At 65.4% G+C, this 57,671-nt stretch carries 46 protein-coding genes and 1 tRNA gene (1 of these 47 cut by a window edge); 24 read left to right on the plus strand and 23 right to left on the minus strand.

What is annotated here, in order from left to right; all coding sequences use genetic code 11:
• From R5N89_RS10375 to R5N89_RS10390, 4 genes are all read right to left on the minus strand, one after another.
• Positions 1-921, minus strand: partial view of a cytochrome-c peroxidase gene (locus tag R5N89_RS10375; RefSeq protein WP_244192033.1) — the 5' portion only. It extends 486 nt beyond the left edge of the window; the window shows 921 of its 1,407 coding nt (coding positions 1-921); its start codon is at positions 919-921; its stop codon lies off the left edge, out of view.
• 87 nt (positions 922-1,008) lie between these two features.
• Positions 1,009-1,899 (minus strand): site-specific DNA-methyltransferase, encoded by an 891-nt coding sequence (locus R5N89_RS10380; RefSeq protein WP_110566573.1) that lies wholly within the window; start codon positions 1,897-1,899, stop codon positions 1,009-1,011.
• Positions 1,900-1,935: 36 nt separating this feature from the next.
• Positions 1,936-3,159, minus strand: coding sequence for a murein transglycosylase A (locus R5N89_RS10385; RefSeq protein WP_110566575.1), 1,224 nt, complete (start codon positions 3,157-3,159; stop codon positions 1,936-1,938).
• Between the two features lie 52 nt (positions 3,160-3,211).
• A complete protein-coding gene (locus R5N89_RS10390; protein ID WP_110566577.1) occupies positions 3,212-3,892 on the minus strand; it encodes a Tim44/TimA family putative adaptor protein in 681 nt (226 codons plus the stop codon).
• A gap of 203 nt (positions 3,893-4,095) precedes the next feature.
• Between R5N89_RS10390 and secB the strand changes: the two genes are divergently transcribed.
• The gene (gene secB / locus R5N89_RS10395; RefSeq protein ID WP_110566579.1) at positions 4,096-4,617 is read left to right on the plus strand and encodes a protein-export chaperone SecB; all 522 of its coding nucleotides are present in this window, start codon (positions 4,096-4,098) and stop codon (positions 4,615-4,617) included.
• A gap of 129 nt (positions 4,618-4,746) precedes the next feature.
• Here the strand turns inward: secB and R5N89_RS10400 are convergent, their stop codons facing one another.
• Positions 4,747-5,490, minus strand: a complete 744-nt coding sequence (locus R5N89_RS10400) for a uroporphyrinogen-III synthase (RefSeq protein ID WP_244192018.1) — start codon at positions 5,488-5,490, stop codon at positions 4,747-4,749.
• On the minus strand, positions 5,474-6,556 hold the full coding sequence (gene hemC / locus R5N89_RS10405) for a hydroxymethylbilane synthase (protein ID WP_110566583.1): 1,083 nt from the start codon (positions 6,554-6,556) through the stop codon (positions 5,474-5,476). The genes R5N89_RS10400 and hemC overlap by 17 nt, the downstream gene beginning before the upstream one ends.
• A gap of 116 nt (positions 6,557-6,672) precedes the next feature.
• Between hemC and tsaD the strand changes: the two genes are divergently transcribed.
• The 6 genes from tsaD to R5N89_RS10435 all read left to right on the plus strand — a co-directional run bounded on the left by tsaD (position 6,673) and on the right by R5N89_RS10435 (position 16,863).
• The gene (gene tsaD / locus R5N89_RS10410; protein ID WP_373320373.1) at positions 6,673-7,743 is read left to right on the plus strand and encodes a tRNA (adenosine(37)-N6)-threonylcarbamoyltransferase complex transferase subunit TsaD; all 1,071 of its coding nucleotides are present in this window, start codon (positions 6,673-6,675) and stop codon (positions 7,741-7,743) included.
• A gap of 197 nt (positions 7,744-7,940) precedes the next feature.
• Complete coding sequence (locus tag R5N89_RS10415; protein ID WP_110566587.1) at positions 7,941-8,912, plus strand: NAD(P)H-dependent glycerol-3-phosphate dehydrogenase; 972 nt, start codon at positions 7,941-7,943, stop codon at positions 8,910-8,912.
• A 105-nt stretch (positions 8,913-9,017) separates the two neighbouring features.
• A complete protein-coding gene (locus R5N89_RS10420) occupies positions 9,018-9,503 on the plus strand; it encodes a glutathione peroxidase (protein ID WP_110566901.1) in 486 nt (161 codons plus the stop codon).
• 25 nt (positions 9,504-9,528) lie between these two features.
• Positions 9,529-11,091 (plus strand): murein biosynthesis integral membrane protein MurJ, encoded by a 1,563-nt coding sequence (murJ, locus tag R5N89_RS10425; RefSeq protein ID WP_110566589.1) that lies wholly within the window; start codon positions 9,529-9,531, stop codon positions 11,089-11,091.
• 182 nt (positions 11,092-11,273) lie between these two features.
• Positions 11,274-13,883, plus strand: coding sequence for a DNA mismatch repair protein MutS (gene mutS, locus R5N89_RS10430; RefSeq protein WP_110566591.1), 2,610 nt, complete (start codon positions 11,274-11,276; stop codon positions 13,881-13,883).
• Between the two features lie 85 nt (positions 13,884-13,968).
• Positions 13,969-16,863 carry a [protein-PII] uridylyltransferase gene (locus R5N89_RS10435; protein ID WP_110566593.1) on the plus strand — a complete coding sequence of 965 codons (2,895 nt, stop codon included), beginning with the start codon at positions 13,969-13,971 and terminating at the stop codon, positions 16,861-16,863.
• Here the strand turns inward: R5N89_RS10435 and R5N89_RS10440 are convergent.
• Positions 16,834-18,831, minus strand: coding sequence for a tetratricopeptide repeat protein (locus tag R5N89_RS10440; protein ID WP_110566595.1), 1,998 nt, complete (start codon positions 18,829-18,831; stop codon positions 16,834-16,836). The genes R5N89_RS10435 and R5N89_RS10440 overlap by 30 nt on opposite strands.
• A gap of 183 nt (positions 18,832-19,014) precedes the next feature.
• Between R5N89_RS10440 and R5N89_RS10445 the strand changes: the two genes are divergently transcribed.
• The 6 genes from R5N89_RS10445 to R5N89_RS10470 all read left to right on the plus strand — a co-directional run bounded on the left by R5N89_RS10445 (position 19,015) and on the right by R5N89_RS10470 (position 27,167).
• Entirely contained in the window at positions 19,015-20,535 is a 1,521-nt protein-coding gene (locus R5N89_RS10445) for a carboxypeptidase M32 (RefSeq protein WP_110566597.1), read from the plus strand.
• A 208-nt stretch (positions 20,536-20,743) separates the two neighbouring features.
• Positions 20,744-21,886 (plus strand): major royal jelly family protein, encoded by a 1,143-nt coding sequence (locus R5N89_RS10450; RefSeq protein ID WP_244192019.1) that lies wholly within the window; start codon positions 20,744-20,746, stop codon positions 21,884-21,886.
• Between the two features lie 76 nt (positions 21,887-21,962).
• Positions 21,963-23,363, plus strand: a complete 1,401-nt coding sequence (gene thrC, locus R5N89_RS10455) for a threonine synthase (protein ID WP_110566602.1) — start codon at positions 21,963-21,965, stop codon at positions 23,361-23,363.
• 72 nt (positions 23,364-23,435) lie between these two features.
• Entirely contained in the window at positions 23,436-24,701 is a 1,266-nt protein-coding gene (locus R5N89_RS10460) for a pitrilysin family protein (protein ID WP_110566605.1), read from the plus strand.
• A complete protein-coding gene (locus tag R5N89_RS10465; RefSeq protein WP_110566607.1) occupies positions 24,698-26,038 on the plus strand; it encodes a TldD/PmbA family protein in 1,341 nt (446 codons plus the stop codon). The genes R5N89_RS10460 and R5N89_RS10465 overlap by 4 nt, the downstream gene beginning before the upstream one ends.
• Before the next feature lie 154 nt (positions 26,039-26,192).
• Positions 26,193-27,167 carry a TIM44-like domain-containing protein gene (locus R5N89_RS10470; RefSeq protein WP_110566609.1) on the plus strand — a complete coding sequence of 325 codons (975 nt, stop codon included), beginning with the start codon at positions 26,193-26,195 and terminating at the stop codon, positions 27,165-27,167.
• 123 nt (positions 27,168-27,290) lie between these two features.
• Here the strand turns inward: R5N89_RS10470 and R5N89_RS10475 are convergent, their stop codons facing one another.
• From R5N89_RS10475 to R5N89_RS10535, 13 genes are all read right to left on the minus strand, one after another.
• The gene (locus tag R5N89_RS10475) at positions 27,291-27,437 is read right to left on the minus strand and encodes a hypothetical protein (protein ID WP_167400804.1); all 147 of its coding nucleotides are present in this window, start codon (positions 27,435-27,437) and stop codon (positions 27,291-27,293) included.
• A 36-nt stretch (positions 27,438-27,473) separates the two neighbouring features.
• Positions 27,474-28,427, minus strand: a complete 954-nt coding sequence (locus R5N89_RS10480; protein ID WP_110566611.1) for a heme o synthase — start codon at positions 28,425-28,427, stop codon at positions 27,474-27,476.
• 2 nt (positions 28,428-28,429) lie between these two features.
• Complete coding sequence (locus R5N89_RS10485; protein ID WP_208624601.1) at positions 28,430-29,791, minus strand: cbb3-type cytochrome c oxidase subunit I; 1,362 nt, start codon at positions 29,789-29,791, stop codon at positions 28,430-28,432.
• Positions 29,792-29,957: 166 nt separating this feature from the next.
• On the minus strand, positions 29,958-30,671 hold the full coding sequence (locus R5N89_RS10490; protein ID WP_110566613.1) for a class I SAM-dependent methyltransferase: 714 nt from the start codon (positions 30,669-30,671) through the stop codon (positions 29,958-29,960).
• A 222-nt stretch (positions 30,672-30,893) separates the two neighbouring features.
• Positions 30,894-31,901, minus strand: a complete 1,008-nt coding sequence (gene gshB, locus R5N89_RS10495) for a glutathione synthase (protein ID WP_110566615.1) — start codon at positions 31,899-31,901, stop codon at positions 30,894-30,896.
• A 112-nt stretch (positions 31,902-32,013) separates the two neighbouring features.
• Complete coding sequence (gene greB, locus R5N89_RS10500; RefSeq protein WP_110566617.1) at positions 32,014-32,544, minus strand: transcription elongation factor GreB; 531 nt, start codon at positions 32,542-32,544, stop codon at positions 32,014-32,016.
• Positions 32,538-33,431, minus strand: coding sequence for an aldose 1-epimerase (locus R5N89_RS10505; protein ID WP_110566619.1), 894 nt, complete (start codon positions 33,429-33,431; stop codon positions 32,538-32,540). The genes greB and R5N89_RS10505 overlap by 7 nt, the downstream gene beginning before the upstream one ends.
• A 37-nt stretch (positions 33,432-33,468) precedes the next feature.
• Positions 33,469-35,712 (minus strand): excinuclease ABC subunit UvrB, encoded by a 2,244-nt coding sequence (uvrB, locus tag R5N89_RS10510; RefSeq protein ID WP_110566621.1) that lies wholly within the window; start codon positions 35,710-35,712, stop codon positions 33,469-33,471.
• A 69-nt stretch (positions 35,713-35,781) separates the two neighbouring features.
• The gene (locus tag R5N89_RS10515; protein WP_110566623.1) at positions 35,782-37,173 is read right to left on the minus strand and encodes an AarF/ABC1/UbiB kinase family protein; all 1,392 of its coding nucleotides are present in this window, start codon (positions 37,171-37,173) and stop codon (positions 35,782-35,784) included.
• Positions 37,154-38,989 carry a M3 family oligoendopeptidase gene (locus R5N89_RS10520; RefSeq protein ID WP_110566625.1) on the minus strand — a complete coding sequence of 612 codons (1,836 nt, stop codon included), beginning with the start codon at positions 38,987-38,989 and terminating at the stop codon, positions 37,154-37,156. The genes R5N89_RS10515 and R5N89_RS10520 overlap by 20 nt, the downstream gene beginning before the upstream one ends.
• A 183-nt stretch (positions 38,990-39,172) precedes the next feature.
• Positions 39,173-43,705 (minus strand): glutamate synthase large subunit, encoded by a 4,533-nt coding sequence (gltB, locus tag R5N89_RS10525; protein ID WP_110566626.1) that lies wholly within the window; start codon positions 43,703-43,705, stop codon positions 39,173-39,175.
• Between the two features lie 2 nt (positions 43,706-43,707).
• Positions 43,708-45,162 carry an NAD(P)-dependent oxidoreductase gene (locus R5N89_RS10530; RefSeq protein WP_110566628.1) on the minus strand — a complete coding sequence of 485 codons (1,455 nt, stop codon included), beginning with the start codon at positions 45,160-45,162 and terminating at the stop codon, positions 43,708-43,710.
• A 170-nt stretch (positions 45,163-45,332) separates the two neighbouring features.
• A complete protein-coding gene (locus tag R5N89_RS10535) occupies positions 45,333-46,226 on the minus strand; it encodes a complex I NDUFA9 subunit family protein (protein WP_110566905.1) in 894 nt (297 codons plus the stop codon).
• Positions 46,227-46,463: 237 nt separating this feature from the next.
• Here R5N89_RS10535 and R5N89_RS10540 point away from each other — a divergent pair.
• The 7 genes from R5N89_RS10540 (at position 46,464) to hpf (ending at position 52,420) form a co-directional block, all read left to right on the plus strand.
• Positions 46,464-46,550 (plus strand) — tRNA-Leu (locus tag R5N89_RS10540).
• Between the two features lie 242 nt (positions 46,551-46,792).
• A complete protein-coding gene (locus R5N89_RS10545; protein ID WP_110566630.1) occupies positions 46,793-47,440 on the plus strand; it encodes a ribonuclease D in 648 nt (215 codons plus the stop codon).
• A gap of 52 nt (positions 47,441-47,492) precedes the next feature.
• Positions 47,493-48,539, plus strand: coding sequence for an SIS domain-containing protein (locus R5N89_RS10550; protein WP_110566632.1), 1,047 nt, complete (start codon positions 47,493-47,495; stop codon positions 48,537-48,539).
• On the plus strand, positions 48,536-49,273 hold the full coding sequence (gene lptC, locus R5N89_RS10555) for an LPS export ABC transporter periplasmic protein LptC (protein WP_110566634.1): 738 nt from the start codon (positions 48,536-48,538) through the stop codon (positions 49,271-49,273). The genes R5N89_RS10550 and lptC overlap by 4 nt, the downstream gene beginning before the upstream one ends.
• Positions 49,273-50,631 (plus strand): hypothetical protein, encoded by a 1,359-nt coding sequence (locus tag R5N89_RS10560; RefSeq protein ID WP_110566636.1) that lies wholly within the window; start codon positions 49,273-49,275, stop codon positions 50,629-50,631. The genes lptC and R5N89_RS10560 overlap by 1 nt, the downstream gene beginning before the upstream one ends.
• A complete protein-coding gene (gene lptB, locus R5N89_RS10565) occupies positions 50,628-51,410 on the plus strand; it encodes an LPS export ABC transporter ATP-binding protein (RefSeq protein WP_373320372.1) in 783 nt (260 codons plus the stop codon). Before R5N89_RS10560 ends, lptB begins: the two co-directional genes overlap by 4 nt.
• A gap of 389 nt (positions 51,411-51,799) precedes the next feature.
• Positions 51,800-52,420, plus strand: coding sequence for a ribosome hibernation-promoting factor, HPF/YfiA family (gene hpf / locus R5N89_RS10570; RefSeq protein WP_110566638.1), 621 nt, complete (start codon positions 51,800-51,802; stop codon positions 52,418-52,420).
• A 104-nt stretch (positions 52,421-52,524) separates the two neighbouring features.
• Here the strand turns inward: hpf and R5N89_RS10575 are convergent, their stop codons facing one another.
• Both R5N89_RS10575 and R5N89_RS10580 read right to left on the minus strand, forming a co-directional pair.
• Positions 52,525-52,788, minus strand: a complete 264-nt coding sequence (locus R5N89_RS10575; protein ID WP_110566909.1) for a DUF1150 family protein — start codon at positions 52,786-52,788, stop codon at positions 52,525-52,527.
• Between the two features lie 79 nt (positions 52,789-52,867).
• Positions 52,868-53,350, minus strand: coding sequence for an Hsp20 family protein (locus tag R5N89_RS10580; protein ID WP_110566640.1), 483 nt, complete (start codon positions 53,348-53,350; stop codon positions 52,868-52,870).
• 214 nt (positions 53,351-53,564) lie between these two features.
• On the opposite strand from R5N89_RS10580, the gene def reads away from it, so the two are divergent.
• The 3 genes from def (at position 53,565) to truA (ending at position 55,962) form a co-directional block, all read left to right on the plus strand.
• Positions 53,565-54,107, plus strand: a complete 543-nt coding sequence (gene def / locus R5N89_RS10585) for a peptide deformylase (protein WP_110566642.1) — start codon at positions 53,565-53,567, stop codon at positions 54,105-54,107.
• Between the two features lie 81 nt (positions 54,108-54,188).
• A complete protein-coding gene (gene fmt, locus R5N89_RS10590; protein WP_110566644.1) occupies positions 54,189-55,112 on the plus strand; it encodes a methionyl-tRNA formyltransferase in 924 nt (307 codons plus the stop codon).
• A 7-nt stretch (positions 55,113-55,119) separates the two neighbouring features.
• Positions 55,120-55,962: a tRNA pseudouridine(38-40) synthase TruA gene (gene truA, locus R5N89_RS10595; RefSeq protein ID WP_110566646.1), complete on the plus strand. Its 843-nt coding sequence runs from the start codon at positions 55,120-55,122 to the stop codon at positions 55,960-55,962.
• 14 nt (positions 55,963-55,976) lie between these two features.
• On the opposite strand, the gene R5N89_RS10600 is transcribed toward truA, so the two are convergent.
• A complete protein-coding gene (locus R5N89_RS10600) occupies positions 55,977-57,326 on the minus strand; it encodes a glycosyltransferase family 39 protein (protein ID WP_167400806.1) in 1,350 nt (449 codons plus the stop codon).
• 99 nt (positions 57,327-57,425) lie between these two features.
• Between R5N89_RS10600 and R5N89_RS10605 the strand changes: the two genes are divergently transcribed.
• A complete protein-coding gene (locus R5N89_RS10605) occupies positions 57,426-57,644 on the plus strand; it encodes a hypothetical protein (protein ID WP_146220174.1) in 219 nt (72 codons plus the stop codon).
• The last annotated feature ends 27 nt before the right edge of the window (positions 57,645-57,671 follow it).

A 57,671-nucleotide genomic window follows, 5' to 3' on the forward strand; every position in this document is an offset into this window, starting at 1 on the left:
AATGGCGTTGGTGATGGTGGTCTCATCAATCGTGTCGCTGCCAAAGGCGGCCTCGAACGCAGGCGCGTAGGTCGGGTCGGCGCGCAGGCGGTCTGCCACGGCGCTCCAGTCATGCGATCCCATCTCGACGGGGTTCATGACCGGCCCTGCCGCCTGCTGCGCCAGCGTGTCGGCGCGCGCGTTCCAGAACTGCCATCTGCTGAAGCCCGCATCAAACACCGTCGGTACGTTGATCGGCCCCTTCTGCCCGTCAATGCCGGTAGCCGTGACCAGCCCGTCCACGCCGCCATGCTGCAGGCTGTGGCACGAGGCGCAGTTCGACTTTTCATCACCCGACAGCCTGCGGTCAAAGAACAGGCGCTGGCCCAGCGTGACCTTGCTGGCATCCACCGTGATCGATTCGGGAATGGGCTGCACGGGTTCGGCGGCAAAGCGGTCGGCCACGCCAGGCGTGGCGTAATGCTGGCGGCGCACCTGCGCAATCCAGTTGAGCATGCTCTCGCGCTGGCTGGCGGAAAGATGGGCATGCCAGTGCATGAGCAGGTACAGCGTGGGGGGCATGCGGTTCTGGTTGATGACTTCCTCGATGCGGGCCAGCTTTTCCTCATCGGGCAGGCTGCCATTGTGCAGCGCGTCGATCACCGGCTCCACGCGGAAGTGGCGCAGCCCCTCGGCGCGGTCACGGCTCATGAGCGGCTGCGCCACGGGAAGGTGGAAGTAAAACGGCAGCTCAACCTTGGCCGCGTGGCAGTAATCACATCGCGCCTCGCGCACCACATCCAGCGCGGCGCGTGACACCGCATCTACCCCCGCACCCGCAGGGGCGGGCGCGGTTGCGTGGTCAAAATGGGTGAGATAGGCGACCGTGCCGCCATACACCACGCCCCCTGCCACCACTGCCGCCGCAACCATCTTCCTCATCGACATGCAAAACCCTTTCGCTTGGCCTGCGGATGTTCTGGTCGATTGGAGGATTATTTGTCAAAATAATCGTTTCGATAAAAACGATCAAGAATTTCGATCATCCATCCCATCCGCGCCAGCATCCGCCGTGGCCATAGCCTGACGTACGCGCTGCCGGGCCACATTGACATAGATGGTATCCAGATCGATTCCGATGCCCCGCCCCCCTTCGCGCACGGCAGCGACGAGCGTGGTGCCCGTGCCCATGAAGGGGTCGAGCACCACGGGCGCGCTCTTGCCATGCAGGCGGATGCACATCTGTGGCAGCCGCACGGGAAACGTGCCGGGATGATGGAATTTCTGCGCCTTGCCCTGCACCGTCTCATACGGGATGAACCACGTATCGCCCCGGCAGCGTCGGTCCTGCCGGTGGCCACGGCGCACGATGTTCGACTTGTCCATGTAGGGCACGCCAATATCGAGCCGGTTCAGCCCCACATCGCCCCCGCGCGTGAGGTGGAACAGGTGCTCATGGTTACGGTTGAGGTAACGGTGGCTGTTGACCGGCTTGAAGTGGCCATGCGTGTCGTTGCCGACCGAGATGGACTTGACCCAGGTAATATGGTTTTGCAGCACGAATACCTCGCGCAGCCGCACCATCAGCTCGAACGGCAGCCAGGGCTGGGCCGATGACCCCGCCACGTTGAGGAAGAACGAGCCATCGGGCCGCATCACGCGCCGCACCTCACGCGCGATCTCGACCATCCAGTCCAGATAGCCGTCCTCTTCCAGCCGGTCGCGGTAGGTGCGGTATTTCAGGCCGATATTATAGGGCGGCGAGGTCACGACCACATCCACGCTATCGGCCTCCATGCGGCGCAGCGCGCGCAGGCAGTCGCCGCGCACCAGCAGATGCGGCCCCTCGGTGTAACGGACAGTCCGCGGCAGGCGCGGTGTGGATGCGGAAACCTGCCCCGCGCGGGGTCGCCCTGTCATGATGCTGCTACGCTCTTAACTCCGCCCGGAGCGGATCTAGTGTTTATGTTTGTGCTTGTGGCTGTGCTTCTTTTCTCGCCCCGGTTCGCTGCGGGGCACCAGCAGGATCATCTGGCCGGGTGAATGCAGGTTTCCCGCCGCCTGCGCCGCCTCCGGCCCCCAGCCCATATACAGATCGGCCCGGTCCGGTCCCTTTATGTCGGTGCCCAGATCCTGCGCGAAGTCGAGCCTGTTCCATGTGGCCAGGTGGCCTGAAACCGGAACCTGCGCCTGCACCCATACCGGGCTTCCCAGCGGAATGTAAGAGCGGTCGACCGCCATGGAGCGCCCCGGCGTAAGCGGCACGCCCAGCGCGCCCGGCGCACCGGCCAGCGGGCTGTCGGAAGGCAGCTGGCGGAAGAAGACGTAATTCGGGTTCTGCTCCATCACCGCCCGCGCCTTGCCCGGATTCGCTTCCAGCCAGCCCCGGATGGAGGCCATGTTAACATCATCGCTGCCAATCAGGCCCTGCGCCACCATGGCCCGGCCCAGCGGCACATAGGGCTGGCCATTGAGGCCATCAAAGCCAAGGCGGACCACCTCGTCATTGGGCAGGCGCACGCGGCCTGAACCCTGAATCTGCAAAAAGAACAGGTCCACCGGGTCGGCCAGCCACAGCAGTTCAAGCTTTTCATGCGCCAGCGCGCCCGCATCGATCTGCGCGCGGGTCCAGTAGGGCACAATCTGCCCGTCATGCATGCGCCCGGTCACGACATTGCCCTGCGCGTCACGCTGGCGCAGCAGGTCGGGGGGGCGGCGATAGACGGGGGTCTGGTAAATGCCGCCACGACGCAGGGAACCGCGAATCTCGGGCTCGTAATAGCCGGTGAACAGCATGCCCCCGGCGCGCTTGCCTGCGGGCAGGCGGGTCGGCACGAACCATTGCTCGAAAAACGCACGCGCCGCGGCCCGGTCGCCGGCTGGCACCGCGCGGGCCGCCGTGCAGGCGGGCTGCCAGTCGCCAACCTGATGACCCGCATGCGCAGAAGAATCACCCCCCAGCCCGCTTTCGGGCGGCAGGCTCTCGATCTTGTGGCATTCCGCCAGAAAAACGGGCAGCGCCTCTTCGTGCGCATCATCCTGCCAGCCGGGCAGCTTGCTGAAGGAGAGCGCGTGGGCATGGTGGGATGGCGCCTTTGCCCCCAGCGTGGGGGACTCCATATGGCACCCGCACAGGGCGGCAACGGCGCACAGCGGCGCAATACGCTTGAACACTTTCATAAAGATGTATTTATCATGACTTTATTGATGAAAGTAAGGCAGTTCATTCTGCCTATGCGCTACGGCTTGCTCCAAGCCGCCAGCCACCACCACTGACGCCAAGCACGCGCTCGAACACCCACAGGTCGGAGAACTCGGTCACGGCATCCACGCCCGCTACGGGCTGCCCGTTGCCATCCATCGTAACGCTGATCTGGTCGGACACGATGCGCACCTCGATATGGGCGACAGGATTGGGGCCTGTCGTCTCGTCAACATCCGCGCCAATGATGGCGATATCGGTAATATCGCGGATTTCGCTGCGCAGGGTCTCGCCCGCCTGCTGGCGAGACTGGATCGCGGCCTCGAACGCGGTGAAGGTGGCCGCCGTGAGCAGCGTGCGCAGCGTGTTCAGGTCGCCTGCCGCGTAGGCGGTCACGATCTGGCGAAAGGCCGCCTCAGCGCCCTTGGCAAACCCGTCTGGCGTGAAATCGGGCTGGAGTGCCCCAATGCGGGCCAGCACGCCGCCCACGCGCGTATCGGGCGTGGGGATGTCGTATGTAACGCTGGGCGGGGGCGGCTCGGGCGCTGTTTCCACCACCGTGGGGGCCACGGGCGGTGCTGCCATGGGACGGGCCGCCGGTTCGGCGCCGACACGGCGGCCAAGGATGCTACGCAGCCGCAGCACTAGAAAAACAGCCACCAGCCCCAGAACAATCAGATCCAGCGGAAAATGACCAAAAGAAAAATTCATGCCGCGCGTCCATCACCGCAGGCGGGCCAGCCTGCCAAAGATTACCCTGCGCCACAACATAGGCAACGCCCGGAGCCAGCACAATGCGCGAGGGGCGTTAAAATTCCGGCAGCTGGTATGGCATCACCTGCATACCCATGCTACGGCCAGAGAATACGGTACCCTTTCTTTTCGCGTATATCTTGTGGGGAATACAGACAAGCATGTCCGACACGACTCAGCCGCCCACCCCAGAAAACGGCCAGAGCGCCCCCCCGGCGCAGCCTCTGGCAATCAACCTGCAATACATCAAGGATCTCTCGTTCGAAGTGCCCGCCGGGGCTGAAATCTTCGCAACGCTGCGCACCAACCCGCAGATTTCGGTCAACATTGACGTGCAGGCCAACCGTCTGGAACCCGACCAGATGGTGTTTGAGGTGATCCTGGCCGTAAAGACCGAGGCCAGCGAACCGCCGCAGCAGGAAGGTGGCCCGCAGGGGCGTCCGGTGTTCATTGCCGAGCTGGCCTATGCCTGCATCGTGACCCTGACCAACCCGCCTGCCGAACTGGTCGAGCCGATCCTGCTCGTTGAAGTGCCGCGCCTGATCTTCCCCTATGTGCGCAACATCCTCAGCGAAGTCACGCGCGATGGCGGCTTCCCGCCCGTGGTGCTGCAGCCGATCGACTTCGTGGCGCTGTGGCAGGCCAAGCGTAACTCGTTTGACCAGACGCCGGGCCACGCCTGATCCTTCTGGCCGTTACGGCTACAGCCAAAAGGCCGGGGGCAGATGCTCCCGGCCTTTTTTCATGCTTCGTGCAATCCCTTTGCACGGGCAGCCATTTTTAAAAAAACCACCATTTGGGGGGCTTGCGGTTCAGCGGGCTTCGCCAAGGCAGGCGAGCATGGCGGCCTGATCCGGCCGCCCCGCCACGCGTATGGCCCGCCAAGCAGGCCCGGTGGCCAGGGCGGCTGCCACGCCATCTGACATGGCCACGGCGACTACCTGCCTCAGCCTCGCAGCCTGCGAGGCACCCAGCACGGCAAGAAAAGCCTGCGCCGTGCGGGTGGAATAGAACAGGATCGCCGCCACCTGCCCTGCCCCGAGCGCTTGTGCCGCCTGCGGGGGCAGACGCCGCGCGGGGCTGACCGCATAGACACAGCGCCGCACCACGCGAAACCCCTCCGCCCGCAGCGCCCGCGCCATGTCATGTCCGTAACCACGCCCCACGGCCAGCAGCAGCAGACCCCGCGCGGGCAGGGCCGCACGCAGCAACGCGCTCAGATCATCCGCCGTGCCAGCCGCCGTGATGACATGCGCAAAGCCGACGGCCCGTGCACGCTCACCCGTAGCGTGGCCCACAACGTAACAGGGCACATCGTGCCACGCAGGGCGATTGACGGCGGCAATGGCCTGCCCGCTGGTCAGCACGATGGCATCGGGCCGGGGCGTGCCCCGGGCCAGGGCAAGGGTTTCGACATGCAGCAGGGGGGCGGCGATGGCCTGCCACCCCAGTCCGCCCACCGCCGCCATGGTGGGGGCGAGGCCCGGCGGGGGGCGGGTAATGATGACCCCGTTGCGCGCAACGGGGTCGGATGGCGGATTAGGCGCTTTCGGCAAAAATATCAGCCGGGCTGTCGGCCCGCAGGCTGCGGCCAAGGTCACGGCCCAGTCGCGCGGCATCAGACGGCGCGCCGCTGATCGAGCGCTTGAGCAGGAAGGAACCGTCCTCGCGCGCCACAAGCCCGGTCAGGTGCAGTTCCGGCGCACCACCGGCCACGACCGGGATCAGCCGCGCGTAACCGCCAATGGGGGTACGGCACGAGCCATCAAGCTCGGCCAGCAGGGCGCGCTCGGCGGTAGCCACGGCGCGGGCCTCGTAATCCTCGATGGCGGAAAGCAGTTCGCGCAGTTCCACGTCGCTTTCGCGCACGGTCACGCCCACAATGCCCTGCCCCGCCGCCGGCACCATGATAGTGGGGTCAAGGATCACGTCGGCGCGGTCTTCCATGCCAAGGCGGCGCAGGCCCGCATAGGCCAGCAGGGTCGCATCGCACTGCCGCGCGGCCAGCTTGTCGAGCCGGGTCTGCACATTGCCACGCAGCAGGCCGAATTTCAGGTCGGGGCGCACATGCAGCATCTGCGCCTGCCGCCGCACCGAGGCACAGCCCACCAAAGCACCCTGCGGCAGCACGGCATACGGGTCGGCCGGGTCAGGCTCGCCACAGCCGGGGCCGAGGATCAGCACATCACGCGCATCCTCGCGCTTGAGCGTGCAGGCCAGCACCAGCCCCGGCGGCAGCGTGGTTTCGAGATCCTTGAGGCTGTGAACGGCAAAATCGATCCGCCCATCAAGCAGCGCTTCATGGATTTCCTTGGCGAACAGGCCCTTGCCGCCAATTTCAGCCAGCTTGCGGTTGAGCACCTGATCGCCCGTGGTGCTGATCTGGTGCTCCTGGAACGCGCCCATGTCGCGCAGCACGGGGCAGAAGCGGGTCAGCACCGTGAGGAAGGCGCGCGTCTGCACCAGCGCCAGCGGGGAGGCCCGCGTTCCGACCTTCAGCGGCAGCTGCCGCCGGTGGGGCTCGGTCTGTGTAGTTTCCTTTCGCTGGCGTGCAGCAGCCTCGGCCGCGACTTTCTGTAGCGCGGACGATGGAAACGGGGCGGATGGCTTTGCGGACTCCATATCGCGTGTCTATTACCGCATCGCGATAAAGGAAAGATGACATTCGACACATCCGGATTGTAAATTACGCCATGCACGCAAGCGACCAGACCCCACCCGATCTGCCAACTCCCGTTATGGCCATTGAATCTTCGTGCGATGACACCGCCTGCGCCATCGTGGCGACAGACGGCCGGATCGTGGCAGAAACGACATTAACGCAATCCGGCCATGTGCCATTTGGCGGGGTCGTGCCCGAAATTGCCGCCCGCGCCCACCTTGCCGCCCTGCCCGCGCTGGTGCGCGACACGCTGGCCAAGGCGAACATGCAGCCCCACGAACTCGGCGCCATAGCCGCAAGCTGCGGGCCGGGGCTGATTGGCGGGCTGATCGTGGGCGCCGACATGGGCAAGGGCATGGCCATAGCCCTTGATAAGCCTTTCATTGCCGTCAACCACATCGAGGCCCATGCCCTGACCGCCCGCCTGCCGGGTGTTGCTGAAAATGGCGCGCCGTTTCCCTACCTGCTCCTGCTCGTGTCAGGCGGGCACTGCCAGTGCATCGCGGTGGAAGGCGTGGGCCACTACCGCAGGCTGGGCGGCACGATTGATGACGCGGCGGGCGAGGCGTTTGACAAGGTGGCCAAGATGCTCGGCCTTGGCTGGCCGGGCGGCCCGGCGGTGGAAGCGCTGGCGCGTGAGGGCGACCCGCGCGCGGTCTCCCTGCCCCGCCCGCTGATGGGCCGGCCGGGCTGTGACTTTTCCTTCTCCGGCCTGAAAACCGCCGTGACGCAGAAGCTGCCCACGGCCGTGCGCACCGCCCTGCCCCGGCAGGAAGCCGCCGATATTGCCGCGAGCTTCCAGCAGGCGGTAAGCGACATCGTGATCGACCGCCTTGGCCATGCGCTGGAGATGATGGAGCGCCCGACCACGCTGGTGGTCGCTGGCGGCGTTGCGGCCAACGGCGTGCTGCGGGCCAGCCTGCGTGATTTTGCCGCCCGCCACGACCTGCCCTTTGCCGCCCCTCCGCTGCGGCTGTGCACCGATAACGCGGTGATGGTGGCGTGGGCCGCGATCGAGACCATGCGCGCGCGCCGTGAGGCGGGCCTGCCCATACCCGACGACATCGCCCTGCGCCCGCGCCCGCGCTGGCCGCTCGCGGAGATGGCGCAGCGCATGACGGCAGACCCGATCGAGGCTACGCCTTAAAAGATAAAAGTTTTTGGGTGTCGCCTTTTTGAAAAAAGGCGACGTCTTCCGAAGCTTTTTGGAAAAAAGCTTCGCCAAAAACTTTTATCAGATACAGACCCGCCCGTCCCCTTGCCCGGCAACCCCGCGCTGCGCATTGCGGTTAGGCCAATGACAGAATGCCGGTTCACGGCACATACCTGCGGAGAACGCACATCATGACCCACACCAAACGCATCGCCGTCATCGGCGCGGGGGCCTGGGGCACGGCGCTGGCCCTGCAGGCGGCCCGCGCGGGCGCGCAGGTCACGCTATGGGCGCGTAATCCTGCCGCCCTCTCGGCAGGCCGGGTCATGCCACGCCTGCCCGGTTTTGCCCTGCCCCAAACCATTACCGTAACCGACAGCCTGCCGCGCCAGGCCGAGCTGATGCTGCTGGCCTGCCCCATGCAACACCTGCGCGTGGTTGCCAGCACGCTGTCCGCCTGCGCGCCCATGATCGCATGCTGCAAGGGCATAGAGCAGGGCACCGGCCTCATGCCGCTACAGGTGCTGGGCGAGGTGTTTCCCCATAGCGTGCTCGGCGTGCTGTCCGGCCCCAATTTCGCGCATGAGGTGGCAGCAGACCTGCCCGCCGCCGCCGTGCTGGCCAGCAGCGAACGCGCACAGGCCCGCAGGCTGGCCGACCTGCTGACCACTCCCGCCTTCCGCCTGTATGCCAGCGATGACCCGACCGGCGTGCAGCTTGGCGGCGCTGCCAAGAACGTGGTAGCCATTGCGGCGGGCGCCACCATGGGGGCCAAACTGGGCGAGAACGCGCGCGCAGGGCTGATTACCCGCGCCATTGCCGAACTCGCCCGCCTGTCACACGCGCTGGGGGGCAAGGTGGAGACGCTGTCCGGCCTTGCGGGGATTGGCGACCTGCTGCTCACCTGCACGGGGGCGGCCTCGCGCAATTACCGGCTGGGGCTGGCCGTGGGCGCGGGCACGCCTGCGCGGGCGGCGGCGGCGGCCCTTGAGGGCGTGGCCGAGGGCATGGCCACGGCCCCCGCGCTGCACCGGCTGGCGCAGGCGCACGGGGTCAGCACGCCCGTCATCGCCACGGTGGCCAGCCTGCTGGCGGGCGAGATCGACATGACGCAGGCAGCAACCACGCTTCTGGCCCGGCCCGTAGGGCATGAATTCGCCTGACCGGAGCACGGGCTACATTGCACATTTGCAAACAGGCCGCTTGACCCCCGGCCTGCGAGCCTGCAATCGGATTATTCCGGCGCGCATACGAGACCGAACATGTCCATGACCACGATCTACGATTTTAAACTCTCCGCCCTAGATGGTTCCGAGATCGACCTCGGCAAGATGCGGGGCAAGCCGATCCTGATTGCCAATACGGCCTCGAAATGCGGGTTCACCCCGCAATATGAAGGGCTGCAGAGCCTGTGGACCACATGGCGCAGCCACGACCTGATGGTGATTGGCGTGCCATCGGGTGATTTTGGCAACCAGGAACTCGGCACGCCTGCCGAGATCGGCACCTTCTGCCAGCGCAACTACAACGTCACCTTTCCGCTCACGGCCAAAAGCCACGTGAAGGGGCAGCAGGCGATTCCGCTGTTCCGCTGGCTGGCGCGCGAGGGGGGATTCCTGTCGCTGCCGCGCTGGAATTTCTACAAATACCTGATCGGGCGCGACGGCAATCTGGCTGACTGGTTCACCTGCGTCACCTCGCCCGAATCGCGCCGCGTGCGCATGGCGGTCGAACGCGCCGTGATGGATCACTGATGGATACCATGACACGCCCCACCGCATGCTGAAGGGCTTCCTGACCGTAAGCGGCTGGACCATGATCAGCCGCGTGCTCGGGCTGGTGCGCGACCAGTTGCTGGCCGCACTCCTGGGCACGGGGGTGGCGCAGGATGCGTATCAGATCGCGTTCCGCCTGCCCAACATGTTCCGCCGCCTGTTTGGCGAGGGCGCGCTGAACGCCGCCTTCGTGCCGCTATTCGCCTCGCTGCTCGAGCGCGAGGGCAAGGACACCGCGCGGCAGTTCGCCAGCGAGACCATGAGCGTGCTGCTGTCGTGGCTGCTGCTGCTGACCGTGCTGGGCGAGATTTTCATGCCCGGCGTGCTGCGCGTGATCGCGCCCGGCTTCGCGCATGGGGATGTGCGCGACTCGCTGGCCATCTCGCTCAGCCGCATCACGTTTCCCTACCTGCTCATGATCTGCGGGGCGGCGCTGGTTTCGGGCGTGCTCAACGGCATGCACAAATTTGGCGTGGCCGCTGCCGCCTATGTCAGCTTCAACGTGGTGGGCATTGCCGCGATCGTGCTGCTGCCACCCTTTACGGGTGATGTGGCCCATGCCGCAGCCTGGGGGGTGAGTGCCTCGGGCGTGGTGCAGTTCGGCATCCTGCTCTATGCGGCGGCGCGGGCTGGCATGCGCCTGCGGCTGGTCATGCCGTGCCTGACCCCGCGCATCCGCACGCTGCTGGCCCGCATGGGCGTGGGGCTGGTGGGCAGCGGCATTACCCAGATCAACTTTCTGGTCGATACCATCATCGCCACCCTGCTGCCCGCGGGCAGCGTATCGCTCATGTATTTTGCCGACCGGGTGAACCAACTGCCGCTGGGCGTGCTTGGCGCGGCAGCGGGCACCACGCTGCTGCCCGTGCTCACCCGCCACCTCGCCGCCGATGACGTGGCAGGGGCTCATGGCGTGCAGAACCGCGCCATTTCCTACGCCCTGATCCTGACCCTGCCCGCCGCTGCCGGCCTGCTGGTGCTGGCGGCCCCGGTGATGATGGCGCTGTTCGGCCACGGGCACTTCACGGCGCATGACGCGGTGCTGGCCGCGCAGTCGCTGCGGGCCTATGCGCTGGGGCTGCCTGCGTTCGTGCTGGTCAAGGTGCTCTCGCCCGGCTTCTTCGCGCGCGGTGATACGCGCACCCCGGTGCTGGTGGGCATGGGCACGCTGGCGCTCAACTTCATTCTCAACATCAGCTTCATGCACTGGCTGGCCCATATCGGCCCGCCACTGGCCAGCAGCCTGGCCGCCATGGTCAATGCGGGCGTGCTGGCCGTGCTCCTGCTGCGGCGCGGCGCACTGGTGCCCGACCCCGGCCTGCTGCGCCAGCTTGCGGGCATGGTGGGCTGCGCGGGGCTGATGGCGGGCGCGGTTGCCCTGCTGGGCTACACGCCACTGGGCCACGCCATGACGGCGGGCCCGGTCATGCGGATTGTGGATGTGGGCATGCTGATCGGGCTGGGCGTGGGGCTTTATCTTGCGGCCCTGCATGTGCTGGGCGTGACCGACCTGCGGTTGGCCCTTGGCGCTGTAAAGCGGCGGCTGGGGCGCAGGCGGCAGGCCTAAACGCCTTCTGAAAAACACAGGATAAACGTTTTTGGGTGCCGCCCTTTTTCAAAAAGGCGGCGTTCCTTGAAGCTTTTGGAAAACAGCTTCACCAAAAACTTTTTTCCGAGTGCGCCTGTCTGGGGAACCAGCCTTTCAAATCCATGCTGGCGAATCCCCTACCCCGCCGCTAGACACCAGACATGACATTTCCATCTCCCGAAGGCGCCACACCCGCCATGGCGCAGTGGTTTGCGCTCAAAGCCGAACACCCCGACGCCCTGCTGTTCTTCCGGATGGGAGATTTCTACGAACTCTTCTTCAACGATGCCGAAGCAGCGGCCTCCGCCCTTGATATTTCGCTCACCGCGCGCGGCACGCATGGGGGGCAGCCCATCGCCATGTGCGGGGTGCCGGTGCATGCGGCGCAGGCCTATCTGGCGCGGCTGATCCGCCGGGGCTTCCGTGTTTCGGTGGCCGAGCAGACCGAGCAGCCGCGCAAGGGGCGACCGGCCTCGAAGGGGCCGCTACGGCGCGAGGTCGTGCGCCTGATCACGCCCGGCACGCTGACGGAAGATGAACTGCTTGAAGCAGGCCGCCAGAACCTGCTGGCCTGCGTCATCTGCCCCACCGGGCGCGATGCGGGCGACCCCGGCCTTGCGTGGATCGATATTTCCACCGGCCTGTTCGAGACCGCAAGCGTGCCCGCGCGCGACCTGCACGACCTGCTTGGCCGCCTCGACCCCGCCGAGATCCTGTGCGCGGATAACGTGGACCTTGGTGATTTCGCCCCCCGTCGCACCCCCATCGTGCCACCCCCGGGCGCTGACGCCGCCCGCGCCCGCATGGCCGAGGCCTTTGGCGTGGCCAGCCCCGATGCGTTCGGCACCTTCAGCGATGCGGAGGCGCAGGCCGCTGCCACGGCTCTGGATTACATCCGCCGCAGCCAGGCAGGCCAGTTGCCGCGCCTGTCGCACCCCCGCCCCAGCGACAGCCAGGACGTGCTTGGCCTTGACCCCGCCACCCGCTCAAGCCTCGACCTGCTGCGCACGCGTGATGGCACGACCGAGCACACCCTGTTTGCCGCCGTATCAAACACCGTTACCGCGGCCGGAAGCCGCATGCTGGCCGACTGGATCGCAGCGCCCTTGACCAACCCCGCGCGCATTGCCCGCAGGCAGGCCGGGTGGGTCTGGCTGCTTAACAGACCGGGCGTGCGCGACGACCTGCGCACCCACCTGCGCACCGCCCCCGACATGGCCCGCGCGCTGGGCCGCCTGTCGCTCGGGCGCGGGCAGCCGCGTGATGCCGGGGCCATCCGGCTGGCGCTGCGCGTTGCGCGTGAGATTGGCGGCGTGCTGAACCAGCAGGCGGAGCTGCCGCCACTTCTGGCGCAGGCCGTGGGCAATCTTGACCGCGCACACGAGCTACAGGCCCTGCTTGAGCGCGCGCTGAGCGAAAACCCGCCCGCGCGCATGGATGAAGGCGGCACGATCGCAACCGGCTATGACGAGGAACTCGACGCCCAGCGCGAACTGCGTGATGGCAGCAGGCGCATCATCGCGGCGCTCCAGAAGGAATATGCGGAAGAATTCGGCATCTCCAACCTCAAGATCCGCCACCACGCCCAGCTTGGCTACGTGATCGAGGTGCCTGCCGCAGCAGCCCCCCGCCTGCGCGGGCGTGAAGACCTGATCATGCGGCAGGGCACGGCAAGTTCCAGCCGGTTTGCCACCGAGCGGCTGGCCAGCCTTGACCAGCAGATCGCGCAGGCAGCCGAAAATGCCGCCCTGCGCGAGCGCCACCTGTTTACGCAGGTCGTGGGCGACATCCTTGATGAAGCCGCCCTGCCGGACATGGCCGCGGCCCTTGCGGTGATCGATATCGTGCAGTCCTGCGCGGTGCTGGCGGGCGGTGGCGCATGGTGCTGCCCGGTGGTGGGCGATGATACATCCTTCATCATCCACGCAGGCCGCCACCCGGTGGTCGAGGCGGCACTCCCGCGCAACACCCGTTTCACCCCCAATGACTGCGACCTCGAGCCCGACCACCGCATCATGCTGCTCACGGGGCCGAACATGGCGGGCAAGTCCACCTTCCTGCGGCAGGCGGCGCTGGCGGTGATTCTGGCGCAGGCGGGGCTGCCGGTGGCGGCGGCCAGCATGCGCCTTGGCGTGGTTGACCGCCTGTTCTCGCGCGTGGGCGCTGCCGATGACCTGGCACGCGGGCGCTCGACCTTCATGGTGGAAATGACCGAGACGGCGGCCATCCTCAACCAGGCCGGCCCGCGCTCTCTGGTGGTGGTGGACGAGATCGGGCGCGGCACCTCTACGCTAGACGGGCTGGCCATTGCCTGGGCGGTGCTGGAAACGCTGCACTCCACGCTGCGCTGCCGCGCCATATTCGCAACCCACTTCCATGAACTCGCCGAACTCGCCAACACCATGCCCCGCCTCACCCCCCACACCATGAGCGTGCGGGAATGGAAGGGGCAGGTCATCTTCCAGCATGAAGTCGTGCCCGGCTCGGCGCGGCGCAGCTGGGGCGTGCATGTGGCCCGCCTTGCCGGCGTGCCCGAGCCGGTGGTGCGCCGCGCGGGCCGCCTTCTGGGCATGCTGGAGAAAGAACGCGGGCGGCAGGCCCCGCCGCTGCCCCTGTTCGAGCAGCAGGCCGAAGTGGTGGAAATCGAGCCCGCGCCACCCGCCGTGCCGCCCGCAGCGCTCGATATGCTCGAAACCCTCGACCCCGATGCACTCAGCCCACGCACGGCGCTGGAAATGCTCTATAAACTCAAAAAACTGCTGAAACCCTGATACGGCTCTGGACCTGACCCCACCAAGGGCGGCACACTCCCGGACTGGATCATTTCTGCCACTTACAGGACGCCATCCGCCCACGATGTCGAACGCTGCCCCCCTTCCCGCCTCCTCCGTCGAGGCGATGACCGACGCCCTCCATGCCGCCCTGTTCCCCACGGGGGAGCAGGACGGCACGCGCGCCCTGCCACCGCGTGAGGAGGCGATCAGGCTGTTCCGCCGCCACCTGTCGCGCTACCAGGCGCATGTGCGCGAGGAATTCGAGCATCACCGCCTTGGCGGCGCTGAAGCAGGCAAGCTGCTCGCGGCCTATACCGATGGCATGATCCGGGTGCTTGGCGCCTACGCCATGGCGCAGACCGGCATCGATTCGCAGCATGAGGCCCCGTTCGCCATCGCGGCCACCGGCGGCTACGGGCGCGGGCTGCTCGCCCCGTTCAGCGATATCGACCTTTTGTTCCTCACCCCCGATGCGCAGGGCGAGGACATGCGCGCCTGCGTGGAATACATCCTGTACTTCCTGTGGGACCTCGGGCTGAAGGTGGGGCATGCCACCCGCACCATCAACGAATGCATTGCCGAGGCGGAAGCCGACACCACGGTGCGCACCACCCTGCTTGATGCACGGATCCTGACCGGCAGCGAATCGCTGTTCTCCATGTTCCAGGCCCGCTACATCGTGGCCTGCGTCAAATCCGGCGCCGACCGCTTCATTACCGACAAGCGCCGCGAACGCGCCGCCCGCCACCAGCGCTTTGGCGACAGCCCCTACCTTGTCGAGCCCAACGTGAAGGAAGGCCGTGGCGGCCTGCGTGACCTGCAGACGCTGTACTGGATGTGCCGCTACACCTTCGGCACGCGCCATGTGTCAGACCTGCTCGCCCCCGGCTTCAGCGAACTCGGCCTGCTTACCGAACCCGAGGCCAAGCGCGCGCGCCGCGCATGGGACTTCCTGTGGCGGGTGCGCTTTCATCTGCATTACGTGTCCGGCCGGGCGGAAGAGCGCCTGACATTTGACGTGCAGCCCGTGGTTGGCGGGCGCATGGGCTATACCCGCCACGGGCGGCAGGTGGGGGTGGAGCGCTTCATGCGCCACTACTTCCTGACCGTGCGCGAGGTCATGCGCCTGACCCTGGTGCTCGAGCCCGCCGTACTGCGCCAGGCGCTCGGCCCCGTGGCCAACGCGCCCGAGGCCGACAGCCAGATGCGCGATGCGGGCTTTACCGTCATTGATGGTCGCATCCTGCCCCAGCGCGGCACGTCGTTCGAGAATGAACCCATCCAGATGATGCGGCTGCTGGACTGGGCCAACAAGCGCAAGCTGCCGATCCACCCCATGGCCATGCACCAGCTCATCCGCTGGGAGCGCCAGGCCGCCAGCCTGCGTGGCGACCCCGAGACCGCGCGCATCTTCCTCGACCTGATGTGTGGCGCGCCGCCCGAGCGCCCGCAGCGCGCGCCACGCGCGGAAGAGGAAAAGCCCGATGCCATCCCCAGCTTTCACCTGATGGATGAGGGGCGGCGCAAGGGCAACGCCTACTGGCTGCATATCCTCAACGAGACCGGGCTGATGGGCCGCCTGCTGCCCGACTGGTCACGCGTGGTGGGGCAGATGCAGTTTGACACCTACCATGTGTTCACGGTGGATGAGCACATCATCGACGCGCTGCGCATCCTTGGCCGGGTCGAGCATGGCCAGATGGCCGACGAGATCCCCATAGCCTACGACCTGGCGCGCAACCTGCATTCACGCCGGGCGCTGTACGTGGCGGTAATGCTGCATGACATCGCCAAGGGGCGCGGGGGCGACCATTCGGAGATCGGCTCGCAGATCGCGCTGTATGTCTGCCCCGAACTGGGCATGGACAGCGAGGAGACGGAAACCGTGTCGTGGCTGGTGCTGCACCACCTGCTGCTCAGCCACACCGCCTTCCAGCGTGATATCGACGACCCCAAGACCATCCTTGACCTTGCCGACATCATCCAGTCGCCCGAGCGGCTGCGGCTGCTGCTGCTGCTGACCATCGTGGACATGCGCGCGGTTGGCCCACGCGTGTGGAATGCCTGGAAGGCGACGCTGCTCAACGAACTTTACATGCGCGTGGCCGAAGTGCTCGAAGGCAGCCTCGCCACCACCGAGCGCGACGTGCGCGTGGAGCGCGCCAAGGCCGCCACCGCCGCGTGGCTGGTGGAAGACGGCATGAACGAGGCCGACGTGCAGCACTTCATGGGGCTGGGCTATGGCAGTTACTGGCTGTCCTTCGATCACGACACCCATGCCCGCCATGCCCTGCTGATTGGCGAATCCGAGCGACTCCACTCCCCCCTTACGGTCGAGACCCAGCCCCTGCCCGCGCGTGGCGTGACCGAGGTGACCATCTACGCCGCCGACCATCCGGGCCTGTTCTCGCGCATTGCGGGGGCAGTGGCCATTGCCGGGGCCTCGATCGTGGATGCGCGCATTCACACCATGACCAATGGCATGGCGCTCGACACGCTGTGGATTCAGGATGCGGGGGGCGCTGCTTTTGAAGAACCGCAGCAGCTCGCCCGCCTGTCGCTGCTGATCGAGCAGGCGCTGACCGGGCAGATCAACATCAACCGCGAGATTGCGCAGTGTGGCCGCAGGGTATCGGGGCGGCGCATGCGGGCAATTCATGTGCCGCCACGCGTGGTGATCGACAATCGCGCGTCAAACACCTGCACGGTGGTGGAGATCAACGGACGTGACCGCCCCGGCCTGCTGCATGACGTGACCGCCGCGCTGAGCGAGCAGAAACTCCAGATCGCCTCCGCCCACATCACCACCTATGGCGTGCGGGCGGTGGACGTGTTTTACGTCAAGGACCTGTTCGGGCTGAAAATTACCGACAAGGGCCGCCTCGACCGCCTGCGCGCGGCCCTGCTGTCGGGCCTGCAGGAAGCCGAAGCCGCAGCCCAGCGCCGTTCATCCGAGTTCGAATCCATCACCGTCTGACCGGTTGCGCTGCCTGACCCAGCCCCGCAGGGCTGGCGCAAGGGCCGCGATCACGGCGTGCCATGCCAGGCCGGGTGGCTGCAGCGCGGGCTGGCGCAGCACGCGCAGGCCGCCATACCACCGGCTGGCCGGGGCAGGCCCCGGCGCACCGGGCACAAAAACGGGTGGGCAGATGCTGCCCTCCGCCTGAGCGGTTTCATCCGCGTCAAATGCCGCTGACCACCGCCAGTCCCCCCCAAAACGGCTGAGCAGCCAGACCGGGCAGCCCATTGCGCCTGCCAGATGGGCAGCCAGCGTATCGACGCTGATGACCAGATCCAGCGTGGCGATCAGGCGGGATGTTTCAAGCAGATCCACATCCGCCGCCAGTTCATGCCGCATGAAAGCAGGGGCCTGCGCGGGGTCGCTGCCGGGGCGCAGCGCAATGAACGTCACCCCATCCACCTGCGCCAGCGGGGCCAGCGCCTCGGCCCTGATCGAACGCCGCGCATCAAAACGATAGGCGGCATTGCCAGCAAAACACAGCCCGACCCGCAACGGACCGGCATGGCTTTGCTGCCGCCACGCAGCCTGCCCCAGATAGGGCCGGAACGGCGCCACCGCATCCACGCCCAGCAGGGCGGGCAAGCTGTACAGGTCGCACTGGCAGGCTACGTTCCAACACGCATCTTTATCAGGGGTGATAACTTCAATGCGGTATGGGGTATTTTCTCCTGCTGCCTGCCCCAGCGTCGCCGCCAGGCGGCGCAGGGCGGGTGGCACCTCCAGCAGCACCGGCACGCGCGCGGCCGCCAGCAGCACATAGCGCAGGAAATGCACGGCATCGCCCAACCCCTGCCCCATCGTGACCAGCAGCCTGCGCCCTGAAGGCAATGCCTGGCCCTGCCAGCGCGGCAGGCGCTGCGTGGCAGGGTGCGGCGGCATAAAACTGAGGCGGGAGTCCCACAACGCCCAGCCCTGCGCCAGATCCCCTTCGGCCAGCCTTGCCACGCCCAGATTGAACCGCGCCCGCGCCAGCGTGGCCGGATCAGGCGCGGGGGCGCGGGCGAGCAGGGCTTCATAGGCCATGCGGGCCTGCGCGGGCTGGCCGGATTCAAACAGGGCCGTGGCGTGGTTGAGCGCGATGCGCGCATCTGCCGGCTGTGCGCGGCAGACCTTGGCCAGCACGGCCTGCGCCTCTGCCATGTCTCCAAGCGCCATCAGGGTCAGGCCGAGATTGTTTGCGGCTTCGGGCATAGGGTTATGGCGCAGCGCCGCGCGGAGCATGGTCGCAGCCGGGCGCAGACGGCCTGTAGCAAACAGGAGCGCGCCCAGCGTGGAGAGCGCCTGCCCGTCGCGCCCGTCATGGGCCAGCCGTTGGCGCAGCACGGTTTCAGCCTCGGCCCTGTGGCCGTGGGCGAGCAGCATGCCCACCAGCTCATGCACGACCACGCCATCATGAGGCGTATTGCTCGCCACATGGCGCATCTGTGCCAGCGCCGCCCCGCCCCGCCCGCGCCGCCACCAGAAACGGGCCTGCGCCACCCGCGCGGACACTCCGCCCAACGCCACCGCTCGCGCATGGGCAGCCTCCGCCGCCGCGATATCACCCGTGCGCTCCATGATCTCGGCCAGCGCCAGCATGATCGCGCCATCATCGGGACTGTGCAGACAGGCCGCCCGGATTGCGGCCTGCGCGGCAGCCTGGTGCCCGCAGGCCAGCAGCGCGCGGGCCAGCACCTCATGATATTGCCCCAGATGGGGATGACCCGGGGGCGCCAGAGCCTGCGCGCGCCCGGCAAGGCTTATGGCGCGATCCGCCCGACCAAGCGCCAGTGCGATACAGGCAAGACCATGCAGGGCGTCAGGATCATCGGGCCGGAAACCCAGCATGGTGGCAAAACAGGCGCGCGCACCCGTCATGTCGCCCGCCCGCAGCGCCACCTGCCCCCGTGCGAGCAGGCCAGCCTGCCCCCTAATCGCGTTCATGTCGCGTGCTGTCCCTCAATGCATGACAGGACTGGCCTGCATACAGGGCGGGTGGTTAAGGAATGGTTTGCGCGCGAGGCGCAGGGGCCGGACGGCGTTCTTTGAAGCTGTTTGAAAAAAGCTTCACCAAAAACTTTCTTATGATTTACAGACAATGGGCATGATTTTTACGCAGGAGTGCGCATGAACATCCCATCCCGCCCGACTGGCCAGCAGGCCTATGACATCCTGCGCCAGCGTTTTGCCCGCATGGGGCAGATCCGCAACGCGCTCGGCATTCTGGGGTGGGACAAGGACACCATGATGCCCGCAGGCGCTGCCGACAGCCGCGCCGAGAGCATCGCCACCCTTGCCGTGCTCTCGCACGAACTCATGACCGCGCCCGACATGCCCGACCTGCTCGCCCGCGCCCATGCCCCCGATGATGCCATGGCCGCCGCTAACCTGACCGAGATGCGCCGCCAGCACGCCCATGCCGCCGCCGTGCCCGGTGATCTGGTAGAGGCCACATCCCGCGCCGCCTCGCGCTGCGAGATGGCATGGCGCACGGCGCGGCAGAACAGCGATTTCGCTGGCCTGCTGCCGCACCTGCAAACGGTGCTGGACTGCACGCGCGCCGTGGCTGCCGCCAAGGCCGAAGCTCTCGGCCTTTCCCCCTATGACGCCCTGCTTGACCAGTATGACGCAGGCACGCGGCAGGCCGATATCGACCCCGTATTCGCCGAACTGGCCAGCGAACTGCCCGACCTGATCGCAACCGCACTGCACCACCAGAAAAGCCTGCCCGGACCCATCGCCCCCACCGGCCCCTTTGCCGTGCCCGCGCAGGAAACCCTGGGCCGCGAGACCATGGCCGCCCTGGGCTTTGACATGCAGCGCGGGCGGCTTGATGTCAGCCTGCACCCCTTCTGTGGTGGGGCGGAGGATGACGTGCGCATCACCACCCGTTACGAGGCGGATGACTGCATCAACGCGCTGATGGGCATCGTGCATGAAACCGGCCATGCGCTGTATGAGCAGGGCCTGCCCAAAGAATGGCGCGCCCAGCCCGTGGGTGAGGCGCGGGGCATGAGCCTGCATGAAAGCCAGTCCCTGCTGATGGAAATGCAGGTGGCGCGCAGCCGTCCCTTCATGGACTGGATGGCCCCGCGCCTGCGCACGGCTTTTGGCGGCAGCAGTGGCGATGCGGCATGGGGGGCGGACAACCTGCACCGCCTTGTCACCCGCGTGCGCCCTGGCTTCATCCGCGTGGATGCCGATGAGGTCACCTACCCCGCCCACATTCTGGTGCGCTACGAGATGGAAACCGCGCTGATTGCAGGCAGGATGAAACTGGCCGACCTGCCCGAAGCCTTCAATGCCCGCATCCATGATCTGCTGGGCCTGAAAGTGCCCGAGGACCGTCTGGGCTGCCTGCAGGATATTCACTGGCCATCGGGCTCGTGGGGGTATTTCCCCACCTATACGCTGGGCGCGATCATCGCAGCGCAGTTGCGCGAGGCCGCCGAGCGCGACAACCCCGCCATCATGTCCAGCATTGCGAATGGCGATTTCACGCCCCTGCTCGACTGGCTGCGCCCGCGCATCCATGCCCGTGGCAGCGGGGCGAGCACAAAGGAGATCGTGCGCGACGCCACCGGGGCGGTGCCCAATACCGGGCCATACCTGCGCCATTTGCGGCAGCGTTACTGCGCGCAGGTCTGAAACCCGCATATCCATAAACGCTTTTGGAGGCCGCCTTTTTTTAAAAAGGCGGCCTTCTTTCTCAGCTTTTTGAAAAAAGCTTCACCAGAAACCTTATCCGATTTTTCTCAGGCCGCCTCAGCGCACGACTGGCGGTCAGGGCGGACATGCCACATGATCCCCTTGCCATTCGCCCCCGTTCGTGACGAGATAAGGCGCGATGCACGCCATGATCCCTACAACCTTCCGCCGCCTGCGCCATGCGGGCTTTCTCCTTGCCTGCGGCACCAGCCTGCTCGCGGCCCTGCCCGCAGCCCATGCCGCCAAGCCCGCGCCGCCGCTCAACCCGCCCGCGGCACTTGAGGATGTCGCCTCATCCTCGACCAGCGCATGGGACCGGGTGGTGGTGCTGCCCGATGGCAGGCTGCTCGTCGAACTGCCGCGCTGGGCGGGCAATTCCGGGCCGGGGCTTGCCGTGCTCGACGCCAGCGGCAACCCCCAGCCCTATCCCGATGCAACATGGAACGACCCCGCCGCCCCGGCCTCGTCGCGCCTCGTGGCACCGGCTGACATGCAGCTCCAGCCCGATGGCACGCTGTGGGTGCTCGATAGCGGGCAGCCCGACCCTGCGGGCAAGCCGCTCGAAGGGGGCGCCAAGATCATCAAGATCGATACACGGGGCCAGCGCGTGCTCCAGACCTGGCCGCTCAACCCCGACATGCTGCGCGCGGGCAGCTATGCCGCCACCATGCGGGTGGCGCGTGGCCATGCCTTTGTGGGGGATGCGGGCGTTCCGGCCATGATCGTGGTCAGGCTCGACACCAACACCCAGCGCCGCCTGATGGAGCACACGCCTGCGCTCACCGCCCACCAGCCCATTACGGTCGAGGGCAAGGTGGCCACCAACCCCGCAGGCCACACCGCCATTGTCAACATCAGCCAGATGGATGTCAGCGCCGATGGGCAGTGGCTGTATTTCGAACCGCTCTGTGGCCCGGTCTACAAGCTTGATACCGACCTGCTCGTTGACCCCAACGTCACCCCGATCGAACTCGAGGAAGGGCCGACGCTATGGTACAAGACCCCCCCGCTTGGCGGCATTACGGTGGGGCCGGATGGCACGCTGTATTTCAATGACGTGTCCACCGGCAGCATCTTCCGCCTGATGCCCGATCGCGTGTACCAGAAAATCGTGACCGACCCGCGCCTGCACTGGCCCGCAGGCTCGTTTGCAACAAAGGACGGTCAGCTTTACGTGCCCGCAGCCCAGCTCGACCGCACGGCCCCGCTCAATGGCGGCGCCAATGCCATACAGTGGCCGGTGCACATCTACCGCATCAATATCGGCACCCTGCCCCCGCCGAAATTCTGACACACCCGGCGCGGAATCGCCCGCGCCGGGCCTGCGCCCCCTTCGCGCGGGCGGGAGTTGGGATTATGATGGCGCAATGCGCTATATTTCTACCCGGGGGCAAGCCCCCGTCCGCGATTTTTCGTCCGTTCTGCTGGCGGGGCTGGCAGAGGACGGTGGCCTGTACCTGCCGGAAAGCTGGCCCGAGCTTTCGGTAGATGACTGGCGCGCCCTGCGTGGCCTGCCCTACCCGGAGCTTGCGGCCCGGATCATAGCCCCCTTCGCCGAAGGCTCGATTACGCACGATGTGCTGCTCGGGCTGTGCCGCGAGGCCTATGCCCGATTCGATCACCCCGCCATCGTGCCGCTGACACAGGTGGAAGACGGGCTGTTCGTGCAGGAACTGTTCCACGGCCCGACGCTGGCCTTCAAGGACATGGCCATGCAACTGCTTGGCCGCCTGTTCGACCACGTGCTGACCGAGCGCGACCAGAAGGTGACCATTGTGGGTGCGACCTCGGGTGATACCGGCTCGGCCGCCATCGAAGCGTGCCGGGGCCGCGAGCGCCTGCGCGTGGTGATCCTGCACCCCGAGGGCCGCACATCGGAAGTGCAGCGCCGGCAGATGACCACCGTGCTGGAACCCAACGTGACCAACCTTGCGGTAAAAGGCACGTTTGATGACTGCCAGGATCTGGTCAAGGCGATGTTCGCCGACCTGCCCTTCCGCACGGACATGAACCTCTCCGCCGTCAACTCCATCAACTGGGCGCGCATTGCAGCCCAGGTGCCCTATTACGTCTATTCCGCCCTGGCCCTTGGCGCGCCCGATCGTGAAGTGTCGTTTGCCGTGCCGACCGGCAATTTCGGCAACGTGCTGGCCGCGTGGGTGGCCCGCCGCATGGGCCTGCCCATCCGCGCGCTGTGCGTGGGCTCCAACCGCAACGATATTCTCAGCCGCTTCCTCAACGAGAACGACATGAGCATCCACGGCGTGGTGCCCAGCCTGTCGCCCTCGATGGATATTCAGGTCTCGTCGAACTTCGAGCGCCTGCTGTTCGAACTGCTTGACCGCGATGCCGAAGCCTGCGCGCGCATCATGACCGATTTCCGCAAGACCGGCGTGATGAGGGTCGCAACCCCCGTATGGGACCGCGCCAATGCGCTGTTCCACGGCATGGCGCTCGATGATGACGCAACAGCGGCCGAAATCCGCACGCTCAACACGCGCAGCCACTACCTGGCCGATCCGCACACCGCCATTGGCATTGCCGCTGGCCGCGCCTTCCGCGAGCCGGGCATTCCCATGGTGGCCATGTCAACCGCGCACCCGGCCAAGTTCCCCGATGCAATGGCGAAGGCCACCGGCATCCGCCCGCCCCTGCCGGACCCGCTGGCCGACCTGTATGACCGGCCCGAGCGCTACACCGTGGTGCCCGCCGATCTGGGCGTGATCGAGGACAAGGTGCGCGCGGCCGTCCTGACCAACGCGCCCTGAGCCTTTCCCCCATCCATCTTACGTAAACAAGGGGTGCTGGCGCCAAGGCGCCACGCCGCCCGCAGGACCAGCATGACCGACCTGATCAATGTGACCCGACTGGACTCCGGCCTGACCATCGTGACCGAACGGATGGACAGGGTGGAAACCATTTCGCTCGGGGCGTATGTCGCCGCGGGCACCTGTAACGAGAGTGCTGCGGAGAACGGGGTTTCCCATTTTCTCGAGCACATGGCCTTCAAGGGCACGGGCACCCGCACTGCCGTGGGCATTGCGGAGGAAATCGAGAACGTGGGCGGCCACATCAACGCCTATACCGCGCGCGAGCACACGGCCTATTACGTCAAGCTGCTCAAGGAAAACCTTGATCTGGGTGCCGACATCATCGGCGATATCCTGACCCATAGCAGCCTCGCGCCTGATGAACTCGAGCGCGAGCGCGGCGTGATCCTGCAGGAAATCGGCCAGGCCAATGACACGCCGGACGACATCGTGTTCGACCATTTTCAGGAAACCGCCTTCCCCGACCAGCCGATGGGCCGCCCCACGCTGGGCAAGGAAGCGGGCATCCAGTCCATGGCGCGCGAAACGCTGGTCAACTACATGGGCACGCATTACCGCGCGGGCAACACCATTGTCGCGGCGGCGGGCAACCTCGAGCATGGCCGCGTGGTGGATCTGGTGCAAAAGCACTTTGCCGACCTGCCCACCGGCGCCGTGCCGCCGCAGCCGGGCGTGAACTATGTGGGGGGCGCGTTCGTGCAGGAGCGTGAACTCGACCAGGCGCATATCGTGCTGGGCTTTCCCTCCATGCCGTATGGCGACCCGGATTATTACCCGGCCCTGCTGCTCTCCACGCTGCTCGGCGGTGGCATGTCCTCGCGCCTGTTCCAGGAAATCCGTGAAAAGCGCGGGCTGGTCTATTCGGTCTATTCCTTCAATGCGCCGTTCCGCCAGGGTGGCCTGTTTGGCATCTATGCCGGCACGGGCGAGGCGCAGGTGGCCGACCTCGTGCCGGTCACGCTGGAGGAGCTGCGCAAGGTGCGCCACACCGTCAACGCCAGCGAACTGGCGCGGGCACGGGCGCAGCTCAAATCCTCGCTGCTCATGTCGCTCGAAAGCACCGGCAGCCGCTGCGAGCAGCTGGCCCGGCAGTTGCAGGTGTTTGGCCGCCTGATCCCGACCACCGAGACGGTGGGCAAGATCGACGCCGTCACCATTGAAGACGTGCAGCGTGTCGCCACCCGCATCTTCAGCGGCAGGCCCACCCTGGCCTCGCTCGGGCCGGTCAGCCACCTGCCCTCGCTCGACAGCATTACGGGAGCGCTCGCGGCATGAGTGCCAATTCCCTTGACCTGATCGCAGCCCTCATTGCCCGCGCCCGCGCCGCGGGGGCCGATGCGGCGGATGCCATATACGTCAACCGCGTGGCCCATGGCGTGCAGGTGCGCAATGGCTGCACGGAAGACCTCGAACGCTCCGAGACATGCGACCTGGGCCTACGGGTATTCGTGGGCCAGCGCGCGGCCATCGTCTCGGCCACGGCACTTGATCCCGAGCGCTTCGATACGCTGGCCGCCCGTGCGGTGGCCATGGCCCGCGTGGTGCCCGAGGACCGTTTTGCCGGGCTGTGCGAACAGGCCCGGCACGGCTTTGTCGATGCCACCGGTCTTGACCTGTTCGACCCCGCCACCCCCACCACCACCGACCTCATGGCCCGCGCCCGCACGGCCGAGGAAGCAGCCCTTGCGGTGGCTGGCGTGTCGAACAGCAACGGGGCCTCGGCCAGCTTTGGCCTGTCGGACATCATCCTCATGACATCGGCCGGTTTTTCGGGTCGCTATGCCCGCACCAGCCATTCGGTCTCGGCCAGCGTGGTGGCGGGGTCAGGCACGCAGATGCAGCGTGATTACGACTACCACGCCACCGTGCATCTGTCCGACCTTGAGGATGCGGCCCTGATCGGCCGCCGCGCGGGCGAGCGCACGGTTGCCCGCCTCAACCCGGTGCGCCCACGCACGGGGCGGCTGCCCATCGTGCTTGACCCGCGCGTTTCCACCTCGCTGCTCGGGCACCTGTCAGGCGCGATCAATGGCATTTCGATCGCGCGCGGCACCTCCTTCCTCAAGGAGAAGATGGGCCAGCAGATCATGCCAGCAGGCATCACCATCATCGACGACCCGCGGCGGGTGCGTGGCCCCGGCGCGCGCCCGTTTGATGGCGAAGGCATGCTGACCGCCACCCGCACGCTGGTGGAAAATGGCGTGCTGAAAACCTGGGCGCTTGATTCGCGCTCCGCCCGCCAGCTTGGCCTTACCCCCAATGGCTGCGCCAGCCGGGGCACGTCCGGGCCGCCCGCGCCCTCGCTGGGCAACATGCACATGCAGCCCGGCACGCTCACGCCCACCGAGCTGATGGCCGATATTGCCGAGGGCATCTACATTACCGAGATGATGGGCTCGGCCATCAACGGCATTACCGGCGACTACAGCCGTGGTGCGGCAGGCTTCATGATCCGGGGTGGCGTGCTGGCCGAGCCGGTGGCCGAACTGACCGTGGCGGGCAACCTCAACGACATGTTCGCCCGCCTTGTACCCGCGAATGACCTGACCTTCCGCCAGTCCACCAACGCGCCCACCATCCGCATTGATGACATGGTGATCGCCGGGGCGTAATCGTTGCCTTTCCGTGATTTCATGTTTCTGTAAGCCCGTTGCCCCTGTTATGGGGGCGCGGGCTTACTTATATCTGGTTAAAGGCGGCCCGATCTCATGCAGGCTGCATGGATAATGATGGTTCCGATACAGGATTGCAGATACCCTGACCCAGATGAAACAGAATTCCTCGCGCCTGATGCCGCGTAAAAGCATCATCCTCGCCGCTGGCGCGGCCCTGAGCATGCTCTCCCTCGTGGCGCATCCTGACGTGGCCGATGCCCGTGCGGGCGGTGGCATGTCGATGGGGAGCCGTGGCTCGCGTACCTACAGCGCCCCTGCCCCCTCACAGACCGCCCCGTTTGGCGCAACGCCTTTCCAGCGCACCATGACACCACGCCAGCAGGCCCCCGCCTATGGCGCGCGGGCACCGTTTGGCGCCGGTGCGGGCATGGCCATGGCGCGGCCCCGCCACCCGTTCATGAGCGGGTTCATGGGCGGCCTGATCGGTGCCGGGCTGTTTGGCATGGTGTTTGGCCATGGCATGTTCAGTTCGGGCATGGGCGGCGGCGGCTTCCTTGGGCTGCTGATCCAGCTGGCGCTGATCTTCTTCCTGGTGCGGTGGGCCATCCGCCGTTTTAGCAACAGGGCTGGTGGCAATGCTGGCGGGTCCGTCGCAAGCCCCTTTGGCGCAACCGGGCCCGCCGCCTCGCAACAGGGCGGCCCGCAGAATGTGGGCGTAGCCATTACGGCAGCCGACTACCAGGCCTTCCAGCAGGCGCTGATCAATATCCAGACCGCCTGGAGCCAGCAGAACGTGGACGCAATGCGCCACATGGCCACGCCGGAGATGGTGTCCTACTTCAACAACCAGTTGACCGATCTTGCCAGCCGCGGGGCACGCAACGTGGTGTCCGATGTGCGCTTCGAACGGGGTGACCTGGTGGAAAGCTGGCGTGAAAACGGGGCCGACTACGCCACCGTGGCCATGCAGTATTCCATGATCGACATCACCACCGACATGACTGGCCGCGTAATCGAGGGCGACCCCTCAAACCGCACCACCGTGACGGAACTGTGGACCTTCGTGCGCTCGGCCGGACTGGGCACATGGCTGCTCTCGGCTATTCAGCAAACGCCGCGCCGCTGATCCCGGCCCTACTGAAAAAGGCCTGCATCATATGATGCAGGCCTTTTTTTATGTGCGGCGCATGGGTGCTTTTTTCAAAGCTTTCCGAAAAAAGCTTCACCAAAAACTTTTACCCTGTTCCCTTTATAGGGGGGACAGGCTCAGCGCATAAAGGATTACCGCCAGCGCCGAGAGCGTAATGGCCACCGCCTTGATGCGTCCCTTGTGCCGGCGCAGCGCCTCCTGCGCTTCCTCCTGCGGGGTCGCCTGTGCTGTTACTGCTGGCTCCATGAACCTGATCCTCCCGTATGGATGAAAACGGCCCGCTCAGTGGGCAATGAAAGCGTGGTCAGCCAGCAGGCCAAGGAACAGGAAAAACAGATAGGCCAGCGAATAGCGGAAAGAGCGGCGGGCCGGGCCATCACCCGTCAGGCTCACCCCATTGGCATCCTGCCTGTCACGCAGCACCCCGATGGCGCACAGGATGAACCCCGCGCCAAGCACGCTGGCCACGACCGTGTACAGCCAGCCCGCAAGGTGCATGAAAGACGGCACCAGCGAGATGGCCGTGAGAATGATGGTGTACCACAGGATCTGCCAGCGCGTATGTCGCGCGCCCCTGACCACCGGGAGCATGGGAATACCCGCCCGCCCGTAATCCTTGCACGCGTAAAGCGATAGCGACCAGAAATGCGGCGGGGTCCACAGGAAGATGATGCCGAACATGACCACCGGCATGATGGCCATCGACCCCGTGGCCGCCGCCCAGCCGATCATGGGCGGAAAGGCGCCCGCAGCCCCCCCGATCACGATGTTCTGCGGCGTCGAGCGCTTGAGCCACATCGTGTAGATCACGGCATAGAAGAAAATGGAAAACGCAAGAATGCCCGCCGCCAGCGCATTGGTGGCCAGCCATAACAGGATGACCGAAGCCACCGAAAGGCCAATGCCGTAGCCAAGTGCTGCATCCGGCGCGATCCGCCCATCGGGGATGGGGCGGGTTACGGTGCGCTTCATCACCGCATCAATGTCGCGGTCGTACCACATGTTGATGGCGCCCGCCGCCCCCGAGGCCATGCACACGCACAGGATGCTGACGGCAGCGACCAGCGGATTGATCGGCCCCGGCGCCATGGCCAGGCCGGCAGCACCAGTAAACACCACCAGCGAGATGACGCGCGGCTTGAGCAGCAGCAGCCAGTCACGCGCCAGCGTGCCAACGCGGCTGGAATCATAGGCAAGGGCGGCCTCGCTGGCCGGGTTGGTTACGGTGCCGCTCATGGTCATGCCTTCTCGCGTGCGGGGGAAGAGACCTGCCATTCAGCCGTGCGGGCACCCGGCCCCCAGTAATTATCCGGCAGAGAAGCACCCGGGCGCAGGCCTGCCTGCACCACAATGCCTGCAAACACCAGCACCGACAGGCCCATCAGCACCGCACCCAGCACGCCCAGCGCCCCATGGAACGCCAGCAGTGACAGCACGGTTCCGCCCACCGTCAGCCCGAAATGCAGGCGGCTTGCGCCCACCGGGGCCACATGGCCCACCATCTTGCCAATCCAGTAATAAAAGCCTGCAAACAGCGCGAAAACGGCAGCATACAGCGTTGCGGCATGCACATCGGCCATGCCGCCGGGCCGCAGTGACATGACGGAACCGGACAGCAGCAGGGCAACAAAGCCCACCGCCCATTCCATCGGCACGGAAGCGCGCATGTGGCCCAGCCGCACCGTCTGCGCCCATGCCACCAGCACGACCAGCACCGGCGCCACGATCAGCCCGAGCTGCACCGCAGCCGAGGGGGCGCCCAGATGCGCAAGCCCGCCATGCAGCAGGTCGTGCACCCATACGGAACTGCCGCCGACCGACATGACCACCAAAGCACCCAGCACAAGGCGCGACATCTGCAGCGGGCGATCACAGAAGGTCTCGATAACCTGCGATACGATGCCGATGGAAGGCAGCAGCAGCAGCGCGATCTCGGGGCCGGAGAAGGCATGCAGCAGCGCATCGATATGGGTGGAGACATCGCCGCCGCCCAGCCAGATGCGCGTCAGCCCGCCCGCCATGACCGGCATGACCATGACCGCCATCATGCCCGCAAGCCCCTGCGCCCACACGAACAGAGGCAGGTCACGCAGGCGCTGGCCCATCGGGCCCATGTTCAGCACGGTCGCCACCATGCAGATGCCCTGCATCAGCATGCCCAGGCACCAGCCCAGCAGCGCCAGCAGCGAAACCTGCGCGGGGAGCGCGGGCGAAAGCCCGGCCAGCACGGCCACGAAGCTGGCCGCAACCAGCGCCCACCCCGCCAGCGCCACGCGCGGCAGCGCGAGCGCGCGGGCACGCAGCAAAAGTGGCACGAACCAGTTGCCAAACCCGCCCGTAAGGGCTGGCAGCGCACAGAAGAAAACCATCATCATGCCATGGCGCCGCGCAATGCGCTCCATGGCACCGGGGGCGTCGCCCCCGGCCCAGGCCTCGATCAGGGCATGGGGCAGCAGGCCCGCCTGTAGCCCCACCGCCAGCAATCCGCCCACAAGGCCCGCCACGATGGCCATGACGAGGTACAGCATGCCGATGGTCCTGTAGCGACAGGCCCCCGCGTCCTGCACCGCATCCGCCCCGAACTGTGTGCCTGTGGGCATACGATGTACTCCCTGCTGCCATGCGCCGGTTATGGCATGGCCAATCGTTACCATGATTTCATCATATACCGCGACTTATACACAAAAACGACCCTGTGGGCCGCCCGTGTGGTCGCGCAATTGTCATTTCAGCCCTGCCGCTGGGGCAGGGCTGTGCCTGTGTGGCTCAGGCCACCATCGGGCTGGCGCAGCCATCGGCCTCACGCTCGAGCGTGACGAGGGTGAACAGCCCGGCAGGGGGAACCGACTGCAGGGTGGCGCGGCGCAGGTCGGCAGGGGGCAGCAGGGATTCAATGGCGAAATCAGGGTGCCAGCCCAGCGAGTGCGAGGCCCGCGCCATGCCGCGCTCGACTGCAAGCCGCACGCCGCCTTCAGCCAGGAAGTGGTTGACGAACAGGATATGCCCGCCCGGCTTGACCACGCGCTTGAGCTCGGCAAGCAGCGCGCGCGGGTGCGGCACCACCGAGGCCACGAACATGGCCACCGCGATATCGAACGCGCCATCCTCGAAGCCGGTGGCCTCGGCATCCATTTCCAGCAGGGCGTCGACATTGGACAGCTTCATGCGGGCCACGCGCTGGCGGGCGCGCTCGAGCATGTCACCTGACAGGTCAATGCCGGTAATATGCTTGTTGGCCCGGTAATATGGCAGGGCAAGGCCGGTGCCCACGCCCACTTCCAGCACTTTGGTGCCGGGCAGGGTGTTCACCGCCTCGACCGCGCGCTTGCGGCCAAAGGCGGAAATGCTGCCAAACAGCGCATCATACACGCCGGCCCAGCGGCGATAGGCCGCCTTGACCGCGTTTGCATCCATTGCGGAACGGGGAGACGGAATATCCACGACCTTCTCGGCGGCTTCAGTGGGCAGGACATCGCTCATCGGGCTGCTCCCATGTCGTGGCCATGGAAAAGGGCATGGCCAGCCCCCTTCCGTGCTGCATCTGCCATGATCAAATCCGTCCCATCGTGCTGCATTACAATTCCACCTGACCTGCCCACGCGCCACACGGCCCGCGCAACTGCCTGTAATCCCTATCCGGTGTCACGCCACAGGGCGCTACAGCCACGACCACCGTGCCTGTCATGAACACCGGTTCAATCTCTACGCGCTCACGCCGCCCGCGACCAGACGGGATGTGATCGCATCCCATATCAGGCCTGCGGTATTGATGCCGTCAAAACGGTCAATTTCCTGCAGGCCGGTCGGCGATGTGACATTGATCTCGGTCAACCATTCCCCGATCACGTCAATTCCGACAAAGATCAGCCCCTGCTCGCGCAGCATCGGGCCGATCGCGTTGCAGATCTCGCGGTCACGCGCGGTCAGCGCCGCCCTTACGGGTTTGCCGCCCACATGCATGTTCGAGCGCGTCTCGCCCTCGGCGGGGATGCGGTCGATCGCGCCCACGGGCTGGCCATCAACGAGGATGATGCGCTTGTCACCCTTGCGCACGGCGGGTTCATAGCGCTGGATCATCAGCGGCTCGCGCGAGCGGGCGAAGTGCATTTCCAGCAGGGCGTTGAGGTTGGGGTCATCCTCGCGGATGCGGAACACGCCAGCGCCGCCATTGCCAAACAGCGGCTTTACGATGATGTCGCGCCATTTCGCGCGGAATTCCAGAATCGCCTTCACATCCCATGTCACCAGCGTGGGGGGCATGAGGTCGGGGTAATGCGTGACCAGAATTTTCTCGGGCGCATTACGCACGGCTGCGGGGTTGTTCACCACCAGCGCACGGTCCGGGCCGACGCCGTGGATATGCTCAAGAATATGGGTGGCGGTGATGTAGGCCATGTCGAATGGCGGATCCTGACGCATCAGGATCACATCCATGCCCGCAAGGTCGATCACCTGCTCGGGGCCGAAGGTGGCGTGATCGCCCGCCCTGCGCTGCACTGTAACCGGGCGCGCGCGCGCGCTCACGCGGTCCGTGCGGTGGCCCTGCGGGCTGGTCCGCCCCTCGCTCAGGCTCAGTGCCTCGACCTGATAGACAAACAGCTCATAGCCCCTGGCCTGCGCCTCGAGCATCATGGCGAATGTCGAATCACCGTTGATGTCGATGGCGCCAAGCGGGTCCATCTGGACGGCAACCTTCAGGGGGCGTGACATAGGATCAGTTTCTCCGCGCGGAACAGGTCCGGTTCGAGCCGATGGTAACAAAAGGCAACCACTCGCAGCCAAATGTCATAATATGCCTTCCGCCCCACGGCCAGCCCCCCTTTCAGGGTAAAGGCGAATAAGCGATGGCGAGCACCTCGATCATTTCCTCCCCGCGCGGGGTGACCAGCTTCACCTCATCGCCCACGCCCGCGCGCATGAGCGCCCGGGCCACGGGCGAGACAAGGCTGACCTGACCGGCCGCCATGTCCGCCTCGTCCACGCCAAGGATGGTAACGGTCCGCTCCTCATCGCGTTCGCTCACGTAGGTTACGGTCGCGCCAAAAAAGACCCGGTCGCGCCGGGACTGGGCGGCGGGATCGACAATGATGGCGTTGTCGATGCGCTTGGTCAGGAAACGGATGCGGCGGTCGATCTCGCGCAGGCGGCGCTTGCCGTACTGGTAGTCGCCATTTTCCGAGCGGTCGCCATTGCCTGCCGCCCACGATACGATTTCAACGATCTTCGGCCGTTCATCGCGCAGCAGGGCATTGAGTTCGCGCCGCATGGCTTCGATGCCTGCGGGCGTGATGTAGCATGACAGGCCGCCAGTGGCCGGTTTGCCATCTTTCGTTGCCTCACGGGCCTTCAGCATCGTGCCACCGTCATGCGGATGTGCCCTTCCATCTTCTGGCCCGGGGCGAGCACGCGCACGCCGCTATCGGCAATGGCCATGCGGTTGAAGCCATCATTCATGTTGCTGACCGGCTCCAGCCCGATATAGGGCTGGCCGGGCGGCGTAAACAGCACGAGATGGCGCAGTTCGGGGCTGCCCTCAAGCGTGAGGGCATAACCCTCGCGCGGCCAGCGCAGGAAGGCGCTGCCCGACCAGCCCGCGTAGCAGTTGTCAATGGCCGTCTCCCCCACGTCGCGCATATGGGCAAATGACCACTGCCCCTCCGCCGGGATGCGCAGGAGCGGCAGGTGATCGGGCGCGCTGGTCCACACGCTGCTGGCCGCAAACCCCACCCTGAGCCCGGCATGGCGGGGAAAATACGGATGGAACCCCATGCCCACGGGCTGGCTGCGGGTATCGGTGTTCTCGATCAGGATGCCAATCGAAAGCCCGGCCTCGCGCAGGTCATAACGCAGCTGGGCGCGGTAGCTGAACGGCCATTCCCCTCCGCGCGGGCCAAGGGGGGCGTAGTCGAGCGAGAGTGTGGCGCTACTGTCCGACAGCATGGCGATTCGCCACCGGTGCTGCCAGCCATTGCCATGAATGGCGCAGTTCTCGCCGCCAAAATTGGGGGTGAGGTGATAATCCACCCCCTCAAAACGGAACTGGTCGCCCGCCACCCGGTTGGAAAACGGCACGAGCGGATACCCCGCCACCGCGCGGCCATGCTGCGCCACAAGGTGGGGGTCGGCCACCGGGCGCAGGAAATCCATCGTGCCGCTACGCCAGAAGGCGATGCTGCCGCCCATGTCGGGCAGCAAGCCAAGGCGGGCGGCGCCGGCCTGGAGTTCCAGGGTTGCGGACATCTCGCGTTCATGCTGCCCCGCGCATGGGGGCATGGCCCTATCGCCCACGGCGCTTTCCCCTTCCCTTCGCCTGATCGGGGTCATACCCTCCGCCGCCCGGCCCGAGCGGCACGGGGCCACGGTTGCGCCGGGCAATGGCCTTGGGGCTGGTGCCCGGCATGCCTGCGCTCGACTGCGGCAGCGGTGGTGGCTCCATACCGAGTTCGAGCGCCTCAAGCCTGCGGATTTCATCACGCAGGCGGGCGGCGGTCTCGAATTCCAGCTCGGCCGAGGCGTCGCGCATCTTCTTTTCCAGGTCAGCAATGGCGGCCTTGTAGTCCTTGCCCACCATTTCCTGCACGCTGCCATCCGCCGTGGGGGCCACCGTGACATAATCCTGCTCGAACACCGAGGAGATGGCCTCGCCGATATGCTTGCGCACCGATTGCGGGGTGATGCCGTGCTCCTCGTTCCACAGGCTCTGCTTTTCGCGCCGCCGCGCGGTCTCCTCGATGGCGTAGGCCAGGCTGTCGGTCATCTTGTCGGCATAGAGCAGCACGCGGCCATCGACGTTGCGCGCGGCGCGGCCAATGGTCTGGATGAGCGAGGTGCGCGAGCGCAGGAAGCCTTCCTTGTCGGCATCGAGGATGGCGACGAGCGAGCACTCGGGAATGTCCAGCCCCTCACGCAGCAGGTTGATGCCGATCAGCACGTCAAACGCGCCCAGCCGCAGGTCGCGGATGATCTCGATGCGCTCGAGCGTATCCACATCCGAATGCAGGTAGCGCACGCGGATGCCCGCCTCGTTCATGTATTCGGTCAGGTCCTCGGCCATGCGCTTGGTCAGGGTGGTGACCAGCACGCGCCCGCCATTGGCAATGGTCTCGCGGCATTCGGCCAGCAGGTCATCCACCTGGTGCTCGACCGGGCGGACGATGGTGATGGGGTCGATCAGCCCGGTGGGGCGGATGACCTGCTCGGCAAACACGCCCTCGGTGCGGCGCATCTCCCACGGGCCGGGAGTGGCGCTGACAAACAGGCTCTGCGGGCGGAATTTGTCCCATTCCGCAAAGGTGAGCGGGCGGTTGTCGAGGCAGGAGGGCAGGCGGAAGCCGAATTCGGCCAGCACGGACTTGCGTGCATGGTCACCGCGCTCCATGCCGCCAATCTGCGGCACGGTCACGTGGCTTTCATCCACGATCAGCAGCGCATCCTCGGGCAGGTATTCGAACAGGGTGGGCGGCGGCTCGCCCGGCGCGCGGCCCGACAGGTAGCGTGAATAGTTCTCGATGCCCTTGCACACGCCGGTGGTCTCGATCATCTCGAGGTCGAACGTGGTGCGCTGCTGCAGGCGCTCGGCCTCGAGCAGCTTGCCCTCCGCCGTGAAGGTGGCCAGCGTGTCGCGCAGTTCCTGTTTGATGCCGGTCATGGCCTGCGCAAGCGTGGGGCGCGGGGTGACGTAATGGCTATTGGCGTAGATGCTGATGGCTTCGAGGTCGCTGGTCTTTTCGCCGGTCAGCGGGTCGAATTCGCTGATCTCGTCAATCTCGTCGCCAAACAGGCTGATGCGCCAGGCGCGGTCCTCGTTCTGCACGGGAAAGACATCGATCGTCTCGCCGCGCACGCGAAAGGTGCCGCGCTGGAAGGCGGCATCATTGCGGCGGTACTGCAGTTCAACGAGTGCCTTGATCAGCTTGTCACGCGCGATCTCGCCGCCAACCTCGAGCTTGACCACCATGCGCGAATAGGTCTCGACCGAGCCGATACCGTAGATGCACGACACCGAGGCCACGATGATGACATCGTTGCGCTCGAGCAGCGCCTGCGTCGCGGCATGGCGCATGCGGTCGATCTGTTCGTTGATCTGGCTATCTTTTTCGATATACGTGTCCGACCGGGGCACATAGGCCTCGGGCTGGTAGTAATCGTAGTAACTGACAAAATACTCGACCGCATTATCCGGGAAGAACTGCTTCATCTCGGCATAAAGCTGGGCGGCGAGCGTCTTGTTGGGGGCCAGCACGAGGGTGGGCTTCTGTGTAGCCTCGATGATCTTGGCCATGGTGAAGGTCTTGCCCGACCCCGTCACGCCAAGCAGCACCTGATCGCGCTCGCCCGCCTCCACGCCTGCCACCAGATCGGCAATGGCCGTGGGCTGATCGCCCGCGGGCTCATAGGGCGAATGAACCCTGAATTTGTTGACCTTGGGCTTGGCCGCCTGCCGCTCGGGCTGGAAGGTGACCGGCATGTCGGCGGGATCGATGTCGGTCGTTTTCTTCTTTTTGCGTGATGCTGTTGCCATGGCTACACCAAGTGGGGCGTCACCGGCCCTGCCGCAAGGGCCATGGCCGGTTGCGTCCCACCGCCCTCTTTAATGCTGCGAGCCAAGCGGCGGCGGCACGCGGGCCGCGCGCAGGGCCTCGGCCTGGCGGGTGGCGAGGGCTGCCTCGCTAAAGTCGCCCGCAAGTTCCTGAAACAGCGCATGCCAGTTCACCTTGGCCTTGAGCCGCAGGAACACGCTGCCCAGCCCCACGGCGGAGCGGTCAACCAGCACGAATTCACGTGGCGGCTGCACGCCGCCGGTGCGCTTGAGCCCGTTATAGACCTTCTCAGCCACGGCGCGGCCATATTGCGGGTCGTTATCTTCCTGAATGAAGCGCTCACGGTCATCGAGCAGCGGGCCGTAGATGAAGCGCGCCCACTCGTTGAGCACCCGCACCGTATCGCGCGACAGGTTGACAAAGCCCCATGCCGCATAGGCCTGCATGGCCAGATCCTCGTCATCCGTCTCGATCGCCTTGTGCAGGTCGATGATGCCCTGAACGAAACGCGGGCGGAAAATGCGGATGGCGCCAAAATCGAGCAGGTTGATGCCGTAATCATCGCGTATGGTGAAGTTGCCCATATGCGGGTCGCCATGGATCACGCCGTAGCGGTACAGCGGTGCATACCACGCGCGGAACAGGGCGCGCGCCATGCTGTTGCGCTGCTCCTGCGTGGGGTTGGCGTCGAGCACCTTCTGCAGGCCCTGGCCATTGACCCATTCCATGGTCAGCAGGCGGCCCGTGCACAGGCTGTCGATGGGTTCGGGAATGGTCACGTCGGGCCAGTCCGCCATCATGATGCGATACAGCCGCATGTTCGCGGCCTCGCGCTGGTAGTCGAGTTCCTCGTACAGGCGGTCCTGCAGTTCCTCGAGCACGTCATCCTGGCAGATGGTGCTGTCGAGGCGATAGAACAGGCCCACGGCCATGCGGAACTGGCGCAGGTCGGACTCGACGGTCGATTTCATGTCCGGGTACTGCAGCTTGCACGCCACCTGCCGCCCGTCGGGCAGCACCGCGCGGTGCACCTGCCCAAGGCTTGCCGCGGCCGAGGCCGTGCGGTCGAACGAGCGGAAGTTGCGCTCCCAGTTCGGGCCGAGTTCGGCGGCCATGCGGCGGCGCACGAAGGTCCAGCCCATGGGCGGCGCATTGGCCTGAAGCTGGGCCAGTTCCTTGGCATATTCCTCCGGCAGGGCGCCGGGAATGGTGGAGAGCAGCTGCGCGCCCTTCATCAACGGCCCCTTGAGGCCACCGAGCACGCTTTTCAGGTCCTCGGCATGGACGCCCTGATTGGAGCGGAAGCCCATCTTGTGCCCGGCAATACGCGCGGCAATGCCGCCCACCGTGCCCGAGGTGCGCACCATGCGGCGGAATTCACCAAACAGGCCGGTATTATCGAGATTCCGTTCATCCGCCACGTCAGACACGCTCCAGTTCATCTATAAATCCGGCGATCACATCCAGCCCCTTCTGCCAGAACCCCGGATCGGCCGCATCCAGCCCGAAGGGGGCCAGAAGCTCGCGGTGCCGCAGGGTTCCACCAGCCTTGAGCATGTCGAGATACTTGTCCTGAAAACCAGGATGCCCGGACCGGAACACCCCGTATAGCGCGTTTACCAGGCAATCGCCAAAGGCATAGGCGTACACATAGAATGGTGAATGGATGAAATGCGGAACATATGTCCAGTACACATCATAATCTGGCGTGAAGTTGAAGGCGGGGCCAAGGCTCTCGGCCTGGGTCTGGCGCCAGATCTCACCAATGCGCGCGGGCAGGAGTTCACCCCTGCGGCGTTCCTCGTGCACCAGTGTCTCGAAGCGGTAGAACGCGATCTGGCGCACCACGGTGTTGAGCATGTCCTCCACCTTGGCGGCGAGCATCAGCCTGCGCCGGGCGGGGTCGGTCTGGGCATCGAGCAGGGCGCGGAAGGTCAGCATCTCGCCAAACACGCTGGCTGTCTCGGCCAGGGTGAGCGGCGTGCTGGACATGAGGTAGCCCTGCCTGCCCGCCAGCACCTGATGCACGCCGTGGCCGAGTTCATGCGCCAGCGTCATCACATCACGCGTGCGGCCACGATAGTTGAGCAGCAGGTAAGGATGGGCCGAGGGCACGGTGGGATGGGCAAACGCGCCTGAGGCCTTGCCCGGCACGGGCGGCGCATCGATCCAGGCGTGATCGAAGAACTTTTTGGCCACTTCCCCCATGCGCGGGTCAAAGCCTTCATAGGCGCCGAGCACCTGCTTTGTTGCGTCCGCCCACGGAATCAGCGGTTCATCCTGCGTGGTCAGGGGCGCGTTGCGGTCCCAGTATTCCAGCTTTTCAAGGCCGAGCCATTTTGCCTTGAGCGCATAGTAGCGGTGCGACAGGCGGGGATAGGCCTCGGTCACGGCCTGCACCAGCGCATCCACCACCTCATCTTCCACCATGTTGGCACAGTTGCGCGCCGAGGTGGGGCGCGGGTAGTGGCGCAGCCCGTCCATGATGGCCTTGTCCTTGGCCAGCGTGTTGGTAATGAGCGAGAACAGCTTCACGTTGCGGCTCAGTTCATCACCAATGGCGCTGGCTGCCGCAGCCCGCTGCCTGCGGTCGGGGCTGGACATGGTGTCGAGCGCATTGCCCAGCGTAACCTGCTCGCCGCCAAGGCGCACGCGCAGGCCGGCCATCGTCTCATCAAACAGGCGGTTCCATGCCGCCGCCCCCGTGACCGATTTCTCGTGCAGGACCGCCTCGACCTCATCGGAAAGCTGATAGGGGCGAAACACCCGCAGGTCGCGCAGGAAAGGTGCCCAGTGCGCCAGCGCCGCATCACTCATCTGGGCGGCCAGCGCCGCATCATCAATGCGGTTGATCTCGAGCGTGAAGAACAGCAGGTGGGTGGAAATTGTGGTCAGCCGCTCATTGATCGACTGCGCGAACCGCGCCACGCCGGAATCCGACGTATTGGCCGCGAACAGAAGCTGGGCATATGAGCCTGCACGGCCCAGCACCTCGTCAATGCGCTGGTATTCGGCAATGGCCTGCGCGAGTTCCGCCCCCGGCAGGCTGGCCAGCCTGCCCTGCCATGCGTTGCTGAAGGCCTGTGCATCGGCCTCGGCCTGATCGAGGTCGGTGGCAAGTGCCGGGGCATCCGGCCCGGCATACAGGTCCGACAGATCCCATCGCGGCAGACCGGCAAGGCCGGGCGTGGTTGCGGGGGCCTGGGCATCAGCGCTGCGCGGGGCAGAGGGGGAGGCGGAAAAATTCGCTTTGAACATAGATCGGGCACCAACCATCAGATCGGGCGAAGCCTGCGCACCAGCGCCGGCCCCGCGATTCCATGATGTGAATCTAGTGCGTCATGCCCCGCTAGGCGACCCCACTGCCTGATATTATGCCCCGAACGCAGGCGGGGCCGGACATTGCTGCCCGGCCCCGCCATTGTGTGAAGTGTCTTGCCTTTACGCGCCAACCGCCAGCGCGGGGGCCTCGAAGCCGATCACTTTCGCATATTCCTTCGGCACGACATGCCAGAAGCGCGGCAGCGTCGTCTCCCAGTTATGCAGCAGCAGTTCGGCGTAGCGGCTGCCGGTCTCACGCGCATGGGTCTCGACCTGCTCGCGCAGCACGGCCTCCCACTTGGGGTCGTGCACGCGGCACCACATGACCGTATCGGGGTTCACGCGCTCGGCAAACGTGCCGCTGGCGTCATACACGAAGGCCATGCCGCCGGTGAAACCCGCGCCAAAATTGTCGCCCGTCTCACCCAGGATCACCACCGTGCCGCCGGTCATGTATTCACACCCGTTCGACCCGCAGCCCTCGACCACGCCAATGGCGCCCGAGTTACGCACAGCAAAGCGCTCGCCCGCCTGCCCTGCGGCATACAGCGCGCCTGCGGTTGCGCCATACAGCACCGTGTTGCCCACGATCGCATTCTCGTTCGACACGAGGCTGGAAGAAGGCGAAGGCCGCACCACGATGGTTGCACCCGAGAGCCCCTTGCCCACGTAGTCATTCGCATCGCCCAGCACCTCAAGCTTGAGGCCCTGCACCGCGAACGCGCCAAGCGACTGCCCCGCCGAGCCGCGCAGCCGCGCCGTCAGGTGGCCCGGCGCCAGCTTGGCCATGCCGAACTGCCGCACGATCAGCGAGGAGATGCGCGTGCCAATGGCGCGATGCGTGTTCTGCACGTTGTACTGCAGCTGCATCTTCTCGCCATGGTCGAACAGCGGGCGCGCATCGGCAATCATCTGCGCATCCAGCGTCTCGGGCACCTCGTTACGCCCCTCACGGGTGCAGTAGCGGCCATAGGGACCGGGATCGGCCTGCGCCAGCAGCGAGTTGAGGTCGAGGTCATCAAGGTAGTCCGCCCCGCGCAGCACCTGATGCAACAGGTCGGTGCGGCCGATGATCTCGTTCAGCGTGGTGAAGCCCAGGGAGGCAAGAATGTTGCGCACGTCCTCGGCAATGAAGGAGAACAGGTTGATCACCTTCTCCGGCGTGCCCTCGAACTTCTTGCGCAGTTCCTCATCCTGCACGCACACGCCCACTGGGCAGGTGTTGGAGTGGCACTGCCGCACCATGATGCAGCCCATGGCCACGAGGCTGGCCGTGCCGATGCCGAATTCTTCCGCACCCAGCATGGCGGCGATCACCACGTCGCGCCCGGTTTTCAGCCCGCCATCGGTGCGCAGCTTCACGCGGTGGCGCAGGCGGTTGAGCATCAGCACCTGATGCGCCTCCGCCAGCCCCAGCTCCCACGGCATGCCCGCGTATTTGACCGAGGACTGCGGGCTGGCACCCGTGCCGCCGGAATGGCCCGAGATCAGGATGGCATCCGCCTTGGCCTTGGCAACGCCCGCCGCAATCGTGCCGATGCCCGAACGCGCGACCAGCTTCACGGTCACGGTGGCCTCGGGGTTGATCTGCTTGAGGTCGTAGATGAGCTGGGCCAGATCCTCGATCGAGTAGATATCGTGGTGCGGCGGCGGCGAGATCAGGGTCACGCCTTCCGTCGCATGGCGCAGCTTCGCGATCAGGCTGGTCACCTTGAAGCCGGGCAGCTGCCCGCCCTCGCCGGGCTTGGCACCCTGCGCCATCTTGATCTCGATCTCGCGGCAGTCATTGAGGTACTGCGCGGTCACGCCAAAGCGGCCCGAGGCGATCTGCTTGATGGCAGAGGATGCGTTATCGCCATTGGGGCGCGGCCTGGCGCGTGCCGGGTCTTCCCCCCCCTCGCCCGAGTCGGACTTGGCGCCGATGCGATTCATGGCGATCGACAGCGTCTCATGCGCCTCGGGGCTGAGTGCGCCAAGCGAGATGCCCGGCGCGATCAGGCGCTTGCGCAGTTCGGTGATGCTCTCGACCGATTCCACGGGGATGGGGGTGCGCCCGCCACGGAAGTCGAGCAGGTCGCGCAATGCCACCGGCGGCTGGCGGCGCACCGCATCGGCATAGCGCTGGTAGATGGAGAAGCTGCCTGTGCCCACCGCTGTCTGCAACATGTGGATCAGGTTGCCATCAAAGGCATGCACTTCCCCGCTGCGGCGCATCTTGTAGCGCCCGCCGACGGACAGCGTTTCCACCTGTTTGTTCCACGCCTTGTGGTGGAAGCTGAGCACATTGCGCGCGATGCCGGTCAGGCCGATGCCCGAGATGCGCGAAGGCATGCCAGGGAAGAACTCCGCCGTCAGCGCGCGGGAAAGCCCGATGGCCTCGAAATTGTAGCCACCACGATACGACGCCACGATGGAAATACCCATCTTGGACATGATCTTGAGCAGGCCCTTGTTGACCGCCTTGCGGTAGCGCTCCACCGCCTCGGTCAGGGAAAGCTGGCCGAACAGGCCGCGACGGTGGCGGTCGGCAATGCTTTCCTGTGCCAGGTACGGGTTCACCGTGGTCGCCCCCACGCCGATGGTCACCGCAATGGCATGCACATCAAGCGCACCGGCCGAGCGCACGTTGAGCGAGGTGAACGTGCGCAGCGACTGGCGCACCAGATGGGTGTGCACCGCCGCCGTGGCGAGGATCATGGGGATGTACGCCCGCTCGCTGGACTGGTGCTCATCGGTCAGGAACACATGGGTGCAGCCCTGCCGCACGCGGTCCTCGGCCTCGGCACGGATGCGCGCGATGGCGGCGCGCAGCCCGGCCTCGCCCTCGGCAGCGGGGAAGGTGCAGTCAATGATGCAGGCGTTCTTGCCACAGAACTCGACCAGCGCCTGAAACTCGCCCGTGGTCAGCACCGGGGAAGGAAGCTGGAGCAGGTCGCACTGGCTCTCGCTTTCCTCCAGGATGTTGCCAAGGTTGCCCAGGCGGGTCACGAGGCTCATCACCCGCGTCTCACGCAGGCTGTCGATGGGCGGGTTGGTGACCTGGCTGAAGGCCTGGCGGAAATAATGCGCAAGCCCCCGGTAACGGGAGGAGAGCACGGCAAGCGGCGTGTCATCGCCCATCGAGCCAATGGCCTCGGCGGCGTTTTCCACCATGGGCTGCAAGATGGTCTCGAGATCCTCGAGCGTCAGGCCAACGGCAAGCTGGCGGCGGCGCAGCATCTCGGCATCAAACAGCACCGGCTCGCTGCCATCGGGGCGCACGATGCTCGAGATTTCCTGCGTGCGCTTGACCCAGGCCGAGAAATCCTGCCGCTGCGAAAGCTCATTGAGCAGCTCTTCATTGCTGTAGAGCTTCGCAGTTTTCAGGTCGAGGGCGAGCGACTGCCCCGGCCCCAGGCGGCCACGGCTGACGATCTCGGCCTCGGGCACCTTCACCATGCCCGTCTCGGAACCCACGATCAGCAGGCCGCCTTCGGTCAGGGTGTAGCGCAGCGGGCGCAGGCCGCTACGGTCGAGGCCCGCCACCATCCACCGGCCATCGGTGGCGCACAGGGCGGCGGGGCCATCCCACGGTTCCATCACGGCGTTGCAGTAGGAATACATGTCCTTGTGGCGCTGCGGCATGGCGGAGTTGCCGCCAACGCTTGCCGGAATCATCAGGCAGCGCGCCATCGGCGCATCGCGGCCCGCAAAGGTCAGCAGTTCAAACACGTTGTCAAAGCACGCGGTGTCCGACCCCTGAGCCTGCACCACGGGCTTGAGGTCATCCATATAGGGATCAAGGATGGGGTCTGCCAGCCGCGTCTCGTGGCTCTTCATCCAGTTCACGTTGCCCGAGATGGTGTTGATCTCACCATTATGGGCAAGGCGGCGGAAGGGCTGGGCCAGCTTCCATGTGGGGAAGGTGTTGGTCGAGTAGCGCTGGTGATAGATGGCGAAGCGGCTGACAAAGCGCGGGTCGAGCAGGTCGGGGTAGAACTCGGTCAGGTGCTCGGCAAGGAACATGCCCTTGTAGATGAGCGAGCGGCACGACAGCGAGCACACATACAGGTCAACCTGATTGGCGATGGCGCTCTTCTCGATCTTGCGGCGGATCACGTACAGATCGCGCTCGAACTCTTCCTCCCCGCTGCCGGGCAGGTTGCGGATCAGGATCTGCTCGATCTCGGGGCGGGTGGCGTTAGCCTTCTCGCCGATGCAGTCGGTGTTGATGGGCACCTGGCGCCAGCCATAGATGCTGTAGCCAAAGGCCAGGATCTCGCTCTCGATGATCTGGCGGCAGCGCTCCTGGGCGGCGATATCGGTCTTGGGCAGGAAGATCATGCCCACCGCGATCTGGCTGTCCACGCCGCTTTCAGCACCACCGGCGTGAATGGCATCGGCAAAGAAATCCTGCGGGATCTCGACATGGATGCCCGCGCCATCGCCGGTCTTGCCATCGGCATCGACCGCACCACGGTGCCACACGGCCTTCAGCGCCGCGATGCCCGCTTCCACCACGTCGCGGCGCGGCTTGCCATCAAGGGCGGCGACCATGCCCACGCCGCAGGCATCATGCTCATCGGCCGGGGTGTACAGGCCCGAGATGGCCTGCGCGTTGTCGCGCCATTCCTGAACGAAATCGGTGGACTGGTTTTCGAACTGATCCATCATGCTTACTCCGCCACCTCGGCCTGTGCGGCCGTCATTTCTTCTAGCCATGCGTGCATCTGCGCTGCCGCGTCGCGCCCGTCGCGGATGGCCCACACCACAAGGCTGGCCCCGCGCACGATATCGCCTGCGGCAAACACGCCGGGCAGGCTGGTCATGAAGCTCTTGCGATCCACCATGAGCGTGCCCCAGCGCGAGACCTCAAGCTCCGGCTGGCCCCACAGCGTGGGCAGCGGCTCGGGGTCAAAGCCGAGCGCCTTGACCACCAGATCGGCCTCGAGCGTGAAGGCGCTGTCTTCCACCGGCTCGACCGACTGGCGGCCCGAGGCATCGGGCAGGCCGAGCTTCATGCGGATGGCGCGCACGCCGCTCACGCTGCCCTCGCCCTCGAACGCCTGCGGGGCGGCAAGCCAGACGAATTCCACGCCTTCTTCCTCGGCGTTCTTCACCTCGCGCACGGAGCCGGGCATGTTGGCGCGGTCGCGGCGGTAAAGGCATCTGACCGACTTCGCCCCCTGCCGGATGGCGGTGCGCACGCAGTCCATGGCCGTATCGCCACCGCCAATGACCACAACCGACTTGCCCGCGGCATTCAGTTCGCCATTGTCGTATTCAGCGACCTTATCGCCCAGCGAGACGCGGTTGGATGCCGTGAGGTAATCGAGCGCGCGCACGATGCCGCCCAGCCCTGCGCCGGGGCCGCCAATGTCACGTGACTTGTACACGCCGGTGGCGATCAGCACGCCATCATGCCGCGCGCGCAGGGTGGAGAACGCGATGCTGTCCGCGCCATCCGTATCGCCAATGCCCTTGCCGAGATGGAAGTGGATGCCCGATTCCACCAGCAGCCTGTGGCGGCGCAGCACGATGTCCTTTTCCAGCTTGAAGCCGGGGATGCCATACATCAGCAGGCCGCCGATGCGGTCGTAGCGATCATAGACATGCACCTGGTAGCCCTGCTCGCGCAGTTGCACGGCCGCTGCCAGCCCACCGGGGCCAGCACCGATGATGGCCACGCTCTCATCGCGCTCGGTCACCGGCCTGACCGGCTTGACCCAGCCGTTATCGAAGGCGTTATCGGTAATGTAGCGCTCGACCGCGCCGATGGTGACGCTCTCGAATCCTTCCTCGATCACGCAGTTGCCTTCGCACAGGCGGTCCTGCGGGCAGATGCGACCACAGATCTCGGGGAAGGTGTTGGTGGCGGAAGACAGTTCATAGGCCTCCTCCATCCGCCCTGCCGCCGTCATCATCAGCCAGTCGGGGATGTTGTTGCCCAAGGGGCAGTGCACCGAGCAGAACGGCACGCCACACTGCGAGCAGCGCGAGGCCTGCGTCTCGGCCTTGGCGGGCACGAACTCGTCGTAAATTTCGTTAAAGTCCTGGCGGCGCGCCTCGGCAGGCCGTTTGTCGGGCTGCTCCTGCGCCACGGAGACGAATTTCAGCATGCGCTCGGCCATCGGTCTGCCCCTGGTCTGCATAATGGAAGGAAGGCGTCAGGCACGGCATGCGCCGCCCTGTGCCCGCCCAATGACCTACGCAACGCCTTGCCCAAAGAAAAGACAGCAGTACTGACCTTAATGCAGGAAAAGACCAGAAATACGCGAAATTCTCTCCCTCCGCGCCAAAATCAGTCCAGCACCAGATCCATGGGCGAGGGCGTGATGCCCAGCATCTCGAGCGTGCGGGCGCCGGGGGCCACGACGTTATCAATGTAAAGCAGCCTGACCTGATCGCGGGTCAGCATCTTGCCCGGCAGGCGCTCGAGCACGCTGGCCTGAAGGGTTGCAAGCCAGCGCGGCACCTCGATGAGCGGGCGCGGATGGCCACCCCACCGCGCGGCCCAGGCCACAAGCTGGCGCATGGTCATGACCACGGGCCCGCCGAACTCGAAGATGGCGCCCTCCATGCCTTCGCTCGCGGCAATACGCAGCATGCCTTCGGCCACATCCCCCACCCATACCGGCTGGAAGCGCGTGGCCGGCCCAAAGACCGGCACCACCGGCATGAAGCGCGCCATGCGGGCGAACATGGCGGGAATGGCCCCCTCCACCCCAAAAATGAGCGAGGGCCGGACAATGACCGCCTGCGGCATGTGGCGGCTGACGGCGGCCTCCCCCTCGCCCTTGCTGCGGGCATAGGCCGAGGGACTGGCGGCATCCGCCCCGATGGCCGAGACATGGATCAGCCGCTCGACACCCGCAGCCGCGCTGATCCGCGCCACCCTGGCCGCGCCCGCCACATGGATCGCCTCGAAGGTGGCCGCCCCGTGGGGGGCGAGGATTCCCACAAGGTTGATGACCAGCGCGCTGCCCTCGATGGCGGCAACGCAGGCGGTCTCATCGGTTATGGAGGCGACGACGGGCACCACCTGCCCCACATCACCGAGCATGCGCAGGGTTGCGGCCCGTGCCGCCGTACGGCCCGCCACGCGCACCACGTAGCCTGCCCGCGCCAGCCGCCCCACCACGGAGCGCCCCACGAATCCGCTCCCGCCAAATACTGTTGCCACCTTGCGTGCCATGGCCTGCTCCTGCCCGTGATTCATGAGTGCTTTCCTGCCCCCCCTGTTCTCGCATCTTTGCCCGGCAGCTTCCCAGCCCTTTTGTCCGTGCCGCCCTGCCGGGCGGCCTGCCCGTGGGCGCGTGGAGAAAAAATGCGCCTGATTTCAAAAAAATGCATTTACCCTGTTGACCGCCCCCGCCTGCCGGACTAAACAGCGCTCACACCACCCCGGCGGCCTCCGCTGGGGAGCCTCTGAGCCCAGATGGCGGAATTGGTAGACGCGCAGGTTTCAGGTACCTGTGGCCGCAAGGTCGTGGAAGTTCGAGTCTTCTTCTGGGCACCATCTCTCAAAACTGAATAACATTCCCCTCCGGGGGCGATCAGGACAGCCCGTCACGGGCCTGTCCCGTTATCTTTTTGCCTGTTCCGCAGCCGGAATTGGTGTAAACCGCCCCGAACACATCATTCACGGCCCGGCGCACCGAGGGCACAGGCAGGCGTTACGACACAACGGATTGCGCTGCTTGCGGTTGCGTTGCAGACCTGCCACCGTGCATTTCAATTGCGTGACGGAGCATTTTACATATGGCCACAAGCCCATCACCCGACGCCATTCACTTCTATCGTGGCGACCTGCCCGCGCATGTCACCTTCAGTGGCAGTGTTGCGGTGGATACGGAAACGATGGGCCTCAACCCGCACCGCGACCGGCTGTGCCTCGTGCAGCTTTCAGGCGGCGATGGCCACGCCCATCTCGTGCAGATACCCAAAGGCGCGCAGGCAGCCGACTGCCCCAACCTCGTGCGCGTGCTGGCTGACCCGGCCCTGCCCAAGCTCATGCATTTCGCCCGTTTTGACGTGGCCATCCTGCAGCACACGCTGGGCATTACGGTGGCCCCCGCCATCTGCACCAAGATCGCCTCCAAGCTGGTGCGCACCTATACCGACCGCCACGGCCTGGCCCATCTGTGCCGCGAACTGCTGGGCGTGGAACTGAGCAAGCAGCAGCAGTCATCGGACTGGGGGGCGGACGTGCTCCGGCCCGAGCAACTGGCCTATGCCGCCTCCGACGTGCTGTACCTGCATGCCCTGTGGGCCAAGCTCGAAGCGCTGCTGCACCGCGAGGGGCGGCGTGAACTTGCACAGGCCTGCTACGATTTTCTGCCCACGCGCGCGCGGCTTGATATACTGGGTTACGAGGATCCTGACATTTTCGCGCATCGGGCCGCCTGATGGCCCGTGCCCGGTTTGACCGGGAACCCATTCAGACCGATACAGATCGTGCATGAATAGCAGCCCCCTTCCCCCTCCCTCCGCCACGGGCGATGACGCTGGCCAGCCCGCGCGCATGCTGCGTGAGGCCCGTGCCGTGCTGCACGCCGAATCCGCCGGGCTGCAGGCCATGATCGCCGCGATGGAAGATGGCCATGCAGGCGATGGCGGGCTGGGGGCTGCCTTCATCGCGGCGGTTGAGGGCATATGGTCGGGCAACCGGCGCGTGGTGGTGACCGGCATGGGCAAGTCGGGCCATATCGGGCGCAAGATCCAGGCCACCCTTGCCTCAACCGGCACGCCCGCCATTTTCGTGCATCCGGCCGAGGCCTCGCACGGGGATCTGGGCATGCTGCAGAAGGGCGATGCGGTGCTGGCCATATCCAATTCCGGCGAGACGGCGGAAATGGCGGACATCATCTCGCACGCCCGCCGCTTCGGGCTGCTGCTCATCGCCATGACTGCCCGCGCGGGCTCCACGCTGGCGCAGGCGGCCGACATCGTGCTGCTGCTGCCCCACGCGCCCGAGGCCTGCCCCATTGGCCTCGCCCCCACCACCAGCTCCACCATGCAGCTTGCGCTCGGCGATGCGCTGGCCATCGTGCTGCTACAGCGCCGGGGCTTCAGCGCCAGCGACTTTGGCATCTTCCACCCCGGCGGGCGGCTGGGCACGCGGCTGCGCCGGGTGAACGAACTGATGCATACCGGCGAGAGCATGCCGCTCGGCCCGCCCGGCATGGAACTGCGCCGCGTGATCGTGGAAATGACCCGCAAGGCGTTTGGCTGCATGGGCGTGGTGGATGCGCAGGGCCGCCTGCTCGGCCTGATTACCGACCATGACCTGCGCCTTGCCCTGGGGCGCGACCTTGACCACACCCTTGCCGCCGACATCATGAACCCCACGCCCCAGACCATCAGCCCCGACCTGCTGGCCGCCGAGGCGCTGCGTGTCATGAACGACCGCCCGCGCCCGATCTCGAGCATTTTCGCCCTTGATGAAGGAGGGCATGCGGTGGGCATCCTTCACCTTCACGACCTGCTGCGCGCGGGCATTGCATGACCGACCGCCCCGAAGACAGGGACGACAACACCGATCCCAACACCATCCAGCGCGAGGATTATGCCCGCAGCGCCGCCGATATCGAGCGCCAGCGCAGCATATTCGACCAGGGCGCGCGCACCCGCCTGCTGCCCAATGCCGCCGATCAGGCGCGCAGGCAGGCCATCATGCGCTCGGCCAAGTGGATGCTGCCGCTGCTTGCGCTCGTGCTGCTCGGCTCGATTGCCGCATGGCCTGCGGTAGAGCGCGCCGTGATCATGCATACCGGCACCATGGCGCAGATGAGCCGCGTGCGCGTGAAAAGCGGGAGCATGCTCAACCCCACCTATCGCGGGCTGGACGATCATGGCCGCCCCTACATGATTACCGCCGATGAGGCCCGACAGGTCGACCCCGAGCGCATTGACCTGAGCAACCCCGCCGCCGATACCCTGACCGATAACGGCAACTGGCTGTATGTTACCGCGCGCGACGGCGTGTATATGCAGCATACCCAGCTGCTGGACCTCACGCGTGACGTCACCCTCTATCGCAATGACGGAACCCTCATGCTCAGCCCCACCGCCGATGTCGACATGCGCCACAACATCATCGTAACCGATAGCTGGGTCCATGCCGAAGGCCCGGTGGGCGTGCTCGACGCGCGTGGCGGCATGGTGGATACACGCGGCGGCATCATGCTGTTTCGTGGTCCGGGCCGCATGATCCTCAATGCAGCGGAAAGATCGAACTGATGGCGCGCCTCTTCCCTCACCTGTCGCTTGGCGGCGTCCTGCTCGGGCTGGTGGCGGCCACCCCCGCCATGGCGCAGGGGCTCGACATGTCGCACGGCCAGCAGATCAACGTAACGGCCGCAGGCGGCTTCGACTGGGACCAGAACGCGCAGACCGTCACCGCCTATGACCGCGCCCAGGCCATCCGTGGCGACGTGACCGTGCGCGGCGACAAGCTCATAGCCTTCTACCGCAAGAAGGCCGCGACCACGCCCGCGCCGGGGCAGCCCACACCCGGCGCGAATACGCCCGCCGCCCCCGGCACGCAGGCCGCAGGCAAGCCGCCTGGCCCCGATGCGCCGCTCGGCGCCCATCTTGGCGTCGCCCCCCCGCCCGAGACGCGCAGGCCCCATATTGTCGATGAGACGCCCGCCCCCGCTGGCGCCACGAACACGCCCCCACCAGCCAGCACGCCTGCCACCACGGCCCCCGACAGTGACCCGGATGTGGATACGAGCCTTGCCACCCCATCCGACGTGCTGCCGCAGGATCTGCCCATTCCTGACCGGCCCGACCCTATCGGCGCGCCCGGCAATGGCCCCGCCAACGGGCCAGCGGGCGCGGCTCAGGGGACCGCGCAGGGTGATGCCGGGGGCGGCGCCGCCGCGGGCGATGGTGGTTCCTCGGGCGGGTCGAGCGAGGTCTACCGCCTTGAGGCCATCGGCCACGTGCACGCCTTCAACCTCAATGATCAGGCCTGGGGCGACCATGCCGTGTATGACGTCGATCAGGCCATTCTGGTCATGACCGGCGAACACCTGAAGATGACCGCGCCGCAGGATATCCTGACCGCGCGCGACGTGCTGGAATACCACTCGCACGAGCACATGTCGGTCGCCCGCGGCGACGCCACCATGACCACCAATGACGGCCGCCAGATCCGCGCCGACGTGCTGGTGGGCTACGACAAGCCCAAGACGCAGCGCACCAACAGGCGCAAGGAATGGCGGCAGACCCACCCCAACGGCAAGAACCCCCTGCCCGATGACGCCACCACGCCAGAGGACGCGGCAGCGGATGACAAGCCATCCCCTGGCGCGGGCACGATGGACCATGTCGATGCCTTCGGCCACATCATCATCCGCACCCGCACCGAGACCATAACCGGGGATCGCGGCGTGTACGTGCCCGATACGGGCATTGCCCGCCTGGTGGGCAACGTGCATATCACCCGTGGGGAAAATCAGGTCAGCGGCACATCGGCCATCGTAAACCTGCATACCGATATCTCGACCCTGACCGACAACCCCGGCTCGCGCGTGAGTGGCCTGGTCATTCCCAACCAGGCTGGCAAAGGTGGCAAGGCACAAGGCAAATGAACATGACCCCCCCGACCGACAGCCCCGACCCCACGGAACTGCCCATTCCCGCGCCCTCGGCCGGGCTGATCGCTAGCGGAATCGGCAAGAGCTACAAGAAGCGGCAGGTGGTGCGTGACGTGTCGCTGCAGGTGCAGCGCGGCGAGGCCGTGGCCCTGCTTGGCCCCAACGGCGCGGGCAAGACCACCAGCTTCTACATGATCGTGGGGCTGGTGCGGCCCGACATGGGCACGATTACGCTTGATGGCGCGGACATCACGCAACTGCCCATGTACCGCCGTGCGCGCATGGGCATTGGCTACCTGCCGCAGGAGTCGAGCATCTTTCGCGGGCTCAATGTCGAGCAGAACATCATGGCCGCCCTCGAGATCGTGGAACCCGACCCCGACCGCCGCCAGACCATGCTTGACGGGCTGCTTGGCGAGTTTGGCATCACGCGGCTGCGGCATTCCTCCTCGCTGGCCCTTTCGGGCGGCGAGCGGCGGCGGCTGGAAATTGCCCGCGCGCTGGCCAGCCAGCCACACTACATCCTGCTGGACGAGCCGCTGGCAGGCATCGACCCCATTGCGGTGGGCGAAATCCGTGACCTCGTGGCCCACCTCAAGGACCGGGGCATTGGCGTGCTGATTACCGACCATAACGTGCGCGAGACGCTGGAAGTGATCGACCGCGCCTACATCATGCATAGCGGGCAGGTGCTGACCGAGGGGCGGCCAGAGGAAATCGTGGCGAACGAGGACGTGCGCCGCGTCTATCTGGGTGAGAAGTTCACTCTCTGATCCACACTTCCATGAAATTATAAAAGTTTTGGGACGCCGCCTTTTTTCAAAAAGGCAGCGTTTTCCTGAAGCTTTTTGAAACAAGCTTCACAGAAACCTTTTTCATCCGCCAGCCAGCGCGCCCCTGTATCCGTTGCGCTTTACGCAAGGGCTGCGGGCTGAAAAAAGTACCGGTCCTGCATGCAAGGAAAGCATGGACAGCAAGGGGGCAACCATGCCCAAATACATCCGTTCGCTGTCACGTACCCGATAGGTACGACGCAACAACCACTGTTACGCAGACCTTACGGGAAGGATCGTTCCCTTTTACTTCATAGCCATTCGCCAAAAGCACGTCTTCCTTCTGCCCGTAAGCCACCGCGTTACGACCATGTAAGGAGTTGCCCCTTATGCACATCAGTGTCGCCGGAAAGCAGATCGCCCTGTCCGATGCCCTGAAACACAGGGTAAGCGCCCATCTGGACCGCATATCGGAAAAATATTTCGGACAGGCCATGGAAGCCCGCGTCACCTTCAGCCGCGCGCGTTCGTTCTTTACATGCGACATCAACCTCCACGCCACGCGCGGGCTCACCCTGCGCGGCGAAGGCGAGGCCGCCGATGCCCATTCGGCCTTTGATGACGCAGCCGAGCATATTGCAAGCCGCCTGCGCCGCTACCACCGCAAGGCCACCAAGCATGGCCACCAGAAAGCCCGCCAGCAGGTGCCCGAAGTGGGGCGCGGCTATGTCCTGCGGCCCGGCATGGCCAGCCTTTCCACCACGGAAGACGATGTAGCGACCGAGGATGAGGACAGCGCGCTGCCCGTAACCGGCCCCTACGCCACCATCATTGCCGAGCACCCGACCGAGATCCCGACCCTGAGCGTGAGCGAAGCGGTAATGCGGCTTGACCTGGCCGACTGCCAGATCCAGCTCTTCCGCAACAGCAAGACCGAGACGATCAACGTGCTCTATCGCCGCCCTGACGGCAATATTGGCTGGCTCGACCCCTCGCTGCGCCCCAACTGATCCCTGACCGGCAACGCCCCCCCAACCGGGGGCCTGCCCCAAACAGAAATGGCCCTGCCCCCGGATATGGGGACAGGGCCATCTGTCATGCAGGGCAGATTGCGCTAGTGCAGCGGCACCAGCATCATGTCGTGCTGGACAATTGCATTGACCGCATCATCGCGGTCGTCGGCTACGGCAAGCGGCGTGCCATCGGCAGCATGGATGGCGAAGGCGTTCTCGCCCTCGACCTGCACCGCGCGGATATAGGCCACCGCTTCCATGCCCAGCCCGCGCAGTTCGCCCGTGCTGATCATGTGGGGGCTGGTTGCGGGCTGTGCCGGTTCGCCTTGCAGCAGCACCCGGCCATTGCGTGTCGTAACTCTCATGGCGTCATCTCCTGCATCATGAAGGGTCTCCATCACCCTTCGTCTCCGCATCGCAACAGGGAACCCCTGATTGCGCGGGTCAGTCCTCGTCAATCACCCTGACAACACGTTGCTTGCGCCCGGCGGGCACATCAACCACCGGCGCAACACGATCATGCGAGGACGAGGGTGAGGCTGAAGGGGCGCGGGCAATCTCGATCTTGCGCACGCGCACTTCAGGCTGGGGGCGGGCAAGTTCGATATGCAGCAGCCCGTTATCCATCCACGCGCCGCCAACCTCGATTCCCTCGGCCAGTACGAACGCCTTCTGAAACTGCCGCGCCGCAATGCCACGATGCAGGAAGATACGTCCCTGCCCGTCGTCGCTCTGGCGGCCACGGATGACAAGCTGGTTGTCTTCCTGCGTTATGTGCAGGTCTTCCATCACGAACCCCGCCACCGCCAGCGTAATGCGCAGCGTGGTGGGGCTGACCTGCTCTATGTTGTAGGGCGGATACCCGTCCGATGCATTCTTTGATGCCCGTTCAAGCATCTGCTCCAGATGATCAAACCCAAGGAACATGGGCGACCCGAAAACTCTTCCCGACAAATCGGCCTCCTCTGCTGTGAGCGAGACAGGAAACGGAAAAGACGGACCCGAAACGGCATCCGCCCTCCGTTCCCTTACGATATGGGAGAATAATAGAAATGCACAAGGGAGCAGACCGCACCGCGCTGGTGCATTTTGAGTGCATCACCACTGGTATCACGCGGTCGGAAACGCTAAATGGCGATCTATGATTGATCATGATGTCATCGCTCAGGCGACCCCCATGCCGATCCTGGTCGCGCCCCAGGCGGTCCTGCGCCAGAAAACCCGCCTTGTCCGCCCCGAGGACATGAGCGACCTGCGCACCACCATCCCCCGCATGTTCGCCGCCATGTACACGGCCCCCGGCATCGGGCTGGCCGCACCCCAGGTGGGGCTTGGCATGCGCTTCGCCATTGTGGACGTGTCCGACAAGGACGAGGCCCGCAACCCGCTCGTGCTGATCAACCCCGAGGTGATCGCCGAGACCGAGGACATGGCCGTGCGCGAGGAAGGCTGCCTGTCGCTGCCCAACCAGTATGCCGAGGTCATCCGCCCCGAGGCCGTGCGCGTGCGCTACCAGGACATGGAGGGCAAAAAGCACGAGCTTGAGGCCAACGGCCTGCTGGCCACCTGCCTGCAGCACGAGATCGATCACCTTGAGGGCATCCTGTTCGTCGATCACCTTTCCACCCTCAAGCGCAACATGATCATGCGCCGCCTGGCCAAGGAACAGCGCCTCAAGCACTGAGTGCTGAGCGCGGACCCCCGCCGCCGGAACCCGACCTGTCACGCCAAGGGTTCCGGCCCAGACAGAACGGACCCACCCACCATGCGACTGGCCTTCATGGGCACGCCCGATTTTGCAGTGCCCGCCCTGCGCGCCCTGCATCAGGCCGGGCATGACATCGTTACCGTCTATAGCCAGCCCCCCCGGCCCGCAGGGCGTGGCAAGAAGCTGCGCCCCTCGCCGGTGCATCTTGCCGCCGGGGAACTCGGCATTCCCGTGCGCACCCCGCTCTCGCTGCGCCGCAATGCGGAAGAACACGCCTATTTCCGTGACCTGAAGCTGGATGCAGCAGTGGTGGCCGCCTATGGGCTGATCCTGCCCGTGGACATGCTTGATGCTCCCGCGCGCGGCTGCCTGAACATCCATGCCAGCCTGTTGCCGCGCTGGCGCGGGGCCGCGCCCATTCAGGCCGCCATTCTGGCCGGCGACAGTGAAAGTGGCGTGACCATCATGCAGATGGATGCCGGACTGGACACCGGGGCCATGCTGCTGCGCGACCATGTGGCGCTGACCGACCACACCACGGCCACCACCCTGCATGATGACCTTGCCGCCATGGGCGGCCGCCTGATCGTGGAGGCGCTGGCGCAACCGCCCCACCCCGGCACGCCACAGCCCGAAAGCGGCGTGACCTACGTGCAGCGCCTGAGCCGCGAGGACGGACGCATCGACTGGACCCGTCCTGCTGCTGAAATTGATCGGCAGGTCCGTGCGCTGACCCCATGGCCCGGCACGTTCACCACGCTGGGCGGACAGGTGATCAAGATCGGGGCCGTGAGCCTGACGCCAGGCAGCGTGCAGGCCGCCCCCGGCACGGTGGTGGATGATGCGCTGCGCGTGGCCTGCGGCGGGGGCACGACCCTGCTTGTCACGCGCCTGCAACGCCCCGGCCGGGGCATGATGGAGGCTGCCGACTTCCTGCGCGGGCAGGCCGTGGACGCTGGCACGCAACTGGGCATGGCGTAACCCCGCGATGACCGAAACCACACCCCCGCTCCCTTCCATTCCCACAATCCGTCCCGATGACATCGCGCCGCCTTCCGTGTGCCGCTGGGCCGTGCTGCTCGAATATGATGGTCAGGGCCTTGTCGGCTGGCAGCGGCAGTCCTCGGAGGATCTCGTCTCCGTGCAGGGTTTGCTGGAGGGTGCCGCGCGCAACCTGACCGGCGGCCGCACGGTGCGCAGCATCACGGCAGGCCGCACCGATGCGGGCGTGCATGCGGCGGGACAGGTGGCGCATCTGGATTTTCCCGCCGATGTTACGCTATCGAGTGCCACGGTGCGCGACGGGCTTAATTTCTACATGAAGCCCCACCCGGTGGTCGTGCTCATGGCGCGCCCGGTGCTGCCGCACTGGAATGCCCGCTTTTCCGCCTGCGCGCGTGCCTATCGCTACCGTATCCTCAACCGTTCATCGCGCCCGGCCCTTGATGAGGGGCGGGTGTGGCACATCAAGGCCCCGCTGGATGTGGACATCATGCAGAGCGCGGGGCGCTGTCTGCTCGGGCGGCATGATTTCACGTCCTTCCGCGCTTCCGCCTGCCAGGCGCGCAGCCCCGTGCGCTCGCTCGAGCGGCTTGATGTGCGCCGCGAGGGCGAATACGTGGTGATTGAAACCGCAGCCCGTTCCTTCCTGCACCATCAGGTGCGCAACATGGTCGGCACCCTGAAAATGGTAGGCGAAGGCCGGTGGGAGCCAGAGCGCGTTGCCGAGGCCCTTGCCGCCCGCGACCGCCGCGCCGCTGGCCCCACCGCCCCGCCCGACGGGCTGTGCCTGACGGCGGTGGGGTATGAGGACAATCCCTTCAGCCGGTAGGGCATTTTTGAAGCTTACGGGTTCAGGTGGTCATCAAGCCTGTACAGAACCAGAAAGGCGTTGCCCTGTCGCTCGCGATAGGCCTCGGTATAGGCCTGCCTGATCCTGTCATACACAATGGCCCGGACCGCTTCGTTCTCATCCACCCGTGGCGGCGTATAGGTCATGATATAGGTGGGGTTCTTACGCAGCACGTTCCTGACTTCCGTGGCCGGGTCCATGCCGGTTGCCCTGTTTTCGACAATAGAATCAAAGTGACCGGGAAAAGGATGATCCGTCAGCCTGCATGGCGGCAGGAAATCATAAAAAACCGCTGATCCGTTATAAATGAACAGACAGCCCTTCTGTTTTGAAATGACATCCAGAACATGATGAACTGTCCGGGCATTGCCATTGTTCTTCTGGTTTTCCAGAACCATGGCCTGCCCTTTCACCGTGCCCAACCCCAAAAGCACCACGAGCCAGATGCGGCCGACAGGACTGGCGAACAGGGATGCGGATGCAATGGAAAGCGGCAGAAAAGCCGGGATGGCGTAATGGTTATACCATTCCCCGATCAGAAAGACCCCGATCACCGCGCAGACTGACCAGGCATTGAAAAAGAAGGCGCATCTGCGCTGCACCACGCTCCGGTTGCGGCACAGGATCACCTGCAGGAAAATATTCAGGAATAGCGGACCGATCAGCAGCGCAATATTCATGAAATTATACGCAAGAATCGCCGGAGGTTCCTTGCTGCGACAAAAGATCGACAGGATGTTGGCAAACCACCACTGGCTGCCATAACCGCACAGCCAGTATGCGCCCCCCACCATCACGGTAGGCAGCAGGGCAATGGTGGCGAACAGCGCCAGGTATCGGCCCGTGGCAGGCCATGAAAACCGGTTCTGCCTGAGGATATATCCCAGGAAAATACCCGCAAAGCAGCCTTCAAAAACCGTTGTATACTTGATCTGGAGCGACAGGCCGAACAGCAGCATGGCCATGCTGCCCCTTTTGATGATCTCGGCCTGCGTGAGCTTTTCCGCGCTGATGAGCCTGACGATGTTCAGCATCGCGCACCCCACCAGCAGGTTATAGAATACGGGGGACTGGCCGCCCTCGCCGCCCGCAAGGTCCAGCCAGGCCACATAAAGCAGGGCGGCAAACAGGGCGCCCGTTGCCGATGCCACACTCCGCGCCATCTTCATGGCCACGATGCCGGTCAGGCACACGCTGGCCAGCGCGCCAATCTGATAGGCCCAGAGCCGATAGGGACCGAACAGGTGAAAAAAAGCGTAGAGGATAAACAGGCCCAGCGGCTTCCTGTCCCATACATCCACAAAGGGGATGGCGCCGTGCAGCATGTCGCCGCCGACAAACAAGTAAAACCCTTCATCCACATTGATCAGCGGATTACCGAAAGACGAAAAGCGGCAAAGAATGCCAAAAACAGCAATTATGATGAAATATTTTAATGACCCATGACCATCATAAGCTTTTTTCGTGCCCATTTTGGCAATCCTGAACCTGACTTAAAACGCACGGACGCAATGGGGGTGACTATACGCTACGGCTTGATCGAAATCTGCGCTTTAGTGGCCGATAAACTGTTTGAAAACAAATTATTGATGAAAAACAATAATGGCATCAGGCGACTGCCTTTTTTTAAAAAGGCAGCACTTCATGAAGCTATTTTATGATTTCTTTTACAGGCGGCAAACCGGCCC

The organism is Komagataeibacter sucrofermentans DSM 15973 (assembly GCF_040581405.1).
In the GTDB taxonomy this organism is placed as follows: domain Bacteria; phylum Pseudomonadota; class Alphaproteobacteria; order Acetobacterales; family Acetobacteraceae; genus Komagataeibacter; species Komagataeibacter sucrofermentans.

What these genes read in the sequence shown, in the direction of transcription:
- R5N89_RS10440 (WP_110566595.1), bottom strand. Translation starts at nt 18,831, where the DNA reads ATGAACGCGATTAGGGGGCAGGCTGGCCTGCTCGCACGGGGGCAGGTG.
- hemC (WP_110566583.1), bottom strand. Translation starts at nt 6,556, where the DNA reads ATGGAGTCCGCAAAGCCATCCGCCCCGTTTCCATCGTCCGCGCTACAG.
- R5N89_RS10435 (WP_110566593.1), top strand. Translation starts at nt 13,969, where the DNA reads ATGTCGAACGCTGCCCCCCTTCCCGCCTCCTCCGTCGAGGCGATGACC.
- R5N89_RS10460 (WP_110566605.1), top strand. Translation starts at nt 23,436, where the DNA reads ATGACCGACCTGATCAATGTGACCCGACTGGACTCCGGCCTGACCATC.
- thrC (WP_110566602.1), top strand. Translation starts at nt 21,963, where the DNA reads ATGCGCTATATTTCTACCCGGGGGCAAGCCCCCGTCCGCGATTTTTCG.
- R5N89_RS10390 (WP_110566577.1), bottom strand. Translation starts at nt 3,892, where the DNA reads ATGAATTTTTCTTTTGGTCATTTTCCGCTGGATCTGATTGTTCTGGGG.
- R5N89_RS10515 (WP_110566623.1), bottom strand. Translation starts at nt 37,173, where the DNA reads ATGAACTGGAGCGTGTCTGACGTGGCGGATGAACGGAATCTCGATAAT.
- lptB (WP_373320372.1), top strand. Translation starts at nt 50,628, where the DNA reads ATGAACATGACCCCCCCGACCGACAGCCCCGACCCCACGGAACTGCCC.
- R5N89_RS10490 (WP_110566613.1), bottom strand. Translation starts at nt 30,671, where the DNA reads ATGAGCGATGTCCTGCCCACTGAAGCCGCCGAGAAGGTCGTGGATATT.
- lptC (WP_110566634.1), top strand. Translation starts at nt 48,536, where the DNA reads ATGACCGACCGCCCCGAAGACAGGGACGACAACACCGATCCCAACACC.
- hpf (WP_110566638.1), top strand. Translation starts at nt 51,800, where the DNA reads ATGCACATCAGTGTCGCCGGAAAGCAGATCGCCCTGTCCGATGCCCTG.
- truA (WP_110566646.1), top strand. Translation starts at nt 55,120, where the DNA reads ATGACCGAAACCACACCCCCGCTCCCTTCCATTCCCACAATCCGTCCC.
- R5N89_RS10470 (WP_110566609.1), top strand. Translation starts at nt 26,193, where the DNA reads ATGAAACAGAATTCCTCGCGCCTGATGCCGCGTAAAAGCATCATCCTC.
- R5N89_RS10605 (WP_146220174.1), top strand. Translation starts at nt 57,426, where the DNA reads ATGACCATCATAAGCTTTTTTCGTGCCCATTTTGGCAATCCTGAACCT.
- mutS (WP_110566591.1), top strand. Translation starts at nt 11,274, where the DNA reads ATGACATTTCCATCTCCCGAAGGCGCCACACCCGCCATGGCGCAGTGG.
- tsaD (WP_373320373.1), top strand. Translation starts at nt 6,673, where the DNA reads ATGGCCATTGAATCTTCGTGCGATGACACCGCCTGCGCCATCGTGGCG.
- R5N89_RS10380 (WP_110566573.1), bottom strand. Translation starts at nt 1,899, where the DNA reads ATGACAGGGCGACCCCGCGCGGGGCAGGTTTCCGCATCCACACCGCGC.
- R5N89_RS10530 (WP_110566628.1), bottom strand. Translation starts at nt 45,162, where the DNA reads ATGGCCGAGCGCATGCTGAAATTCGTCTCCGTGGCGCAGGAGCAGCCC.
- uvrB (WP_110566621.1), bottom strand. Translation starts at nt 35,712, where the DNA reads ATGGCAACAGCATCACGCAAAAAGAAGAAAACGACCGACATCGATCCC.
- def (WP_110566642.1), top strand. Translation starts at nt 53,565, where the DNA reads ATGATTGATCATGATGTCATCGCTCAGGCGACCCCCATGCCGATCCTG.
- R5N89_RS10560 (WP_110566636.1), top strand. Translation starts at nt 49,273, where the DNA reads ATGGCGCGCCTCTTCCCTCACCTGTCGCTTGGCGGCGTCCTGCTCGGG.
- R5N89_RS10420 (WP_110566901.1), top strand. Translation starts at nt 9,018, where the DNA reads ATGACCACGATCTACGATTTTAAACTCTCCGCCCTAGATGGTTCCGAG.
- R5N89_RS10465 (WP_110566607.1), top strand. Translation starts at nt 24,698, where the DNA reads ATGAGTGCCAATTCCCTTGACCTGATCGCAGCCCTCATTGCCCGCGCC.
- R5N89_RS10385 (WP_110566575.1), bottom strand. Translation starts at nt 3,159, where the DNA reads ATGAAAGTGTTCAAGCGTATTGCGCCGCTGTGCGCCGTTGCCGCCCTG.
- R5N89_RS10505 (WP_110566619.1), bottom strand. Translation starts at nt 33,431, where the DNA reads ATGTCCGCAACCCTGGAACTCCAGGCCGGCGCCGCCCGCCTTGGCTTG.
- R5N89_RS10475 (WP_167400804.1), bottom strand. Translation starts at nt 27,437, where the DNA reads ATGGAGCCAGCAGTAACAGCACAGGCGACCCCGCAGGAGGAAGCGCAG.
- R5N89_RS10550 (WP_110566632.1), top strand. Translation starts at nt 47,493, where the DNA reads ATGAATAGCAGCCCCCTTCCCCCTCCCTCCGCCACGGGCGATGACGCT.
- R5N89_RS10575 (WP_110566909.1), bottom strand. Translation starts at nt 52,788, where the DNA reads ATGAGAGTTACGACACGCAATGGCCGGGTGCTGCTGCAAGGCGAACCG.
- R5N89_RS10480 (WP_110566611.1), bottom strand. Translation starts at nt 28,427, where the DNA reads ATGAGCGGCACCGTAACCAACCCGGCCAGCGAGGCCGCCCTTGCCTAT.
- secB (WP_110566579.1), top strand. Translation starts at nt 4,096, where the DNA reads ATGTCCGACACGACTCAGCCGCCCACCCCAGAAAACGGCCAGAGCGCC.
- greB (WP_110566617.1), bottom strand. Translation starts at nt 32,544, where the DNA reads ATGCTGAAGGCCCGTGAGGCAACGAAAGATGGCAAACCGGCCACTGGC.
- R5N89_RS10520 (WP_110566625.1), bottom strand. Translation starts at nt 38,989, where the DNA reads ATGTTCAAAGCGAATTTTTCCGCCTCCCCCTCTGCCCCGCGCAGCGCT.
- R5N89_RS10485 (WP_208624601.1), bottom strand. Translation starts at nt 29,791, where the DNA reads ATGCCCACAGGCACACAGTTCGGGGCGGATGCGGTGCAGGACGCGGGG.
- R5N89_RS10445 (WP_110566597.1), top strand. Translation starts at nt 19,015, where the DNA reads ATGAACATCCCATCCCGCCCGACTGGCCAGCAGGCCTATGACATCCTG.
- R5N89_RS10545 (WP_110566630.1), top strand. Translation starts at nt 46,793, where the DNA reads ATGGCCACAAGCCCATCACCCGACGCCATTCACTTCTATCGTGGCGAC.
- fmt (WP_110566644.1), top strand. Translation starts at nt 54,189, where the DNA reads ATGCGACTGGCCTTCATGGGCACGCCCGATTTTGCAGTGCCCGCCCTG.
- R5N89_RS10535 (WP_110566905.1), bottom strand. Translation starts at nt 46,226, where the DNA reads ATGGCACGCAAGGTGGCAACAGTATTTGGCGGGAGCGGATTCGTGGGG.
- gshB (WP_110566615.1), bottom strand. Translation starts at nt 31,901, where the DNA reads ATGTCACGCCCCCTGAAGGTTGCCGTCCAGATGGACCCGCTTGGCGCC.
- gltB (WP_110566626.1), bottom strand. Translation starts at nt 43,705, where the DNA reads ATGATGGATCAGTTCGAAAACCAGTCCACCGATTTCGTTCAGGAATGG.
- murJ (WP_110566589.1), top strand. Translation starts at nt 9,529, where the DNA reads ATGCTGAAGGGCTTCCTGACCGTAAGCGGCTGGACCATGATCAGCCGC.
- R5N89_RS10415 (WP_110566587.1), top strand. Translation starts at nt 7,941, where the DNA reads ATGACCCACACCAAACGCATCGCCGTCATCGGCGCGGGGGCCTGGGGC.
- R5N89_RS10580 (WP_110566640.1), bottom strand. Translation starts at nt 53,350, where the DNA reads ATGTTCCTTGGGTTTGATCATCTGGAGCAGATGCTTGAACGGGCATCA.
- R5N89_RS10450 (WP_244192019.1), top strand. Translation starts at nt 20,744, where the DNA reads ATGATCCCTACAACCTTCCGCCGCCTGCGCCATGCGGGCTTTCTCCTT.